Genomic DNA, 55,046 nt, shown 5'->3' with positions numbered 1-55,046 from the left:
CGTCAACCCCCTCCCCAACCTGATCCTGCGCAGCCTGTGCGCCGTCGGATCAAGTTCCCTCTGCGATTTCATCGACCACGGCAACCTCTGAAAGCGACCCCAATGCCCATCCCCACCAAACTCCTTGCCACAGTGGCCATCACCGCCTCCCTGGCCTGCCTGCCCCTGACCCCCGCCCAAGCCGAACCCGCCGCCCCGGCACAGCCGGTGGCGACCACCGGCACCGGTTCCGCCGCCATCGACCTCTCGGTCGGCATGCTGAAGCTGCTGATCTGCGGCATGTGGGCCACCCCCGCCCCCAACCCCTGCGACTCCCTCAGCGCCAGCCTCTGAAAGCGACTCCCATGCCCGCCCCCACCAAACTCCTTGCCGCGGCAGCGATCTCCGCGACCCTCGCCCTGGCTCCCGCCCAGGCCGCGTCCGCCGCTCCCACCGCGGGCAGCTCCGGCTCCTCGAACGTCGGATCCGCAACGGCCGACACCCCCGGCAGCGCGATCCTCACCATTCTCAACACCATCCTCTGCGCTGCCGTCACAGCCAGCGGGTCATGCAGCGGGCACGACATAGCTCCCGTGAACTAGCGACTGAAAGGGCCGGTTCGAATGTCGCACCGGCCCCCGAAACCCGGCAGCACAGCCGCGATCTCTCGCCCCGTCGAGTCGCGAAGCCCGCGTCACCCCACCAACACCAAGGGCCGGCACGATTTCTCGTGCCGGCCCTTGTATGTTTTTGCGTCGCTACGCGATCGCGAAGGGGACTCAGTCCTCTTCGGCGAAGTTGCGGGTGCGGTTCGGATCCACCGGGATGCCCGGTCCGGTGTTGGTCGAGAACGTCACCTTCTTGACGTAGCGGCCCTTCGCGGTGGAGGGCTTGACACGCAGGATCTCGTCGAGCGCGGCGCCGTAGTTCTCGGCCAGCTTCTTCTCGTCGAAGGAAGCCTTGCCGATCACGAAGTGCAGGTTGGCCTGCTTGTCGACGCGGAAGTTGATCTTGCCGCCCTTGATGTCCTGAACGGCCTTGGTCACATCGGGGGTGACGGTGCCGGTCTTGGGGTTCGGCATCAGGCCACGCGGGCCCAGCACGCGCGCGATGCGACCGACCTTGGCCATCTGGTCCGGGGTGGCGATCGCGGCGTCGAACTCCAGCCAGCCGCCCTGGATGCGCTCGATCAGGTCCTCGGCGCCCACGGCGTCGGCACCGGCGGCCTCGGCCTCGGCGGCCTTGTCGCCGACGGCGAACACGATGACGCGGGCGGTCTTACCGGTGCCGTGCGGCAGGTTGACGGTGCCGCGGACCATCTGGTCGGCCTTGCGCGGGTCCACACCGAGACGAACGGCGACCTCGACGGTGGCGTCGGTCTTGGTGGTGGCGGTCTCCTTCGCCAGGCGCACGGCGCTCAGCGGGGAGTAGAGGGCGCTGCGGTCGACCTTGGCGGCCGCCTCGAGATAAGCCTTGCTTCGTTTTGCCATGATTGTCTGTCCTTGTCTAAGTCAGAAGTGGTGCGGGACAGGCGGTCCCTCCCACGTGAGCTCCGCATCGCCTCGCAGCGACACAGCGGGCTCTTACTCCGCGATGGTGATACCCATCGAGCGGGCGGTACCAGCGATGATCTTCGCCGCGGCGTCGATGTCGTTGGCGTTCAGGTCTTCCTGCTTGGTCTTGGCGATCTCACGGACCTGGTCCATGGTGATCTGCGCGACCTTGTTGCGGTGCGGCTCGGCCGAACCCTTCTGGATTCCCGCGGCCTTCAGCAGCAGACGCGCGGCGGGTGGCGTCTTCAGCTTGAAGTCGAACGAGCGGTCTTCGTAGACCGTGATCTCGACCGGGATGACGTTGCCACGCTGCGACTCGGTCGCCGCGTTGTACGCCTTGCAGAACTCCATGATGTTGACGCCGTGCTGACCCAGCGCCGGACCCACCGGCGGAGCCGGGTTGGCCTGGCCGGCCTGGATCTGGAGCTTGATGAGCCCAGCGACCTTCTTCTTCTTCGGGGGCATCTTTCTTCCTTGGTTAGGTTCCTTACGGATTACCCGTAAGCCTTTTCCGGGACTTGCCCCTCGGGGCATGCCTGAGCTCAGGCATATGTCCGGGGGGCAACCCGGCAAGTCTACGCGGACGCGAAAAAGGCGGTGACACCGGCCCGATGCCGGGTCACCGCCCTCTCACGACTAAATCTTGGCGACCTGCGTGAAGGCCAGTTCGACCGGAGTCTCGCGGCCGAAGATCGAGACCAGTACCTTGAGCTTCTGCTGCTCGGCGTTGACCTCGGAGATGCTGGCCGGGAGGGTGGCGAAGGGGCCGTCCATGACGGTGACCGACTCGCCGACCTCGAAGTCGACCTCGATGATCGGCTTGGCCAACGGCGCCTCGCCCCCGGTGCTCGCGGCAGCGGCGGCGGTCGCGGCGGCGGGGGCCGCCTTCTTCTGCTGCGCGGCCGGGACCAGGAACTTCACGACCTCGGGAATGGTCAGCGGGGACGGGCGCGAGGTGGCGCCGACGAAACCGGTGACACCCGGGGTGTTGCGGACCGCGCCCCAGGACTCGTCGTTCAGCTCCATGCGGACCAGGATGTAGCCCGGCAGCACCTTGCGATTGACGTTCTTCTTCTGGCCGTTCTTGATCTCGGTGACCTCTTCGGTCGGGACCTCGACCTGGAAGATGTAGTCCTCGAGACCGAGGTTCTGCACGCGGGTCTCGAGATTGGTCTTCACCTTGTTCTCGTACCCGGCGTAGGAGTGCACGACGTACCAGTCGCCGGGCGCGCGACGCAGCGCGGCGGTCATTTCGGCGACGGGGTCGGCGGGCTCGTCGGAGATCTGCGCGACGGGCTGCGCCGGCTCGGCCTCTTCGGCGTCCGCCGCGAATTCGTCGGCGTCGGCGAAGCCCTCAGCGTCCTCCGCGGCGGTCTCTTCGATCACCACGTCATCCACCGGGAATTCCTCGGTTGTGCCGTTCTCCGGGGTGCTCACTGGGGCACTCGCTTCCTTAGTCGTCACGTAATCCTCTGCGCGCCGGGGCATTACGCCCGGCGGATGGTCCCCCGCCTCTGCACGGGGGCCGGTCACCGGCCGCGACGGTCAGAGGCGGTCATCGTGCCGCCTAGCCGAAGAGCCAGCTGACACCCTTGATGAACGCCACATCCAACCCGCTGATGAACGCGATCACGAAGATCACGAACACCAGGACAACGCTCGTATAGGTGACCATCTGCTTGCGGTTGGGCCAGATGACCTTGCGAAGCTCCGCGATCACTTCCCGCAGGAACTTCACCAGGCGCTTGAACGGATTGCCCGTACCGCTTCGCCCGGCCTTCTTGTCTTTGCCGGACTGCTTGTCGGTTGCCTTGGCCTTCGTCGACGGTCGTTCGATCGTCGCGACGGCGCTGGACGACGCGGCGCGTGAACGCCGGGCGGACCGCTTGCCGCTCGGCCGAGCCACCGCGGCGGTGTCATCGCCATCTTCGTGGCGAGTGTCCCGCTCGTCGCTCACGTCGATCCTCTCTACGTCGGCATCCAGGGCAGGGGCGACAGGACTTGAACCTGCAACCTGCGGTTTTGGAGACCGCTGCTCTGCCAGTTGAGCTACGCCCCTTCGGCTGGACGGGGTTTGGTCCAGCCACTGTTCTTATTCAGTTGTACACGGGTTTTCACACAACATACGCGCCGCTCCTCGGAGCAGCGCGCATCGGCTGGTGACCCCAGATTCCCGAGTGTACGTTACCCCGCGCGGCGATCGCCAATCGGGGTGTCGCGACGTACCTCGGGTAATGGGTCAGGACAGCTGCACGGTTGCGGTGGCGCGACCGAAGATCTTGCGCCCCTCCGACTTGGCCACGATGGCGATGACCGCGGTGCGGGTTTCGGGGTCCACGGACTTCACCTTGCCGGTGTATTCGATCTCGGCGGGACGATCCGCGGGGACGTACACGGGGCTGGTGAAGCGGACGTTGTACTCCTTGACCGCGCCCGGGTCGCCGAGCCAGGAGGTGACGAAGCCGCCGCCCAGGCCCATGGTCAGCATGCCGTGCGCCACAACGTTTTCCAGGCCGACCAGCTTCACGACATCGTCGCTCCAGTGGATCGGGTTGGCGTCGCCGGAGACGCCGGCGTAGTTGACCAGATCGCCGCGGGTGAGCTGCACGATGCGCGAAGGCAATTCGTCGCCGACCGCGATGTCCTCGAAACGCCGGGCGTGGGCGCTGGCCACCACGCGTCCGGTCTTGACGACCGCCACGGCCTGCTCGGGGGCGTCGATGGCGACGGGCTTGTCGGCGTCGGCGGCGTCCGGGCCGACCCCGTGCATGAGCACATTGCGCACGGCGTCACCGATATTGGGATCGATGTCACCGCCGCTGCGGCCGATGAGGGTGGTGTAGGTGGTGAGCACCAGTTCGTCGTTCTGCGCCACCACGTCATTGCGGGTGACGATGATGTCGCCGCCGAAGGCCTGGCGGAACGAGTGCAGGTAGACGATGCAGGACAGCTGGTCCCCGGCCTTGATGGGCCGGTGGAACTCCAGGATCTGGTCGGTCTGCATGATCTGGCTGAGGTCGTAGCCGGTGACGATCTGCTCGAAGAGCTTGCGCTGGGCCAGGATTCCGACCAGGGAGATGAAGGTGAGCGGGGCCACCAGGCCGTCGTGGCCGTATTCGCGGGCGACGTCCTCGTCCCAGTGGACGGGGTGGTAGTCCTGCACGGCGCGGGCGTATTCACGCACCTTTTCGCGGCCGACCTCGTAGTAGTCGTCGACGCGGTAGTGATGGCCGACCATGGCGGCGGCGTGCGCGGCGGGGTCGAAAACCTCACTCGAATCGAGCATGTCGGCCTCGGTTGTGATCTCGGTGTTGATCGTCACGGCAGGAAGTCCCTATCTGATCCCTCATCAGGATCGGGCGGAGAGCGCTGAACCACCGCTATATACACCAAGTGCCGGACCGGGGCCAATGTCCCTTTTCAAGAGACGAATTGACTTGCCGATCCGGCACTGCTTCCACGCGGTAGAACGCGCGGGGTTAAGTTAGCGAGACTCGCGGTGCGCCCGGTGGGTACCGCAGTTCGGGCAGAACTTCTTCAGCTCGAGGCGGTCCGGGTCGTTACGCCGGTTCTTCTTGGTGATGTAGTTGCGGTGCTTGCACTGCTCGCAGGCCAAGGTGATCTTTGGCCGGATATCAGTGGACTTCGCGGCCACGATTTGCCTTCTTTCCGGTCAGCCTGATTGGAATATCAGTATGTAGCGATGGCCGGACTTGAACCGGCGACACAACGATTATGAGTCGTTTGCTCTACCGACTGAGCTACACCGCCATCTGTTGTCGGTACTTGACGGCGGGGACCTGCAAGGAGAAGCCGAGTCGGTCACCACCGGCAATCCGGCGAGCCCCCTAACGGAATCGAACCGTTGACCTTTTCCTTACCATGGAAACGCTCTGCCGACTGAGCTAAGGGGGCGTGTCTGTCTTGCTCCGGTCTCGGCCGGGGCGCTGACGACTTGAACGAGATTACACAACACCCCGTGCACTCTCCAAACCGGCTGTTCAGAGCAGGTTTTGCGGCAATCCGGAGGAGGTAACCGGTGTGTCGGCACCGGGGGTCCGGCGCAGGGGCCGAGACTGTCGTCGCATGGGGTGAGCGAAACGCGAAGAGCCCCGTGGACTCTGGTCCACGGGGCTCTCGGTGGCGGATGAAGGATTTGAACCTCCGAAGCATTACGCGGCTGATTTACAGTCAGCTCCCTTTGGCCGCTCGGGCAATCCGCCAGGGTACGCCTTGCAGCGCTCCAGAAGAATACAACGAACCTACGCCCGGAATGCAAACCGGCTGGATACAGGCATGCCGGAGCGGCTAGCGTCGGTGTGGAACATCCCGAATTTCCGATCCCAGACAGGAGAAGAGTGTGGCGGATTCGTCGTTCGATGTGGTGAGCAAGATCGATCGCCAGGAGGTGGACAATGCGCTCAACCAGGCCGCCAAGGAGCTGAGCCAGCGCTACGACTTCCGCGGCACCGGCGCGAGCATCGAATGGTCGGGCGAGGAGAAGATCATTCTCAGCGCGGAGTCCGAGGATCGCGTGAAGGCGGCCCTGGATGTGTTCAAGGAGAAGCTGATTCGCCGCGACATCTCGCTCAAGGCGTTCGACGCCGGTGATCCGCAGGCCTCCGGAAAGGTGTACAAGATCACAGGCACCCTGGTGCAGGGCATCTCCTCGGAGAACGCGAAGAAGATCGCCAAGAAGATTCGCGACGAGGGCCCCAAGAGCGTGAAGGCGCAGATCCAGGGCGAGGAGCTGCGGGTCAGCTCCAAGAGTCGCGACGACCTGCAGGCCGTCATCTCCCTGCTCAAGGGCGGCGACTTCGACATCGCCCTGCAGTTCGTCAATTACCGCTAGTAATTGCGGGTACCACCGGCCATCTCCTCGAGGCGGGCGATACGGTCCGCCATCGGGGGGTGGGTGGAGAACCACCGCGCCATCGACTCGCCATTGCGGAAGGGGTTGGCGATCATCAGGTGCGATTGAGCCGTCAGCTGCGGCTCGGGGGGCAGCGGGGCGGCCTGGGTGCCGCGTTCCAGCTTGCGCAGGGCCGAGGCGAGCGCCAGGGGGTCGCCGGTCAATTGCGCGCCGTCCTGGTCGGCCTGGTATTCGCGGGAGCGTGAGACGGCCAGCTTGATCAGCGAGGCCGCGACCGGGCCGAGCAGCGAAACCAGCAGAATGCCAATGACATTGGGCCCCTCGCCGTCGCGATTGCCGCCGAAGATGCCCGCGAACATGGCCATCTGCGCCAGGCCGGAGATGACCGCCGCCATCGCGCCCGCGACCGACGAGATCAGAATGTCGCGGTTGTAGACGTGCGAGAGCTCATGGCCGAGGACGGCCCGCAGTTCACGCTCGTCGAGGATCTGCAGAATGCCGGTGGTGCAACAGACCGCCGCATTGCGCGGATTGCGGCCCGTGGCAAAGGCATTGGGCGCGTTGGTGGGGCTGATGTAGAGCCGCGGCATGGGTTGGCGGGCGGTGGTGGCCAGCTCGCGCACGATGCGGTACATCGCCGGAGCCTCCAACTCGGTCACCGGCTGGGCGTGCATGGCCTTGAGCGCCAGCTTGTCGCTGTTGAAGTACGCGTAGGCGTTCATGCCCACGGCCAGCAGGATCGAGAACCCCAGAATCATGGGGCTCCGGAACATGGCTCCGATGAAGATGATCAACGCCGACATACCGACCAGCAGTCCGAACGTCTTCAGTCCATTCGCATACCCGTGCCCATGCATATGGTCTCCTTCTGACGCCCCCTCATCGCTGAGTTACACCAGGTCAACGATGGAGCCGTGGGTTCGAGTTCCCCGTCAGCCGACGCGTTCGATGGTGTAGCGGACCAGCTGTTCGAGGGCCTCGTTGGCGGGGCCGCCGGGGAGGGCGGAGAGTTCGGCGTGGGCGATGTCGGCGTAGCCGTGCAGTTTCTCCTTGGCCAGCACCAGGCCGCGGGAGCGGCCCAGCAGGTAGAGGGCCTCCTCCACCTCGGCGTCGGTCTGCAGCGGTTGGGCCAGCAGTTTGCGCAGGCGGTCGCCCTCGGCGCCCTCGTCGCGCAGGGCGTAGAGGACGGGCAGGGTGTGCACGCCCTCGCGCAGGTCGGTGCCGGGGGTCTTGCCGGACTGCTCGGACACCGAGGAGATGTCGATGATGTCGTCGGCGATCTGGAAGGCGGTGCCCACGGCGTCGCCGAGGCGGGCCAGGCGCTCCACGTGGTCGAGGTCGGCGCCGGAGAAGGTGCCGCCGAAGCGTCCGGCGGCCGCGATCAGCGAGCCGGTCTTCTCCCACACGACGCGCAGGTAGTGCTCGACCGGGTCCTGGGATTGCCGGGCGCCGATGGTCTCTCGCATCTGGCCGGTGACCAGTTCGGCGAAGGTCTCGGCGATGATGCGGACCGCGTCGGGGCCGAGGGTGGAGACCAGGCGGGAGGCGTGCGCGAACAGGTAGTCGCCCGCGAGGATGGCGACGCTGTTGCCCCAGCGCGAGTTCACGCTGGGTGCGCCGCGGCGCATGGAGGCCTCGTCCATGACGTCGTCGTGGTAGAGGGTGGCCAGGTGCACCAGTTCCACGACCGTGCCCGCGGTGACCAGGTCCGGGCTGGTCGGGTCGGGGCCGAGCTGGCCGGTGAGGATGGTGAACAGCGGGCGGAACCGCTTGCCGCCCGCCTTGGCCAGGTGCAGCGCGGCCTCCTGCAGGAATTCCTCGCCGTCGGACAGCTCCGTGATCAGCAGGTCTTCGACTTCGACCAGACCCTTGCGCACAGTGGCGGCGAGCTCGGGATCACCAAGATCCACCCCCGCGACCACGGTGCTCTCATCGCTCACAGCTGATGCGCTCATTTCATCTCCCAGTGCCGCGTCCGACCCCACGCCAAAGAACCTAGCGTGTGGACCGATCACCCCCTATGGACACCACCGTAGTGCGACGCACGAAACAACCGCTATGTGAATTGCGACGGCCGGAGCGGACCGCAGGGCGAATATGCGCGTCCGGTCATGTGCTGCAAGTATTGACCGCATGGGTTCACCGGAAGTCGCGCCCGAGCAGGGGAAATCATCGGATGTTCTGCCTGCGCACGCCGATGTGCTGGTAGTCGGGGCGGGCCCCGCCGGATCCGCCGCTGCCGCGTGGGCGGCACGGGCGGGTCGCGATGTGCTGCTGACCGATTCCGCGGTGTTCCCGCGCGACAAGACCTGCGGTGACGGTCTGACGCCGCGCGCCACCGCCGAACTCGAGCATCTCGGACTCGGCGACTGGGTGCGCGCGCACACCGTCAATCGCGGCCTGCGCATGGCCGGGTTCGGGCGCGAGGCGCTGCTGCCCTGGCCGGACGGGTCCTTCCCCACCTACGGAAGTGCCGTTCCGCGAACCGAACTCGACGACAAGCTGCGCGAGACCGCGGTGAAGTCGGGTGCGCGCATGGTGGACGGGGCCAAGGTGGTGGAGGTGGCCCGCGAGGGCGACCGGGTCACCGGGGTGACCGTCAAGACCGACGCCGGGCTGCGGGCGGTGTCGTGCCAGACGCTGATCGTGGCGGACGGGGTGCGCTCGCCGGTGGGAAAGATGCTGGGCCGCACCTGGCATCGGCAGTACGCGTACGGGACCGCGGCGCGCGCCTACATCAAGTCCGATCGCAGCGACGACGAGTGGATCACCTCGCATCTCGAATTGCGGGACGCCAGTGGCGAATTGATTCCCGGCTACGGCTGGGTCTTCCCGCTGGGCAATGGCGAGGTGAACATCGGCGTCGGTTCGCTGGCGACCGAGCAGCGGCCCTCGCACATCGCCCTGAAACCGCTGCTGCAGCACTATGTCTCGCTGCGGCGCGCGGAATGGGGTTTCGAGGGCGAGGCGCGCGCGGTGGCATCGGCGCTGCTGCCCATGGGCGGGGCGGTGTCGAATCTGGCCGGACGCAACTGGGCGCTGGTGGGCGACGCGGCCGGATGCGTGAACCCGCTCAATGGCGAGGGCATCGACTACGGCCTGGAGGGCGGGCACATGCTCGCCGGGATCCTGGATCAGCCCGATCTGACCCGCATCTGGCCGGACATGCTGCGGGAACGCTACGGCCGCACCTATTCGGTGGCGCGTCGCCTGGCGGGTCTGGCCACGCATCCGCGCACGGTGCCGCTGGGCGGGCCGCCCATGATGCGGTCGAAGCTGTTGCAGCGCACGGCCGTCCGGGTGATGGGCAATCTGGTGACCGACGAGGATCTGGATCTGACCGCCAAGCTGTGGCGGGGCGCGGGCCGGGCCTCGATGCGGTTCGACAAGATTCAGCCGTTCGCATGACGACTCGGCCGGTTCCCGAGGAGCTGCTGCCGCATCTGCGGCGAGCGCGGGATCTGGCCGACCGGAACTACGCCGAACCCCTGGATCTGGACAGTCTGGCGGCGGCCGCGGGCGTGTCGAAGTATCACTTCCTGCGCTGTTTCGCCGCCACCTACGGCAAGACGCCCGCCCTGTATCTGGCCGAACGCCGGATCGAGCGGGCGCAGGATCTCTTGCGCGCCACCAATGTGACGGTGACCGAGGCCTGCATGCTGGTCGGCTACTCGAGCCTCGGGTCGTTCAGTCGGAAGTTCACCGAGTTGGTGGGGATGTCGCCCTCGGAGTATCAAGCGAAGTTCGCGGCCGAGGGCGCACCCCATATACCAGGTTGCTACGTCTTCATGCACGGTCTCTCGGATCGGAAACCGCCTGTGTAGCAGCTACTTCGGTGGCAGGACATGGATGCCGGTCTTGTCGGTGGACAGCGCCAGCGAGCTGATGTACTGGATCTCGCCCTCGGGGCCCGGCACCGCCGAGGCGATCATGTCGGGGCGTTCGAATTCCATGCCGGTGACCGCGCAGGTCAGCGTCTCACCCGACGGGTTGCCGTGCTCGTCGAACATGTCCAGGTCGATGCCGTCGTGGTCGCGGCGCAGGTAGTACCTGCCCTTGGTGGCGATGGCGGTGAGCGGCGTGGCGAGGAACGAAACCACCACGGCCACAATGGGCGAGTACGGCTTCAGGGTCTCCCCGAAGATTCCGAAGAAGGTCATGATCGACAGCACCGCGGACAGTCCGAAGCCGACCAGGCCGACCGGATTGAAGTCGTAGAGCATGCCGCGGCGGAACTCCGGCCGCTTGGGCGAGATCTTCAACAGGTACTTGTTGACCGCGATATCCGTTGCGACGGTGACGATCCAGGCGATGCCGCAGTTGGCGTAGAAGCCGAGGATGTTGTTGAGGAAGTCGAACATATTGGCTTCCATCAGGATCAACGCGATGGCCAGGTTCAGGCCGAGGAACACGATGCGGCCCGGGTAGGTCTTGGTGACGCGGGTGAAGGAGTTGGTCCACGCCAGCGAGCCCGAATACGCGTTGGTCACATTGATTTTGATCTGGCTGATGACGACCAGCGCCACGGCCAGGGTCATGGCCAGCCAGGACGGCATCATGTCGCGGTAGATCTCGAGGAACTGGTGCACCGGCTGATTGGCGATGTCCTGCGCGCCGGGCAGATTCGCGATCAGGTAGACCGCCAGGAACAGGCCGACCACCTGCTTGAGCGCGCCGAAGATGACCCAGCCGGGTCCGGCCAGCAGCATCCAGCCCCACCACTTGCGGGCGTTCTCCGGGGTCCGGGGCGGCATGAAGCGCAGGTAGTCGATCTGTTCGGCGATCTGGGCGATGAGCGAGAGGCAGACGCCCGCGGCCAGCAGCGCGCCCGACAGGCTGACGCCCTTGCCGTCCTGGCCGCCGTAGGACAGGAAGGTGTTCACCGAATCCGGGTGGCGCACCAGCAGGAAGCCGAAGGGCAGCACCATGAGGATCAGCCACAGCGGGGTGGTCCACACCTGGAGTTTGGCCAGGGTGTTCATGCCGTAGATGACCAGCGGGAAGATCATCACGGTCGACACCAGGTAGCCGAGCGGAAGTGGCACGTGCAGGCCGAGTTTCAGCCCCTGCGCCATGATCGAGCCCTCGAGCGCGAAGAAGATGAAGGTGAAGGAGGCGAACACGATGTTCGTCACCACCGACCCGTAATAGCCGAAGCCACTGCCGCGCGTGATCAGGTCCAGATCGATGTTGTAGCGCGCCGCGTAATAGGCCAGCGGGAAGCCGGTGATCATGATGACGATCGCGAAGATGCCGATGCCCAGCAGCGCGTTCCCGGTGCCATTGGCGATGCCGATGTTCGCGCCGATGGAGAAGTCGGCCAGGTAGGCGATGCCGCCCAGCGCCGAGACGCCGACCACCGCCGGACTCCATTTGCGGTAGCTGCGGGGCGCGAACCGCAGCGTGTAATCCTCCAGCGTCTCCTTGGACGCGGCGACCGCATTGGCCGCGGGTGTTTCGACTTGAACCACCGGCACTCCTCGTTCGGGCTCGTCACGAGCTTGTTCCAAGGTCGAGGGTGGTCAAGAATTGTTGATCTTGGCTTTCCGAGCCGTTGCGCGATTGTTACGTCAGGCTCACCGAGGTTCCGGGCGTGTGAACTCAGCAATTTTGGAGAAGCATTCGGAACGGGCGCGTCCATAGGCTCGACGCATGACGATCATCTCGAATGTCTCGCTCGTGACCGTGTACGTGACCGATCAGACCGAGTCCAAGCAGTGGTACATCGACACCCTGGGTTTCGTGGAGCGTTCCGACATCACCATGGGCGACAACGGCTTCCGCTGGGTCACGGTGGCGCATCCGGATCATCCGGAGCTGGAGGTCACCCTGATGGTGCCCGGTCCCCCACTCACCGACGATCTGGCCGAGGCGATCCGCCGCTCCATGGCCAATGGCACCCACGGCGCGCTCGGGCTGCGAACCGAGAACTGCCAGAAGGCTTTCGAGGAACTCACCGCGAAAGGCGTCGAGTTCATTCAGCCGCCCGCCGAGCGCCCCTACGGCGTGGAGGCCATCATCCGCGACAACTCCGGCAACTGGCTGGTGCTGGTCGAGAATCGCGAATTCGATCCGAGCAAGGGCGACTTCGGGCCGCAGTAGCTCCGATCCGACCCGTGGATGCGGGACCACCCCCGCATCCACGGTGCTCCGGGATCAGGCGTTCTGAGCGGCGAACCAGGATTCGACGGACTTGCGCTCGCTGTTCATGACCTTCTTGAGCAGGTTCTCGACCAGCGGCTCGATGGCCCCGCCCACCAGCGGGACCTTCACGTCGACCGTGCCGGTGGCCTCGATCTCGGAACCTTCGGCGGTGGGCCGCAATTCGAACGCGCCCGCCATCTCGGTGGTAATACCGCCGGAACGGCCGGTGAAACCGCCCTTGGCGACGCCGTCGGTGAGCGGACCCCAGGTGTCGGTGCGCTCGAGCATGAGCTCGCTCTTGAGGACCTTCTGGACGATGCCGGGGATCTGGTCTTCGGGAGCCTTTTCGGTCATATGAATCTGAATGGTGCCGGGGCCGTCCGGGTGGGTGAGCTCCAGCGTGGCGGTCGACGCTCCTTCGAAGCGGGACTGCCACATCTCGTCATTGGTGAGTGCCCGGTGAAGATCTTCGACCGGAACGCTGTACTGCACGGTGAAGCTGAATTTTCGGGACATGGCGAAGACGGTAACTCAGCGATGGAATAGCCTGCTGAAGTGTCGGAAACTAGCCAGTCTGATAGCGGAGCGCAGCGGAGCGGCAATCGGACACAGCTGGCTGAACGGAGCCGGACGGTTCGGTTCAGGCGGGCCCGGATCGCGGTCGTCGTCACCGCGTCGGTGTTCAGCGTGCTGGCCGTGCTGCTGGTGCTGGCCGCCTGGCGCGACGACCATCTGATCAACTCCGACAAGGGCGTGACCAGCGCGGAAGTGCTCTCCGCCGGAACGCTGCGCTCCGCGGTCATCTTCGTCACCCCCGACGGCGAGACCCACAACCCGAAAACGGGCGTGCTGTACCCGACCAAACTGACCGTCGGCGAGCGCATCAACGTCGAATACCGCCGCAGTGATCCCGATCTCGTACGCGTGGCGGGCCGCGATGCGCGTGTCGCGATCATCCCGGCCCTGTCGGTCATCGTGGTCGCCTGGGCCATCGCCCTGCCCCTGCTCTGGCTCCTCGGCTCGCCCCCGACCCTGTGGTGGGGCGCACTCTCGACGCGGCTGCGCGCCGCGCGGGCGCGATCGTCACGGAGCCACACCGCCGGTTAGGGTGCGAAGGTGGCGAAAATCAGGCAGCGGGAATCGTTTCGGGCCCAGCTGGACAAGCAGCCGCACGAGGTCGCGTCGATGTTCGACGGGGTCGCGAAGCGGTACGACATCACCAATACCGTGATGACCGGGGGCATCGACCGCTACTGGCGGCTGGCGACCCGGAAGGCCCTGGCGCTGCGGCCCGGTGAACGGGTGCTGGATCTCGCGGCGGGGACCGGTGTTTCGACCGTGGAGATGGCCAAGTCCGGGGCGTGGTGTCTGGCCGCCGACTTCTCCCAGGGCATGCTCGCGGCCGGGCGCTGGCGCAATGTGCCCATGGTGGCCGCCGACGGCATGGCGCTGCCCTTCGCCGACGAGTCCTTCGACGCGGTCACCATCTCCTACGGGCTGCGCAATATCGCCGATCCGGATCTGGCGCTGCGGGAGCTGCTGCGGGTCACCAAACCCGGTGGGCGACTGGTGGTCGCCGAGTTCTCCACCCCGACCTTCGCGCCGTTCCGGACGGTCTACATGGAGTACCTGATGAAGGCCCTGCCCCAGGTGGCCAATGCGGTCAGCTCCAATCCGGACGCCTACGTGTATCTCGCCGAGTCCATTCGGGCCTGGCCGACCCAGCAGCAGTTGGCGCTGCGCATTGCCGACGCCGGGTGGTCGGCGGTGAAGTGGCGCAACCTCACCGGCGGGATCGTGGCCCTGCACCGCGCGTACAAACTGGGCTGATCCCCCAGTGGCCTTGCTCACGGCAGGGACCTGACCTGGCCTCACAGTCGAAGAACCCAACTGTGAGGCCGATTGTCATCTGGCGATAACGTTCGGTAAATCCGGCGCAACCCTGGCTGGTTTAACTCGGAACCATGCCGGATCAGACCGCTCCCCCGACACGCACCCGAACCGCGTGCTCGTACTGCGGGGTGGGGTGCGGGATCACCGTCGAAACCCGGCCGAACGCACGCGGCCTGCCGATCATCGCCAAGGTCAGGGGCGACCGGGAGCACCCGGTCAATTCGGGCCGACTGTGCACCAAAGGCGCTACGCACGCCGAGATGATGGCCGCGCCCGGCCGCATGGAGACCGCCTACCGGCGTCCCGAACGCGGGCAGCCCCCGGTGCCCATGCCGGTCGACGAGGCCATTCACGAAGCCGCCGAACGACTTCGGGTGATCCTCGACACCCACGGCCCGGATGCCATCGCGCTCTACGTGTCCGGGCAGATGTCGCTGGAAGCCCAGTACCTGGCCACCAAACTCGCCAAGGGCCACCTGCGCACCGTGCACATGGAGGCCAATTCGCGGCTGTGCATGGCCAGCGCGGCCAGCGGCTACAAGCTCTCGCTGGGCGCGGACGGGCCGCCCGGCTCCTACGACGACCTCGACCACGCCGACCTGTTCTTCGTGATCGGCGCGAATATGGCCGACTGCCACCCGATCCTGTTCCTGCGCATGGCCGATCGGATCAAAACGGGTGCGAAGCTGATCGTGGTGGATCCGCGGCGCACGGAGACCGCCGCCCGTGCCGACCTTTTCCTGCAGATCCGACCCGGCACCGATCTGGCGCTGCTGAACGGGCTGCTGCATCTGCTCGTCGAGAACGGCGATATCGACGCCGAATTCATCGCCGAGCACACCGAGGGCTGGGACGCCATGCCCGACTTCCTGGCCGGGTACCGACCCGAACTCGTCGCCGAGGTGACCGGGCTGGCCGAGGCCGATATTCGCACCGCCGCCGAGTGGATCGGCGCGGCCGGTGCGTGGATGTCGCTGTGGACCATGGGGATCAACCAGTCCACGCACGGCACCTGGTCCACCAACGCGCTGATCAACCTGCACCTGGCCACCGGCGCGATCTGCCGGACCGGCAGCGGGCCGTTCTCGCTGACCGGTCAGCCCAATGCCATGGGCGGGCGCGAAATGGGTTATATGGGACCGGGATTGCCGGGACAGCGCAGTGTGCTGTCGGCGGCGGACCGGGCCTTCGTCGAGGAGGTCTGGGGACTCGAACCGGGCACCATTCGCGACGAGGCCGGGCCGGGGTCCATCGAGATGTTCCGCGGGCTCGCCGACACCAGCATCAAGGCCGCGTGGATCATCTGCAGCAATCCCGTTGCCTCCATGGCGAATCGGCGCACGGTCATCGAGGGGCTCGAGGCCGCGGAGCTGGTGATCGCCCAGGACGTCTACACCGACACCGCCACCAATGCCTACGCCGACCTGCTGCTGCCCGCCACCCTGTGGGCCGAAGCCGATGGCGTGCAGGTGAATTCGGAACGCAACCTGACACTGCTGCGGCGTTCCGTCGATCCGATCGGTTACGCCCGGCCGGACTGGCAGCTCATCGCGCAAATGGCGACCGCCCTCGGCTTCCCCGGTTTCGACTACGCCTCCAGCGCCGAGATCTTCGACGAGATCCGGCGTTTCGCCAACCCCGCCACCGGCTACGACCTGCGCGGCATCGACTACGCCGGGCTCGCCGACGGACCCGCCCAATGGCCCTGCCCCGATCCGGCCCAGCGCCGCAATCCGATTCGCTACGTGAACGACGGCGTCAGCCAAACCCTGTTCACCGACGCCGATGGCCGCACCCCGCGCCTGGCCTTCGCCACCCCCAGCCGCAAGGCGATCTTCTGGCCGCGCCCGCACCTGCTGCCGGACGAGATGCCGGACGCCGAATGGCCCTTCGTGCTCAATACCGGCCGCCTGCCACACCAGTGGCACACCATGACCAAGACCGGGAAGGTGGCGAAACTGGCCAAACTGAACGGCAAACCCTTCCTGGAAATCCACCCGGAGGACGCCGCGCGCCTCGACGCCCGTGAGGGCGATCAACTCGAAATCGCCTCCCGCCGCGGCCGCGCCGTCCTCCCCGCCCGGATCAGCGACCGGGTCCGCCCCGGCACCTGCTTCGCCCCCTTCCACTGGAACGACGAGCAGGGCGAATACCTCACCATCAACGCCGTCACCAACGACGCCGTAGACCCCATCTCCCTCCAGCCCGAATTCAAGGCCTGCGCCGTGCGACTACGCAAGGTCGCCGCACTGAACACGACCTCGCCGACCGGATCCGGCGACGACTCGACGCTCGGCCAGACCGCAGCGGCGAATTCCGCTGCCGCAGACGGTAATTCGGCCGATATCGGCGGTATCGGCGTGTTCCCGGGCATGTCGACTTCGGGGATCGCCGCCCCACACGGCCGCGCCGAGAGCGGAGTCGGCGAACCCCATCCCCTGGCCGTGATGCTCGGCCTGGACAGCACCGGCGCGCCGACGCTCAGCGAGGTCGAGCGCATCTACCTCGGTGGATATCTGGCGGCGCTGCAAAGTCTGCCGGTGAGCGGTGTTCCGGTGCTGCCCGCGACCGCACCGATCTCCGAACGCAGCCGGACATGGATCGACGGCCTGCTGGGCGGCATGTACTCCCGTGGACCGCAGTGGAATTCACCGTCGATCGCGACGGATGCGAACGACGACGCGGCGGGCGGCTCGGCGACCCCGGAGGCTGCCGCAACGCGGACGGTGACGGTGCTGTGGGCCTCCCAGACAGGTACGGCGGAAGACCTCGCGGCGGCCTTGGTGACCTACCTGGTCGACTCCGGATTCATCCCGCGCCTGCTGGACATGGATTCCGCCGAATTGTCCGATCTCACGGGCGATGTGCTGGTTATCACCAGCACCTTCGGCGCTGGCGGACCGCCCGACAATGGCACGGATTTCTGGGAACGCCTCAACGACAGCGTGATCCGGCTGACCGGTATGCGTTACGCCGTCTTCGCACTGGGCGACTCGTCGTATGACGACTTCTGCGGCCACGGCCGCAAACTCGACGAACTGTTCGCCCAGCGCGGAGCCACACGGCTACTACCGCGCGTGGACAGCGAACCCGACCACGAGGACCTGTCCGCCGCCTGGTTCGACGAAGTCATCGCCATCCTCGCGGACGCACTGGACCGGGCCGCGGCGACGGATTCCCCGGGCGGCAACGGCGTATCGAGTGACCAGACGCAAGGAGACGGGGCAACCGAGCCGGGCGGAAGTGAGGATTCGGGGCGGCCATCCGGGACGACCGACGACGGCTTCGATGGTCTCTGGTCACAGAGCCCGGGCGCAGGTGCCCCGATCTTCGGACCCCATGTGCACCCGTCGGCGTGGAATCTCGCGATGCCGGGAACGCATTACCCGAGCGTGAGTGTCAGCGGGCCACGCGGAGGCAACGGCTCGCCGGGTCAGTCCGGACGCAGCGCCGGGCCGTCGGAGCAAGTCAGGGCCGTGACTACACCGGCGGGCATCGCGCGGGGGCGGTCGCGCACCACTGCGGTCGCACCCTTTACGCGCAATTCGCCGCTCTTTGCGAAATTGGTTCGGAATGAGCTGCTTTCGCGGGCCGGGTCCGGGAAAGAGGTGCGGCAGTTCGGGTTCGATCTGGGTGATCTGGAGGCCACTTACGAGGTCGGGGATTCGCTTGGGATCAGGCCTGCGAATTGTGAGGCGCTGGTTGCGGAGTGGCTCGAGGTCACGGGGCTGGACGGCGGGCGGATCATCGATGTCGAGGATGACGAGTTGACGCTGGCCGAGGCATTGCGGACGCGGTACGACATCACTCGGGTGAGCGGGGATCTGCTGACGTTCGTCAATGAGCACAATGCGAGTCCGCGGCTGGCGAAGCTGCTGCGGCGGGACAATCGCAATGAGCTCGACGGGTACCTGTGGGATCGGCAGCTGGTGGACGTGCTGCGGGACTTCCCGGTGCGCGCCGATCTGGTGGAGTGGCTGGGGACGCTGAAAAAGCTGCAGCCGCGGCAGTATTCGATCTCGTCGAGCCCGCTCGTGCACCCCCGCGAGGTGCAGCTGACCGTGAGCGTGGTGCGGTACGGCGATCCCGCCGCCATCGGGTCGGCGGCCCGGCGCGGCGGGGTGTGCTCGACGTTCCTGGCCGATCGCGTCGCGGCGGAGGTGCCGATCTTCCTGCAGCGCGCACCGCATTTCCGCCCGCCGCTGGATCCGAACGCGCCCATGATCATGGTGGGCCCGGGCACCGGCATCGCGCCGTTCCGGGGCTTTCTGCAGGAGCGTCGCGCGCTCGGCTGCACGGGGCGCAACTGGCTGTTCTTCGGCGATCAGCACGCCAAGGACAACTTCTACTACCGCTGCGAGCTCGAGGACATGTTCCGCTCCGGCTTCCTGACCCGACTGGACCTGGCCTTCTCCCGCGATCAGCGCGAGCGGATCTACGTGCAGCACCGCATGATCGAGCACGGCGCGGAGCTGTGGGCGTGGTTGCGAGAGGGCGGCCACTTCTACGTGTGCGGCGACGCGTCGCGCATGGCCAAGGATGTGGACGAGGCCCTGCTGAAGATCGCGCGCATCCACGGCAAGCTGAGCGAGGACGGCGCGCTGGCGTTCAAGAAGCAGCTGGTGGCCGAGAAGCGATACGTGCGCGACGTCTACTGATCCGCCGCGCCGATTCCCGCCTCAGAAATCTGAAAACATGATATTCCTGACGGCATGTCGGTCCGGATCAGTCGAATCACCGCGCGGTTGGCGGTCGCTGCCCTCACCGCGGCCACATCCCTGAGCCTGGGCGGCAACCCCGCCGGGGCCGATCCGGACCCCGCCGCACCGACCACCCTGCCCGGCGTCACCGTGCCCGATCTGAAGACCGACGACGGCTCCTACATCAAGAGCGTGGCCGCCAAGGACGACCACACCGTCACCTTCACCGTCTTCTCCGGTGCCATGAACCAGGTCTTCCCGGTCGACGTGCTGCGCCCCGCGGACACCTCCGAAGCGCGCCCCACCCTCTACCTGCTCAATGGCGCGGGCGGCGGCGTCGACCAGGCCACCTGGCAATTGCGCACCGACGCACTGGATTTCCTGGCCGACAAGAACATCAATGTGGTGCAGCCCATCGGCGGCGCGTTCAGCTGGTACACCGATTGGCTCCGGCCCGACAAGTCGCTCGGCGTGAACGAATGGTCCACCTATCTCGGCAAGGAACTGCCGCCGCTGATGGACGCCGCGCTGGGTGCCAATGGCGTCAATGCCATCGCCGGTATCTCCATGGCCGGTCTGCCCGTGTTGAATTCGGTCATCTTCAATCCCGGCCTGTTCCGCAGCGCGGCCGTGTACAGCGGCTTCTTCCAGACCACCACGCCGCAGGGCCGGGAATCCATCAAGATGGTCACCGAGCTCTACGGCGGCGGCAAGGTCGAGAACATGTGGGGGCCGGAGGGCGGGCCGCTGTGGGCCGCCAACGACCCCACCCTCAATGCCGAGAAACTGCGCGGCACACACCTTTTCATCTCCACCGGCAATGGCATTCCCGGCGCGTTCGACGTGCCGGGCGCGCGCGGGCGCATGGAGTCCAACCCCGCCGACACCACCAAGACCGTGGCGCTGGGCTCGTTCATCGAGGCCAATGTGGCCCTGTCCACGATCATTCTGCAGAAGCGGCTGGAATCGCTGAACATCCCCGCGACCTTCGAATTCCGCAATAGCGGCACCCATATCTGGGGCTACTGGCAGGACGATCTGAAGGCGTCGTGGCCGGTGCTGGCGGAGGGCCTCTACTCGGCCCCGTAAGCGGTTACACGACAGGCGGATTGAGTCGGGCGAAGTCGCCGAGGCGGTAGTAGGGGTAGTAGGGGTAGGGCGGGGTGAGCGCGCTGGCCTTGTCCAGGCGGGCGATCTGCTCGGCGTCCAGGCTCCAGCCGACCGCGCCGAGATTCTGCCGCAACTGCTCCTCATCGCGCGCGCCGACAATGACCGTGGCCACGCTCGGACGCCGCAGCAGCCAATTGAGCGCGATCTGCGGGACGGTGCGACCGGTCTCGGCGGCCAGCTCGTCCAGCACGTCGACCACGTCGTAGAGCACCTCGTCGTCGACGGGCGGACCGGCCTCGGCCGTCTTGTGCAGACGGCTGCCCGCCGGAAGCGGTTGGCCGCGACGGATTTTGCCGGTGAGCCGACCCCAGCCCAGCGGACTCCACACCACCGCGCCGACGCCCTGATCCAGGCCCAGCGGCATGAGCTCCCACTCGTAATCGCGACCCACCAGCGAGTAGTAGACCTGGTGCGCGACATAGCGCGGGAAGCCGTACCTGTCCGCCGCGGCAAGGGATTTCATCAGCTGCCAGCCCGCGAAATTGGACGCTCCGACATAGCGGATCTTGCCCGCGCGCACCAGATCGTGCAGGGCCGAGAGCACCTCCTCGACCGGGGTCGCCGCGTCGAAGGCGTGCAGCTGGAACAGGTCGATGTAGTCGGTGCCGAGCCGCCGCAGCGAACCCTCGACCGCCGAAATCAGCCGCGCCCGACCCGATCCCGCGTCGCGCGGACCGGGCCCGGTGGGCAGCGACGCCTTGGTGGAGATGAGCAGTTCGTCGCGGCGACCCCGAATCGCCTCGCCCAGCACCTCTTCCGAGGCGCCGTCCGAGTAGACGTCGGCGGTGTCGAACAGCGTGACGCCCGCCTCCAGGCTGATGTCCACCAGCCGGCGCGCCTGCCGCGCGTCGGTATCACCCCAGGCCGAGAAGAGTTCGCCGCGACCACCGAAGGTGCCCGCGCCGAAGCTCAGGGCCGGAACCAGCAGACCCGAGGCACCGAGCCGACGGTATTCCATGACCACCACTCCTAACGGAACTAGAGTTTCATTAACGCTGCCGACGTTACACTCGTCTCGACGCAAATGAAACTGGAGACCCGTTATGAGTCGTGACACAGCCGAGTCGGCGACAGCCGTCATGTCGGACCCCACCGCACCGGGTTCGGTCCGCCCGGGCGGTCGCACCGCCCGGGTCCGCGCGGCCGTCCTGCGCGCCGCGGGCGATCTGCTGGCCGAACGCGGCTTCGCCGCCCTCGATCTCACCGAGGTGGCGGCCCGCGCCGAGGTCGGCAAGACCACCGTCTACCGCCGCTGGCGCACCCCCGCCGGACTGGTCGCCGACCTGCTGGCCGATATGGCGGAAACCTCACTCCCCCACAGCGATACCGGATCCCTGCGCGGCGACCTCCTCGAAAACGCCCGCCTGGTCGCGAAAACCCTCACCGACACCCGTCAGGGCCGCCTCTTCCGCGCCGTCATCGCCGCCGCCACCAGCGACGACACCGCCGCCACCGCCCTGCGCGCCTTCTACTCCACCCGCCTGACCGAATGGTCCCCCTGCATCCAGGCCGCCATCACCCGCGGCGAGGTCCCACCCGAAACCGACCCCCGCGCAGTCCTTTCCGCCGTCTCCGCCCCCCTCTACTACCGCCTCCTCGCCAGCGGCGACCCGGTCGACGACGCGGCCATCCACACCGCCGCCGAGGCCGCCGCCCTGGCCGCCGAGAACGGCGTATTCGCCGTCAGCACAACCCAATCCCAGAACTAGGCCCGCACGCGCGACCCCTCGCCGGGCGTGCGGGTCGAGTCGCCCTCGCCGGATTTGTCCGAAGCGCGTTGCCCCGTGCGGTCAGTCCGCCGCCCAGGCGGGATCGCGGCCGGTCAGGCCGACCACGCGATCGAGGAGGGGTGCTTCGGCGGGGATGTCGATGACCGGACCGAAGAGCCCGGGGATGCCCTCGCGCGGGGTGTCGCGGAGGAAGCCGAGCAGGACCGCGAGGTCCTCTTGGGCGGGGCTGTAGGGCTGGGCGGTGGCGCGGGCCAGGTCCCAGCCGTGAATCACCAACTCGTTCAAGGCGAAGATCGCCATTTGCGGTGCGGGTGCGAGGACGCCGCCGACCTCGGTGTCGCCGACCCAGGCCTTGGGTTCGCGCCAGGCGGCCACCAATGCCTTCAGTTGCGCCGGGATCCGTTCGCGCCAGTCGGGCGCGAGGGGCGCGGGGCCGGGCGGCTGGGAGCGGCCGATCGCCTCCTTGGTCGCGCCCTGCCGGAAGCCCTCGGTGAAGCCGAGCACGTGGGCGAGCAGGTCGCGCACGCTGATCTCCGAGGGCGTGCGGCGATCGAAGTCGGCCTCGGTGACGCCGGAGACGACGGTCTCCACCGCCGCGGCGGCGGCTTCCAGATCGAAGGCCGGTGTGGTCATGGTTCCTCCCGGGGTGTGTCGAAGCGCATGCCGAACCGCCGGGCGGCCCGGTCACAGATTGGACCGGCCGGGGCCGCGGAATTCATCGGTCGGTGCGCGCCCCTCGCGTCGAATGTGCTTGCAGCCCCGCGTCGCAACCGGTTCGTTAGGCGGGATCAGCGGCGAAAGCCGCTGGTGGGGAGGAGAATTGATAGATGAAGGGTGATCGTGTGGAGATCGTCGTCGACACCGGCGACGGATCTCGGAATTACGAAATCATCGCGACGCGAGCGGGCCGGCGAATCGAGACCCGCATTGCCCGCGGCATCGTGGAAGTCAGTGAAGTGACCCGAACCGGGAGTTCGGTACGCACCGCCCGGTTCATGGCGGGACGGGTATTGGCGCTGGTCGAGCATCCCGCCGATGACGGACCGCTGCCCGACGAGTGACCTTCGTCGGTTGCCGATCACGGCGAACAGGCGCATCCTCGACAGTGCCTGAACTGCACGGCCCGCCAACCCGGCAGAGAGGAGCATCCGATGATCGATCGCATCGATGAAGTGCCCGAGGCCGACTACGTCGAGCAGACCCTGCCCGCCAACCCCGCCGACGATGCGGAGTCCGAGACCCGCGATGCCGAACTCGCCTCGGTCCCCGCGGACGACAATGGCTGGACCGCCTCCGAGGCAGACCTCGTCGAACAGGCGATCCCCGTCCCGATGGACGACGACCACGAAGACATCGGCGAGCAGTACTGACCGACACCCGTCGCGGCCAAGCTGATTCGACCTAGTTCGACACGCCCGCCCGCACGGTGGCGTGCAATTCCCGCAGGCTCGACCGTTCGGTGGCGACCTCGAGCACCCGAATCCCGTGGGCGCTCCCGGTCAGTTCGACCGCCAGTTCCGCCGGATCGACCTGCCGGTGCGGAATCCGGTACGCCGCGCACATGGCCGCCAGATCCATACCGTGCGGTGTGCCGAAGACCCGCTCGAACACGCCCGCGTACTGCGGATCGCCCTGTTCGAGCAGCTCGAAGATGCCGCCGCCGTCGTCATTGGCGACCACGATGGTGAGGTCCTCCGGTCGCGGCTCGCCCGGCCCGATGAGCAGGCCCGACGCGTCGTGCAGGAAGGTCAGGTCGCCCATGAGCGCGACCGTGCGGCCGGGATGGGTGAGCGCCGCGCCGACCGCCGCCGACACCGTGCCGTCGATCCCGGCCACGCCGCGATTGGACAGCACCCGAATGCCGGGCCGCGGATGCGAGACCAGCGCCGCGTCGCGCACCGGATTGGAAGCGCCGAGCAGCAATTGATCGCCCTCGTGCAGGGAGTCCATCACCACGGCCGCCACATGCAGCCCGGTCGGCTTCGGATGTCCGGCGAGTTCCGCGCGCACCACCGTGACGGCCTTCTCGTTCAGATCCCGACACTGCTCCAGCCACTCCGGCCGGGGCGCGCCGTAGGTGACCGCGCGGGTGCCGGTGCCGACCACATTGCCCGACACATCGGGCCAGCGCGGTCCGGTGGTGAGCGCGTAGACGGTGACCTCCGGATCCGCCAGCACCTTCGACACCTGCCGATGCAGGGTCGGCCGCCCGGTGATGATGGCCTGCTTGGGCTTCAGCAGCGACAACGCCAGCGGATGCAGCGCCGGACCGTGCATGGGCGCGGTCGGTTCGGCCACCGTGGGCAGCGCCGCGAGTTCGGGCCGATGCCCCGCGCCGTGCCCGGAGATGACCACCGTGTCCGGGGTCAGATCGATGTCGAGCGGCACATCGAGGGTGGCGTATTGCGTTGCCGTCCAGGGCCGTTCGTCCGAGCGCCCGGGCGGCAGCGCGTCACCGGCGGCCAGGTCCGGGACCAGCGGTTCGCGCAGCGGGATGTCGAAGTGCACGGGTCCGGCATTGCCGGAGCGGGTGCCGCGGGCCGCGGCCAGCACCCGGCACACCGCCGAGCGCCACACGCTGTTCTGCTTCGGGTAGAGCGGCTCGCCGGGTTCCGCCTCGGCCAGTCCGAGGCTGATGGCGGCGCGCACCTGGCTACCGAAGAGTCCGAACTGTTCGACCGTCTGGTTCGCGCCGGTGCCCAGCATTTCGTAGGGGCGATTGGCGCTCAGCACGATCAGCGGCGTGCGGGCGTAGTTCGCCTCCAGCACGGCCGGGCCCAGATTCGCCACCGCGGTGCCGGAGGTCATGACCACGGGCACCGGTCGACCGCTCGAGACCGCCAGGCCGACGGCCAGGAACCCGGCCGTGCGCTCGTCGATCCGCATGTGCAGCCGAATCCGCCCGGCTCGATCCGCGGCCTGTAATGCGAAGGCCAACGGCGCGTTTCGCGATCCGGGGCACAGGACGACGTCCCGGACTCCGCCGCGCGCGAGCTCGTCGACAACGACGTGCGCCTGTGCAGTCGAAGGATTCACACCCCCAGCCTCTCAGACAGCGGCCCGGCGCGCTGCGTCGCCCCGCTCACACCTATGCTGGCAAGTTAGGCTTTGCTAACCTAAGCCAATGGCGAAGCGCACCAAGCATGTCAAGCCCGAGCACCGCGAGATCCTGACCGCGGAAGTCCTGGCCAGCAAACGAATCAGCCCCAATTTCGTGCGGGTCACCGTGGGCGGCCAGGGGCTCGCGGGCTTCACCGCCATGGGCTTCGACCAATGGTTCCGGCTGTTCATGCCCGGCCGCGACGGCAATCTGAAACTGCCCACCTCGGCGAGCAACCTGGGCTGGTTCGCGCAGTACCTCATGATGGGCAAGGAGCACCGGCCGCTGACCCGCAACTACACGGTGCGCGACTACCGGGCCGCCGGTTTCGGGGAGTTCGGCAGCACGGCCGAGATCGACATCGACTTCGTGTCGCACGGCGACGACAGCCCGGCCTCCGCGTGGGCGAACAACGCCACGCCGGGCAATCGGGTCGGCCTGCTGGACGAGGGCATCATGTACCAGGCGCCCGACCACTGCGATTGGCATCTGCTGGCGGGCGACGAGAGCGCGCTGCCCGGCATCGCGGGCGTGCTGCGATCGCTGCCGCGCGAGAGCGCGGGCGCGGCATTCATCGAGATTCCGCACGCCGAGGACGCGCAGGAACTGGGCGAACCCGCGGGCGTGCGGGTGAACTGGTTGGTTCGTGAGGATCCGCACGCGGAAGTCGGCACGCTGGTGGCCGCGGCCGTGGCGGGGGCGGACATTCCCGACACGGGCGTCTACGCCTTCGTCGCCGGTGAGCAGAAATTGGCCGCCGGGGTGCGGCGGCATCTCGCGCAGGAGCGGGAAATCCCCAAGACCGACATCACTTTCACCGGCTACTGGCGAGTCGGCAAGTCCCAGGGCTGAATTCGCGATAGTTGCGACTGCCTTCGCGAAGCAGGCGACTGTTCGCGGCCCCTCGCCGGGCCGCGAACCCGTCGGTCTCTAATTAACCAGCGTGCTTCTGCACCAGGTCACCCAGGCGCGGAAGAGCCTCGGCGACATGCTTCTTCGCCGAGGAGCGCATGGAGTTGTAGACCTTGGTCAGCGCCGGGCGCGAGGACGCCTCGGCACGCGCGTCGGTCACCGACAGCAGCGCGTCGGCCACCTCGTCCTGCTTGGACACCAGCAGATCGGCGAACGAACCCGCGCCACCATTCTGGTACTCGGCCCAGTACGGCTCGAGCTGCTCGACGAACTTGGGCGCGAAGGACTCCAGCGCGTCACCCACGATCGAGGGGCTGACCTTCTTGATCGCGGCATAGCCGCCCTTGACGACGAGGCCCGACGCGCCGCCCTTGTCCGACACCTCCTCATCCAGAACCTTCTCCGCGTCGGCGATGAAGGCCGGACGCTTGGCGTCATCGAGCAGGGATTCAGACAGTGCTGCAACCACTTTCAGGTTCCTCCGGATAGTTTTTCGATGAACGAGCGCACGCAACTATACGCATCGGTGTCCCCGCACACACGATGCCAACGCGCCGCTGCTGCCTCAGCAGCAACAGCACTGTAAGCCCTCCGCAATCGATTGGCAGCGTTTCACTTTCGGCGACCGTTCGTCGACGGCGAAGAGCAAGCGACCGATCGTGCCTTCGGGCAACCCGACCCACCACGAATCAGCCCCCTTGTCGGATGGCCGAATTCCGCTTCCACGATCCCGGGCGAGGCGCGAAACACCGCGCCGAACAGCGGTGGGCCTCGAGCACGCGAAAAGCCGGAACAGTATGTTCAGACCCGTGACCTTCAATGCGAGTTTGTGGCGGCCCGTTCCGGGTTTCGAGAATTTGACCGACATTACGTATCACCGGCACATCGAGCAGGGCACGGTGCGGATCGCGTTCGATCGTCCGGAGGTGCGTAATGCGTTTCGCCCGCACACCGTCGACGAGCTGTATCGGGCCCTCGATCATGCGCGCATGACCTCCGATGTCGGTGCGGTGCTGCTGACCGGCAACGGCCCCAGCCCCAAGGATGGTGGGTGGGCGTTCTGTTCGGGTGGGGATCAACGCATCCGCGGCCGCAGCGGCTACCAGTACGCGTCGGGCGAGACCGCCGACACCGTCGATGTGGCACGGGCGGGTCGTCTGCACATTCTCGAGGTGCAGCGGTTGATCCGGTTCATGCCCAAGGTGGTCATCGCGTTGGTGAACGGGTGGGCGGCCGGGGGTGGGCACAGTTTGCATGTGACCTGTGATCTGACCTTGGCGTCGCGCGAGCATGCGCGGTTCAAGCAGACTGACGCCGATGTGGGCAGCTTCGACGCCGGCTACGGGAGCGCGTATTTGGCGAAGATGGTGGGGCAGAAGTTCGCACGCGAGATCTTCTTCCTGGGTCGGCCCTATACCGCCGAGGAGATGCATCAGATGGGCGCGGTCAACGCCGTGGTCGATCACGAGCGCCTCGAGGACGTCGCTCTGGAGTGGACCGCCGACATTTTGGGGAAGTCGCCGCAGGCGATTCGGATGTTGAAGTACGCGTTCAACCTCCAAGACGATGGTCTGGTCGGTCAGCAACTGTTCGCCGGGGAGGCCACGCGCCTGGCGTACATGACCGATGAGGCGGTCGAGGGCCGGGATGCGTTCCTCGAGAAACGCGAACCGGACTGGAAGCCCTACCCCTGGTATTTCTGATTCACCGTGACCGCAAACACCCGGCTGCCATGCTGCACTCATGGAGATACTGAGCAGTCGGGTGATCCTGCGGCCGAGTGACCACGAGCGGACGCTGTCGTTCTATCGCGATGCCCTGGGCCTCGCCATTGCCCGCGAGTATCCGGGCGGGACGGTCTTTTTCGCCGGTCAGTCGCTGATCGAGGTGGCCGGGCACGGGCGTGCCGACGACGCGCCGAGCGGCTTCGCCGGCGCCCTCTGGTTGCAGGTGCGTGATTGTGGCGACACCGCCGCGGAACTCGCGCTGCGCGGCGTCCCGATCGACCGCGCGCCCGTGCGCGAGCCGTGGGGACTCATCGAAATGTGGATCCACGACCCCGACGGCGTGCCGATCGTATTCGTGGAGATTCCGGCGAATCACCCGCTCCGGAGGGACATCCGGGGCGATTGAGCGCCGCCCGGGCCGCCTTAGCACGAAGGTAACTGTGAAACGCGCCGGGGGCACCGGTTAACGGAGCGTAAAGGGTATAGCGCAAACTGATCGGTGTGTCTGCCGAACTGCTCGTTCTGCTGATCGTTGTTTGCACAGCCTTGGCATTCGACTTCACCAACGGATTCCACGACACCGCGAACGCGATGGCCACCTCCATCGCCACCGGTGCGCTCCCGCCGCGTACAGCCGTACTCCTTTCCGGAGCGCTGAATCTGGTGGGCGCCTTCCTCAGCGTCGCCGTCGCCGCGACGGTGGCCGAGGGCATCGTCGACCTCTCGGAGGTGAGTGGTCGGGCCCTGCTCGACATCGTCTTCGCCGGTCTGGTCGGCGGCATTCTGTGGAATCTGTTCACCTGGCTGTTGGGTTTGCCGTCGAGTTCCTCGCACGCCCTGTTCGGCGGCATCATCGGCTCGACCATCGCCGCGCTGGGCTGGCACGGCGTCATCTGGGCGCACGGCAGCAAGGGCGTGCTCGCCAAGATCATCGTCCCGGCCCTGCTGTCCCCGGTCGTGGCCGCGCTGGTGGCCGCCATCGCCTCCTGGGTGGTGTACCGGATCACCAAGGGCAGCAATGAGAAGACCGTGTCACGCGGTTTCCGCTGGGGTCAGATCGGCACCGCCTCCCTGGTCTCGCTGGCGCACGGCACTAATGACGCGCAGAAGACCATGGGCATCATCTTCCTGGCGCTGATCGCGCACGGCTCGGCCAAATCCACCGATCAGATCCCGCTGTGGGTGATCGTGGCCTGCGCCATCGCCATGGCCGCGGGCACCTGCCTGGGCGGCTGGCGGATCATTCGCACGCTGGGCAAGGGCCTGGTCGACATCGCGCCGCCGCAGGGTTTCGCCGCCGAATCGACCAGTGCGGCGATCATTCTCACCTCGGCCCACTTCGGTCTGCCGCTGTCCACCACCCAGGTGGTGACGGGATCCATCCTCGGTTCCGGCATCGGACGGCCCGGCGCGGAGGTGCGCTGGGGCGTGCTGGGCCGGATGGTGACCGCGTGGGTGCTGACCCTGCCGCTGGCCGGTGTGGTGGGCGCGATCTGCTGGGGCATCCTGCACGGCATCGGCGGCACGGTCGGCGTGCTGGTGGTGTTCGCGCTGCTGATCGCCATGGCGGCGTTCATCTGGTTCCGGTCCAAGCGCGCCGAGGTGAACTCGCACAACGTCACCGACGACTGGGACGAGGGGAAGGCCGCCGCGGCACCTACCCGCCAGGGCACCCCCGCGGCGCGCCGCAATGACGACACCGTCGGAATCGGTTAGGAGACCGCGATGCACACGCTGCTGCACAACCTCTCCGACCTGTGGCGAGTCATGCTGGCCGCCTTGATCTTCGGGGCCGGGCTGCCGACCGTCTTCGCCGTCGGCATCCGCTGCCGCGCCCAGGTGGACGACGGCGCGACCGGCGCCACGCGCACCACCGCCCTGATCGCGTCCACGCTCTGCTTCGCGGTGGTCATGATCGCGGTGGTGGTCGGTGTGCTCTTCATCGCACGCGGCTTCCTGGCCACCCGACTCGGTATCCACCTGCTCGGCGCGTGACGCCGCCGGATCGAAAGGCACGTTGGTGAGCACCCCCGAACCGAACCGGACGCCCGACCCGGCCCCCGCCGCCCCGCCGCGTGCCAACGTCCTGCAAAAAGTGCTGGACTGGCTCAAAGCCGGATATCCGCAGGGTATTCCGCAATCGGACTATGTGGCGCTGCTGGCGGTGCTGCACCGCCGCCTCACCGACTACGAGGTCCACCTGGTGGTGGAGGAGCTGATCCGCGAGCGCGTGGCCGCCTCCGACATCGAGCGCGCCGACATCGAGGCGGCGATTGCCCGAGTTGCCAAGGAGCAGCCCGGCGAGGACGATATCGCTCGGGTGGCCTCCAGGCTCGCAGCCGGTGGATGGCCGCTGGCGACACCGACGTCCGACTGACCGCACGAGACCCTGCAGCATCGACACCCGGGCGCCGACCCCTCCGCGCGCCGCCACTCCACGGAATGACACGATCGCGAACGTGAGCAATACCCTCCGAATTCTTCCCATGCCCACCGGCGCAGCGGTGGGCGAAGTATTGCCGCATCTCCGAGAAGCCTTGGAGGGCAACGGCCCCGCCTGGCTGCCCGTCCCCACCGCCGACCGCCGCGAGACCCAGCGCCTGAGCGGCAGCCTGCGGCCCGGCGAGGAGATCGACGAGGACGTGGCCCTGGTGGTCACCACCTCCGGCACCACCGGAAACCCCAAGGGCGCCATGCTCACCGCCGCCAATCTGCGGGCCAGCGGCGACGCCACCCACGAGCGCCTGGGCGGGCCCGGGCAGTGGTTGCTGGCCTTGCCGACCCATCACATCGCGGGCATCCAGGTCCTGTTGCGCAGCATTCTGGCCGGGACCGAACCGACCGTGCTGGACGTCTCCGGCGGCTTCCTGCCCGAGGCCCTGGTCGGCGCGATCGCCAGCATGCGCGGCGAGCGCCGCTACACCTCGCTGGTCCCGACCCAGCTCATCAAGGCCCTCGACGAGCCCGCCGCCACCGCGGCCCTGGCCTCGCTGGACGGCGTATTGGTCGGCGGCGCGGCCACTCCCAAGCCGGTCTTGGAACGGGCCCGCGCGGCGGGCATCACCGTCTTCCGCACCTACGGCATGAGCGAAACCTGCGGCGGCTGCGTGTACGAAGGAATACCGCTCACGGGCACGCGAGTACGGATCGAGGAGGGCCGGGTGCTGCTCGGCGGCGACATGGTCGCCAAGGGCTACCGCAATCTGCCCGAGCACGAGGCCTTCGCCGAACCCGGCTGGTTCCGCACCGAGGACGCCGGTCACTTCGACAATGGCGTGCTCACCATCACCGGCCGCCTGGACGAGGCCATCATGACCGGCGGCCTGCTGGTCATCCCCCAGGTCGTCGAGGCCGTGCTCATCACCCACCCGGCCGTCTCCGAATGCGTGGTGCTGGGCCTGCCCGACGAACGCCTCGGTCAGCGGGTGGCCGCGGCCATCGTCGCCGCCCCGGGCGCGACCGCCCCGACCCTGGACGAGCTGCGCGACCACGTGCTGGCCGAACTCGACCCCATCGCCGCCCCACGCGAACTGGCCGTGCTGGACGAACTTCCGCTGCGCGGTCCCGGCAAGCCGGACCGGGCGAAGCTGCGCGAACTGCTGCTGACCGGGTCGCCGCGCTGATTCGCCGAACCGATTATCGACAGCTCTTGCATCGATATATCGGCTATTTCCGCTGATACATCGACTTCTTGCGTGAGCCCGCCCGCCGCTTGCGCGGGGCGCGCAATCGTCACGCAAGGGGGGTGCAAGGCCCGAGCCGCAGGCTCTAGCCATGACTTCTTACACACCTGCTGAGGCACTCGCCATCGAGGCGAACGACTTGGTCAAGGTCTTCGGGGAGCAGCGGGCCGTCGACGGCGTGAGTCTCGCGGTGCCGCGGGGGGCTGTCTACGGCGTGCTCGGTCCCAACGGAGCCGGCAAGACCACGACCATCCGCATGCTCGCCACCCTGCTGCGTCCCGACGGCGGCAGCGCCCGGATCTTCGGCCGCGACGTGCTCACCGAGCCGACGGCCGTGCGTTCGCTGATCGGCGTGACCGGCCAGTACGCCTCCGTCGACGAAAAGCTCACCGCCACCGAGAATCTCGTCATCTTCTCGCGGCTGCTGGGCCTGTCCAAGACCGATTCGCGGCGCAAGGCGGCCGAACTCCTGGAGGAATTCGGCCTGACCGAGGCCGCCGACAAGGCACTGGAGAACTTCTCCGGCGGCATGCGGCGACGCCTGGATCTGGCCGCCAGCCTGATCGCGCGCCCGCCGCTGCTGTTCCTCGACGAGCCGACCACCGGCCTGGACCCGCGCACCCGCGCCCAGATGTGGGACACCATCCGCCGCCTGGTGCGGGAGGGCTCGACCGTGCTGCTCACCACGCAGTACCTGGACGAGGCCGACCAGCTGGCCGACCGGATCGCGGTCATCGACCGCGGCAAGGTCATCGCCGACGGCACCTCCGACGAGCTCAAGGCCTCGGTCGGGCTGTCCGCGCTGCAGCTCACGCTGGCCGACCGCGCCCGCATCGAGGAGGCCCGAAACCTGGTGGGCGAGATGCTCTCCCGCGCGGCGGGCCGGATCGTCGAGGCCACCATCACCCCCGAGGCGGGTCGCATCACCGCGCCCCTGCCCGACCCCTCCATCACCACCGACATCCTGATCCGGTTGCGCGAGAACGACATCCGGGTCGACGAGATCAATGTCGCCAAGCCGAGCCTGGACGAAGTGTTCTTCGCACTCACCGGCCACGCCGCCGAGGACGACACCGAGACCGAACGGAGCGCGGCATGACCACGACTCTCTCCGCCCCCGCCGGGCGGCACGCGGCCACGGCCGCGCCCATTCCCGAAGTGTCCAACCACATTCCGCTGCAGCAGACCGTGGCGAATTCGCTCACCATGGCCTACCGCGGCATCCTCAAGATCAAACACAATCCGGAGCAGCTGTTCGACGTCACCGTGCAGCCGATCCTGTTCACCGCGCTGTTCGCCTACATCTTCGGCGGGGCGATCGGCGGCAATGTGCACGACTACCTGCCCGTCCTGATCCCCGGCATCCTGGTGCAGACGGTGGTGCTGACCTCCGTGGTCACCGGCACCCAGCTGCGCGAGGACATGGACAAGGGCGTCTTCGACCGGTTCAAATCCCTTCCCATCGCCCGCATTTCGGCGCTGGCCGGTGCGCTCATCGCCGATATGGTCCGCTATGGGCTGGCTACCGTGCTCACCGTGGGCATGGGCCTGCTGCTCGGCTACCGTCCGGCGGGCGGCGTGGCCGGCGTGCTGGTCGCGGGTCTGGTCGTGGTGTTCTGCTCGTTCGCGGTGAGCTGGATCTGGGCCCTGGTCGGCATCACCGGCAAGAGCGCGGCCGCCGTGCAGGGCATCTCCATGATGATCATGTTCCCGCTGACCTTCATGTCCGGCGCGTTCGCCCAGGTCTCGACCATGCCGGGCTGGCTGCAGGGAATCAACAAGGCCAACCCGATCTACTACATGGTCAATGCCGCCCGTGAGCTGATGAACGGCAATGTCTACAGCTCCAACCTGGTGTATTCGATCATCGGGTCGATCGTGGTGATCGCGATCTTCGCCCCGCTCGCGGTGAAGGCGTACATGCGGCGCGCCTGACGCGCTCGCCCGCCCCGCGGTTGGGACGCCCGTCCATCGAGAATTCGATGGGCGGGCGTTCTGTTATGGTCGGTTCGGTGAATCCCGCAACCGCCCCGCTACGCCGAAGGTCCATTCGGCTGCCCCGGGGTGCGCTCTGCGCGGGGATGCTGATTGTCATCGGGCTCATCGCCGCGGTCGCGGGATGGGGCTCGTCACAGCGGCTTTCACTGCTCGACTCGGGCACGCCCGTGGCGTCCACCCCGGCGCAGGTCGCGAAACGGGCCGGACATCCGGCCCTGGATCCCGCGCCCAGCTGCGGCAAACGCGAGCAGCCCGCCTCCGATCCCACCGGCGCGCTCGCCACCCCGCCGCGCGCCATCGGCGACCAACTGGTCACGCACGGTGTCGCGTTCGCACCGGAATTCGCTATACCCCAACAGCTTTCGATCGGGAAGCAACCCCGGGCGCCCACCCTGCCGGTGGCGGCTCCGCATCTGACGACCGTGCTGATCATTTAGACCCCCCCGTCTATCGATCCAGCACCCTTTCGTCATTCTCGATGCAGCCGAGGAGTAGTACCCGCATGTCCCGAAAGATCCAGAAATACAGCACCCGAAAAACGTTCGCCGGACTCGCCATTATCGCGGCGATCGGCCTGCTCGCCATTGCGGCGATTCAAATGCTGGGCGCGGACAAGAAATCCGATAAGCCCGCCGCCGCGGCCACCCACACCAATCCCATGTACGCGCAATTGGCGAAAATGGCCAAGCGCGACGCGAAGGATCCGCTGGCCATGGGCCGCGCCGACGCACCGGTTGTCATGGTCGAGTACTCGGATTTCCAGTGCCCGTTCTGCAAGGTGTTCGCCACCAAGCTCGAACCCCAGCTCATTTCCGACTATGTCGACAAGGGCGTCCTGCGCATCGAATGGCGCAGCATGGCCATTTTCGGGGCGGAATCCGAGGACGCCGCGCGCGCGGCGTGGGCGGCCGGACAGCAGGGGAAGTTCTGGGAGTACCACAGGGCGCTGTTCGACCATGCGCCGGAGAAGAAGAACACCGGGGCGTTCACCCGGGACAAGCTCGTCGAGTTGGCCGGTGCCGCGGGCGTTCCCGATATCGACAGGTTCCGGGCCGATCTGGACTCCCCCGCCGCCACCGGTGCCGTGCAGGCCGATGTGAACGAGGGCATCGGCATCGGCGTGAACTCGACCCCGGCGTTCCTGATCAATGGCCGCCCGATTCTGGGCGCGCAGCCGATCGAACAGTTCCGCGCCGCCATCGACCTCGCGCGCACCACGCAAAGCCAGCAGGACACGGAATGACCGGCGGCATCGGCTTTTTCGCGGCATTCCTGGGCGGACTGCTGGCCCTGCTCAGCCCGTGCAGCGCGCTGCTGCTGCCCAGCTTCTTCGCCTATTCCTTCGAATCCCAGGGCAAGCTGCTGGCCCGCACCGGCGTCTTCTACCTGGGCCTGTGCACCACCCTGGTGCCGCTCGGCGCGGCGGGCTCGCTGGCCGGGCGGCTGCTGGTCGGCCACCGCGAACTCCTGATCGCCATCGGCGGCTGGACCATCATCGTGCTCGGCGTCGTCCAAATCCTGGGCCGCGGTTTCGCTTTCGGCTTCGCCCAGCGCGCCGCCGCCACACAGGGCCGACCCGAGCAGGCGGGCGCGGTGTATCTGCTGGGCCTGGTCTACGGCCTCGCGGGCTTCTGCGCGGGCCCGATCCTGGGCTCGATCCTCGCGGTGGCCGCGGTCGGCGGCTCGCCGATCCGCGGCGGTCTGCTGCTCGCGGTCTATGCCCTGGGCCTGGCCGCACCGCTGTTCGTCCTGGCCTCGCTCTGGGACCGCTTCGAACTGGGTCGGCGAAAGTGGCTGCGCGGCCGCACCTTCCACCTCGGCCGCGTCGAACTCCACACCACCTCGGTGCTGTCGGGCCTGTTCTTCATCGCGCTCGGCGCGCTGTTCCTGGTCTTCGACGGCACCGCCGCCCTCCCCGGAATCCTCAGCGCCGATACCGAATTCGCGTTGGAGAACCAGGCCCGCCGACTCGGTGACCTGGTGTCCAACACGACGGTGCTGCTGATCCTCGCCGCGATCGCCCTGGCCGTGGTGGCCTGGCGGCTGCTCGGTGGCGAGCGGTCGGACGTCAGAGGGTCCCGTCGATCGCCTTCAGGTGAGTCATGATCCGCTCGGCGGCCTTCCGGCGGCCCAGTCCCGCAACGGCATTCAGTGCGGCGGTGACCCGCTCCTCCCCCACCGCCGCGCGGTGCAGGTCCAGGTGCAGCCGCCACTGCATGGACGGGTAGTCCTGGCGCCCGAAGACCTTGGGCGTCAGGACGATCAGCTCCAGACCGCGCTCGACGTGCTGCCCGGTGGCCAATAGATAGGTGCCGATCGCGCAGCTCATCGAGCCGATCTGGGGTAGGTCCCAGTATTGACCGCCCATGACCCGCACCACCACGTCGGTGAGTTCGACCGCGGTTCGGCGCACCGGGTCGACGGGGCCATGCAAGACATGCGCGTCGATGACGGCGGACGCGTAGATCAGGGTCGCGGGGCCCGGCATCGCGACATTGTGCGGCCAGTCCATCAACGGCAGCACCTGCCGGAACCGACGCAGACCGGTGTCGATATCCCCTTCGGCGAGTTCGATTTCCGCCAGTGCCGCGGCGACGGAGGCAATGCGGTGGTTGGGCTTGGTGACAGGAGCGTCGGCGGGCAGCTCACCGACCACCCCGAGGGCGGGCGCGAGCGCCGCTCGTGCCGCGGCCGGATCACCCATTCCGGCCAGTGTGCTGGCCAGCAGCCCGCGCATCTCCACGGCCTCGTCGAAGGCGCGTAGTTCGTCGAGCAGCTCGACGGCCTTCCGGTAGTAGCCGACCGCCTCGTCGTAGCGCGCCGACTGGCCGTACATGCTGCCCAGATGCTGCGTGGTCATGGCCGTGCCCCAGACGTCCTGATCGCCGCTGAGGCGCATGGCGGTCTCGGCATCCTTGATCGAGCGGTACACCATGCCGTCGTTCTCGCACAGGTTGGCGCGCAACAATAGGGCCGCGAGCCGAATCTGCTCATCGGGGGAACGCACACCCGCGCTCAGCATCCGAGCCAGCTGCGTGGTGTTGCTCGGCCGGGTGGCGAGCTCACCGAGATACCGAGCGACCGGACTGACCGGCGCTCCGGAAGCCAGAATGCGCCGGATCGTGGTCCGGACCCGCGCCACGTCGCGCGTATCGGGACCGCCGAACATCAGGTGCAGGCCGAGCAGGAGCTGGCCCTGGATGTAGAGGTCGGTCTCGGCGGCGATCGTCGGATACGTGGTGGGCGGCACGGCGATGATGCGCGGCGACCAGTTGATCAATTCCGCGTGCGCACCCCGCACCACCCACAATCCGGCCAGGATCGGGAACACCGTGTGCACGGTGGCGACGTCGCGGCGTTCCAGCGCGTAGCGCAGCACGGCGACCAGATTGTCCATGTCCGCGCCCAGGCCCAGGACCGCGAGCAGCTGTTCGTCGGTGTGGTACCGGCGGGCGGTCGCCACCGCGAAATCCCTGGCCCACAGGGACATTCGCGCCATGACCCAGTCGATCTCACCGGCGAAGGCCAGCTGCTCCTCGCCGAATTCACGAACCGTCTCCAGCATCCGATAGCGGGTGCCGCCGTCCTCGCCCTCCAGCACCGTCAGCATCGACTGACTCACCAGACCGTCGACGGCCAGTGCGGGATCGTCGATCTCGGGCCCGGTCAACAGATACTCGGCCGCCTCCAGCGTGAATCCGGCCGGGAAGCGGCACAATCGGCGCAGGGCCACCCGCTGCGGCTCGTCGAGCAGATTCCAGCTCCACTCGATCACCGCGTGCAGGGTCCGGTGCCGTTGCGGCGAACTGCGATCGCCGCTGCGCAGCAACGCGAATCGATGGTCGAGCCGGGAGTCGATCTCCTCCACGCTCATGGTCCGCACCCGCGCCGCCGCGAGCTCGATGGCCAGCGGCAAGCCGTCGAGGGTGCGGCACAGCCGCGCGACCGTCCGCGGATCCAAGCGCACCGACGGCCGCACCGCGCGGGCGCGCGCCTCGAACAGATCGGTGGCGGGCGAGCCGGAGGCGTCGATCGTCAACGGCGGCAACGGATACACCGTCTCGGCCATGATCTCGAGCGGCGCGCGGCTGGTGGTGAGCACGGTCAGCTGATCGCTGACCCCGATCAGGTCCGCGACCACCTCGGCCACCGCCTCGATCAGGTGCTCGCAGTTGTCGAGGATCAGCAGCGTCGGCCGGATCCCCAGGGCCTCGCGCATCTTCAGCCGGATGTCGCGCTTCTGGGCCTGCCGCAGCACATTGGTCTCCCAGACGACATCGGCCACACCGAGGGTGGTCGCGATCGCCACCTCGATCTCGGCCCGGGTGTCGGCCGGGTTCTGCGCATCCGCCCGCAACGAGGCCAATTCCACCAGCGCGACCGCGGTTTCGTGCGCCATCCGGGCACCGAGTTCATTGGCGATCCGGGTCTTGCCGGTGCCGCCGGGGCCCAGCACGGTGACCACCCGCGAGGATCGCAGCGCCGCCTCCAATGCCGCGAGGTCGGCCTCCCGGCCCAGCAGCGGATTCGGCGCGGCACGCAGTCCGATCGCGGTCTCGCCCACCAATTCTCGCGCCTCGGCGGTTCGCACGGACCCGCCGATCCGCGCGGACGCGGCCAAGCGCCCCGGCGACCGCGGCTGGACCGCGGTGCCCGGTCCCATCGGATGTCCCGACGAGTCCGAATCATGGTGCGCGCCAGCAGCTCCCGGCGCGGTCCGGCGGTGACCGTCGATCGGCGTCACCTGGCCGCCGGGCGCGGAACCGCCATTGCCGGAACCGAACTCCGCGCCCCCGCGCAGGATGGCGGTGTTCAATGCCACCAGCGCGGGGCCGGGGTCCGTGCCGAGCTGGTCGACCAGACGGGTGCGCAGAGTGGCGAAGACGTCGAGCGCCTCATTGGTGCGGCCCGCCGCGGCGAGCACGCGCATGAGGGTGCCGTGCGCGGGTTCGTCGAAGGGGTCGGCGGCCACGGCCCGTTGGGCCAGTTCGATGGCGGCGGGTAGATCGCCGATGGCCTCGCGGGCCGAGAGCTCGAGCGCGTCCAGGGCCCGGCGGCGCGCGGCGGCGAGGGTGGCGAGTTCCTCGGCGACCGGTCCGGGCGGGAGGTCGGCGGCGGGTTCGCCGCGCCAGAGTCCGCGGGCGGCGGCCAGCAGGTCCAGGCAGGCGCGGTGGTCCCCGGCGGTATGCGCTTGCCGCGCTTGCCCTTCCAGCCGCTGGGCCAGGGTCAGGTCGACCCGGTCGGGTGCGAGGATGAGCCGGTATCCGGCCGGGCCGATCTCCAGCGCGCCCTCGGGCAGCGCGGAGCGTAGTCGGGAGACCTGGGTGTGCAGCGCGTTCATGGGCGCGCGGGGCGGGTCCTCGCCCCAGACCTCGTCGATGAGCGCCTGCGCGCTGCGGCTGCGGCCCGGATGCGTCGCCAGCGCCGCCACCAGGAGTCGGGCCCGAGCTCCGGGTACGGCGGTGAGCACGCCGTCGCGACGCACCGCGATCTCACCCAACAGGGCCACCGCGATATCGCCGCGCAGGGCCGTCGGGGTAGAGTCGCCCACGTCCGCCACCCGCGCGCTTCCCGTGCTCGAACTGCCGTTTTCCGAATCCATTCCTCGCCAATCGTAGGTGAGCGACCGGTCCGGCGCCCGCTCCGGCTTACCCGAATCGGCGGTCTCGGTTCAACCGGATTTCGCCAGGGTGGGGCCATCGGGGACCGGCACGGCCTACGCTCATGCCATGGCCGAATTCGACATTCACCGGGAAACGGTCATCAAGGCCGATCCCACCCGGGTGCAGGCACTCATCGACGACTTCCATCAGTGGCGCAAGTGGTCTCCGTGGGAGGACACCGACCCCGCCATGGAACGCGTCTACAGCGGCGCCGATCGCGGCATCGGGGCCCGCTACTTCTGGAACGGCAATCGCAAGGCGGGCCGCGGGGATATGGAGATCACCTCGGCGACGTCGGAGGAGATCGGCATCCAGCTGAACTTCGAGAAGCCGTTCAAGGCGAGCAATCAGGTCACCTTCGAATTCCGCCCGGCGGGCGACACCACCGCGGTGACCTGGCGCATGACCGGTCAGCAGAACGGGATCATGGCCATCGTCGGCAAGCTGATGCCGATGGATCGGCTGGTGGGCAAGGACTTCGAGAAGGGTCTGGCCCAGCTCAAGGCCGCCGCCGAGGCCTGACCGACAGGCGCGGTCGTCGACCCTCGCATTAGGCTGCGGTGCATGGCTACAGCAGCGCAGTGGATCGAGGGCGCGCGGCCGCGCACCCTGCCCAACGCCATCGCCCCGGTGTTGGCGGGGACGGGGGCGGCCGCCTCGATCGGGGGGTTCGTGTGGTGGAAAGCGGTACTGTGCCTGCTGCTTTCGGTGGCCCTCATCATCGGCGTGAACTACGCCAACGACTATTCCGACGGCATTCGCGGCACCGATGACGAGCGGGTTGGTCCGCTGCGGCTGGTCGGCTCCAAGCTCGCGGCCCCGGCGGCCGTGCGCAACGCCGCCATCGGCTGTCTCGCGCTGGGCGCGGTGCTCGGGCTGGTGCTGGTGGCCACCAGCGCCTGGTGGCTGATTCTGGTGGGCGCGGCCTGCCTGGCCGGGGCCTGGTTCTACACCGGCGGCCGGAACCCGTACGGGTACAGCGGTTTCGGTGAGATCGCGGTGTTCGTGTTCTTCGGCCTGGTGGCGGTGCTGGGCACCGAGTTCGTGCAGGCCGGGCGGGTCGACTGGGCCGGGCTGGCGTGCGCGGTCGCGGTCGGGTCGTTCTCCAGCGCGGTGCTGGTCACCAATAATCTGCGCGATATTCCGACCGACACCGAATCGGGCAAGCTGACCCTGGCCGTGCGCCTGGGCGACACCCGCACCCGCACACTGCATCTGGTGCTGTTGGCGGTGCCGTTCGTGGCGAGCCTGGTGCTGGTGGCGCGCACGCCGTGGGCCCTGGCCGGACTCGTCGCCCTGCCGCTGGCCCTGAAGGCCAATGAACCGGTGCGCACCGGCAAGAACGGGCCGGGTCTGATTCCCGCCCTCGCCGGTACCGGTCTGGCGATGCTGGTCTGGTCGGTCCTGACCGCCATCGCGCTGGCCATCTCCGGGCTCTAGTCCTCGTCGGGGACCAGCACGCCCAACACCCAGTTGACCAGCGAGATGATGATGCCGCCGAGCACCGCGGCCCAGAAGCCGTCCACCCGCAGGCCGTAATCCGTGGTGCCGGTGATCTTCGCGGTCAGCCACAGCATGAGCGCGTTGATCACCAGCAGGAACAGGCCCAGCGAGACCACGATGAACGGGAAGGACAGCACCTTCACGATCGGCTTCACCAGCGTGTTCACGATGGCGAACACCACGGTGATGGCGGCGATCACCAGCAGCTTGCTCTGGGTGGTGTCCTCGGGGGTCTTGATCTCGATGCCGTTCACCCAGGCGGCGGCCAGCCAGATGGCCACACCATTGATCAGCAGACGTATCAGGAGCGTCATGCCCCCGATCGTAGGGGGAGATCATCTCCGCGGCCCGACATCCGGGACACGACGCGGACCCGATCGGGCCAAACGGTCTGTTCGCGATCAGGCCGCCCGCCCGAGGTAGCCGGACACCGCGTCGCGCAGGGCACGCTGCGCGGCCTCGTCGCCGAGCAGTCGGCCGGTGACCGCGTTGGGGGCGCGCAGCACCGCCAGCATGAGGTGCCCCGCCTCGATCCGGTCGTCCTTGCGCGCGAGCGCCTCCCGCAGGGACAGCTCGACGATCTTCTTGGACTCCTTGGTGAAGGGGATGTGGCCGCGCGGGCCGCCCTCCCGCCCCCAGTATTTGCCCCAGCGCGATTCCCCACCGGGCACGGCCGCCCGATCGAGGGCGTTCTCGCCGAAGGTCGCCTCCAGACTCTCCCGCACCGCGTCCAGATCGATGCCGATGGACCGCAGCGCCTCCGCGTCCTCCGCACCGAGCGGCTCGCCGGTCCGCTTGCGGGCCAGCACATCCCGCACGCCCGCGGCGGTGAGTCCATGTGCCGCAAGCACTTCCACCAGTCCGGCGTCGGGACTGGCGAGCAGGCCCAGCAGCACGTGCTCGACCTCGATGCTCGAGGAGCAGAGGTCCCGGGCCTCCTCCTGGGCCATGACGATCGCGTATTTGGCCGCCCTGTCGAATCGTTCGAACATCAGCGAATACCGCCCTTCCGGTTGTACTTCTGGTGGACCGCCTGCCGACTGACCTCGAGCGCGTCGGCGATGGCCTGCCAGGACCAGCCCTGCTTGCGGGCATTGCCGACCTGAATGGCCTCGAGCCGCTCGAGCAACCGGCGCAGTGCCAGCACCGCGCGGAGCCCGACCTGCGGGTCGGGGCTGCCGGCGGCGGCCGCCAGAGTCGTTGCTTCACTCATGACTGTCAATTTACGTTGACATTCGGGGCGCGTCAACGAAAATTGACACATCGGGAAGGGTGTTCACCGTCGGCGAACGTCACGACGGCGAGAGTCGTTCAGCCCCAGGGCGTGAAGGGTGCGAACTCGCGCACCGAATCGGACCAGTCCCACACGGTCTCGGGATCGACCGGGAATCCGGCCTGCAGGCACAGCCGCCAGCCGCGCGCGTCCTTCTCCCAGATGTCACCGTCGCGGTCCCGGTACAGCCCGAAAGCCGCGGGCTCCCAAGCATTGCCGAGCCCGCCGGTGGCCGCCGGGGCGAAACCGCCACCCGCCGTGGCGATCACCCACGGCCCCACCGTGACATTGACATCGAGAACCGGCCGCGGTTGCTGCCCCAATTCGACTCCTGATTTGTTGCTGATTTGTTGTTGTTTCAAACTATTGGAGCAGAGCCGTGTACCACGCGGTCCCGCATCCGGGGACCGTATCGGGATCGGTCGGCAACCGCGCGTGTACCTGACGGCCATACTAGTAAGGTCAGCCTAAGTAAATGGATGGAGTCCCCACGTTCGGCGAGTACATTCGCCAGCGCCGCACCACCGCGAATCTCACGCGCCCGCAACTGGCCTGGTTGGCCAACCTCTCGGTGCCCTACCTGACCAAGATCGAAGGCGGCGCCAATCCGTCGCGCCGCGTCATCGAATCCCTCGGCACCGCACTGAAACTCCCCCCTGCCGAATTCGAATACGCCCTGGTGCTGGCGGAGGGACCGCTCCCGCGCATCGAGGCCGACCACCCCACCGCCGCCGACCAGGAGTACCTGGATCTGCTCAACCCCGCGATCGGCGCGTACATCACCGAACTCTGGGACATCGTCGCGGTCAATGCCGCGCACCGGGAGGCGTTCCTCGAACTCGAGCCCGGCGCCAACTATCTGGAATGGCTAATCTTCAACCCGATCTCGCGCACGGTCATGGTGAATTGGGAGACCGAGACGCGCATGGCGGCCAGCCGATTCCGCATGCAGCTGGCGCGCAGCGGCGAGGACGAGCGCGGCGCGCAGGTGCTCGAGAAGTGCCTGTCCGATCCGGACTTCGCGCTGCTGTGGCGCTCCGACGCGGTCGCGGCCGAGCGCACCGATCTGGTGAAGCTGGTGCGCGACCCGCGCACCCTGGCCATCACCGAGTTGCGCATCAATATGTGGCGCACCCAATCGAGCCTGCAGTCGTGGCTGTTCGTGCTCGGCACGACGGTCGATCGACCGACCGCGGTGACCCGTCCGGTGGTGCGCCGGAGGCCCCAAACGTCAAGCCCTATTAACACGACTTCATCCCAAGAAAACCGACCGGTGCGCCCGGAACATACTGCTCAGGCTAACGATCTGACCCCGACAAAACCCCTACAGCAAATTGACAGCAACCTGACGGATGGGTGATCAACGGTTATCGGCCGAGCGCCGTGCGGTGGGAAAACTATCCGGACCAAGTACCGGTGGCGATGAATTCGGCCAGCACCGCGGCGGGCTCGGCGAGACTCAGCCCCTGGTCGGCAACCCAGGTGTCATTGAAATAGGTTCCGGCATAACGGTCTCCGCCATCACACAGTAGCGTCACCACACTGCCGGTGCGGCCCGCCGCGATCATGTCGGCAATCAGGGCAAACGCACCCCACAGGTTGGTTCCCGTGGACCCGCCGACCCGTCGGCCGAGCACCTCGCTGGCATGCCGGGCGGTCGCGACCGAGGCCGCGTCGGGCACCTCGATCATGCAGTCCACCACCGTCGGCACGAACGACGGTTCCACCCGCGGTCGCCCGATTCCCTCGATCCGCGAAGGCATTCCGGTCTGATAGCCGAGATCGTCGAGCTCGTAGCCGCCGTAGAAGGCCGAATTCTCCGGATCCACCACGGCCAGCCGGGTCGCGTGCCGCTTGTAGCGCAGGTAGCGCCCGATGGTCGCGCCGGTGCCGCCGGTGCCCGCGCCCACCACCACCCACTCCGGCACCGGGTGGGTCTCCAAAGTCATCTGCTGGAAGATCGATTCGGCGATGTTGTTGTTGCCGCGCCAGTCGGTGGCGCGCTCGGCATTGGTGAACTGGTCCATGTAGTGGCCGCCGGTCTCGGCGGCCAAACGCGCTGCCTCGGTATAGATATCGGGGGCCCGCTCGACCAGATGGCAGCGCCCGCCCTGCGCCTCGATGAGCGCGAGCTTCTCCGGCGAGGTCTTGGCGGGCACCACGGCCACGAAGTCCAGGCCCAGCATGCGGGCGAAATACGCCTCGCTGATGGCGGTCGAGCCGGAGGAAGCCTCCACCACGGTGGTGCCTTCCGTGACCCAACCGTTGCAGATGGCATAGAGGAACAGTGATCTCGCCAGGCGGTGTTTGAGACTGCCTGTCGGATGTGTGGATTCATCCTTCAGATAGAGCTGGATGCCCCACTCGCTCGGGAGGGGGTAGCGCAACAGATGGGTATCCGCGCTGCGCTGGGTATCGGCGTCGATCAGCCGGACGGCATTGTCGACCCAGTGTCGAGGTGCGCTGCGATCGCAGCGTTTCACTGATCGTCCTTGCCCTGCAGGCGAGACATCAGCTGATCACGGTCCTTGCGGCGCTTGGCATCCACCGCGGCGATGTCCCGATTCACCTGCGAGCGCAGCTTCTTGAACAGCAGCAGCGACAGCGGCATGGCGATGAGCAGGGCGAACAGCAGCGCGACGAACAGCGGGATGGATACGTGCACCGCGGCGCCCACCCCGATGATGATCGCTGCGATCACGGCGACCAGCCCGAGTCGGGCCACCGTGTAGAGGGCCAGGTTTCGGGCCAGTCGGCGGCCCGCACCGTCGGGCGGGGTTGCGTCACTCACGCAGAACAGCGTAGGTGACCGCGCCGCGGCGGATGCCGTTGGGCCACGACCGGAGGTCGCTGGAGATTCGCTGCGTTCGCGTCAAACGTGACCGTAAACACATAACGGATATCCGTTTTGTCTATTACTTCGTCTTTACCAAAGCGAGACCGTTCGAACACCAGGGGGGTGCAGTGCAACGATGTCGCTACTGATGAGGGATCTGTCGAAACGGAAAGGTTTGCGAATGACTGCGTTCACCGCGCCGAGCCGCGCATTGGGTTCCGTCTCCGGCCAGGACACCTTGCTTACCCCTGGCCAAGTCGCTGCCCTGTTCCACGTCGATCCGAAGACCGTGACCCGCTGGGCTCACGCAGGTCGGCTCGGCTCCCTGCGGACTCCGGGCGGTCACCGCCGGTTCCGCGAATCCGAAGTCATGCAGCTCCTGCGGTCCCTCACCACCGAGGCCCGCGTGTAACACCGATTCAGCTCGAGATCCACAGCAGGAATACAGCCCGCTTCACGTGCCGCGGGTACGCACTCGGATTACCCTCGTTGTCAGGAGGTGAGCGACGTGACGTACCTGTTGGCACTCATCGCGGTAGTGGCCGTCGCGATGCTGTGCTGGAAAGCTTTCGGGCCCCAGCGACCGGTCGGCACCGGCTCAGCATTCACTCGGCGCAACCGCGTTATCGGTCCCGAAGATGACCCGGATTTCCTCGCCACGCTCTCCCAGGAGCATCGCGACGGCGAATCCACCTGAATTACCGAAGCTCGCCAACCAGTTAGCCAATAGACAGATGTGACCGTCCCCCGCGGAACCGCGCCAGCGCACCCGCGGGGGACAGTCATATCCGCGACATCCGGTCACCGCGCCCGGCGCGGATCAGCTGGGCGCTTCGAAGCGATGCCGCACCAGATCGGTTGCGGTTCGGGCCATTCGGTCGAACGGGGCGATGGTGCCCTCGGCCCGGCACAGCACGTGCGCGCCCTGCAGCAGGGTGAGCAGGGTGGTGGCCAGATCCCCGGCGGCCACGGGTTCCACTCCGGCGGCGGTGAGACGCCCGGCCAAAGTCGTTGTCCAGGAGTCGAACGCGGTGGCGGCGACGGTGCGCAGCTCGCCGCTGTCCGGGTCGACGGTGACGGCGGCGACGGCGCAGCCCGCACCCTCGGCCGAGCAGGCGACGACCGGGCGGACCAAATCCAGGAACGCCTCCACCAGACTCAGCGGATCGTCGGCCGGTAGGGCGGCGAGCAGTTCGCGGACCTGATCGCCGTTGCGGGCGGCGGCGGTCGCCACCAATTCGGTCTTGCCGCCCGGGAAGTGGTGGTAGATCGCGCCGCGGGCCGCGCCGCTGGATTCCAGGACCGCGGTGAACGACATGCCCGCGACGCCCTTCGTCCGCAGCGCGTCGATGGCCGCGTCGATCATGCGATCGCGGGTGGTGGCCGCCATGATTCCTCCCGAACCGTTGACTAGTACGGCCATACTAGTACACACTCGACTCGCTAGTACGTGCGTACTAGCGACTTCGAGAATGGAGCACCCCATGCCCATCACCGTCACCGCACCCCGCGGCATCCTCACCGCACGCGGCGAACGCGAGATCCTGCCCGCGCTCTCCGCCGCCCTCGCCGAGGTCAGCGGCGGCACCGGCAATGACTTCTTCACCGGAATCATCGGCGGCACAGTGCATGTGCTGTCGCCGCAGGACGTCTACGCGGGCGGGGTGAATCGGCCGGTCGTCATGGTCGAGCTGAAACTGCCCAATATCGGGCTGCCCGATCCGGCCGCCCGCGCGGCCTTCATCACGGCGGCCACCGAGATCGTCGCCGGATTCACCACGGAAGGCCACCGGCGCGAAGACATTTGGGTCAATATCCTCAATGCTCCCGATGGTGCCTGGGGCATCGGCGGCCGCGCCTACACCGGCGCGGACTTGATCGCCGCGGTCACCGCCGCGGCCCACTGAACGCGAACGGGGCGGGCGAGAATGCTCGCCCGCCCCGGGAGCGTCAATTGCTGAGCGCGTCCTCTTCGGCCTTGCGCCTGAGGTTTTCGGCGACCTCGGCCTCCCAGGCCTGGTTCGCCTTGGTGGTGTCGACCTCGAATTCGAAGCGCTGCACCGACTTCGGATCGATATCGGCGACATCCACATAGAACTGGTCGTACCAACGACGCAGCTGATAGACCGGCCCGTCTTCCTCGGTCAGCAGTGGATTCTCGATCTTGGACTTGTGCTTCCAGATCTCCACGTCCTGCAGGAAGCCCTCGCCGATGCCCTTGGTCATCTTCTTCGCGATGCGGTCGGCGGTGACATCGTCCACCCCCGTCGGCTTGCGCACCGACATGCCGTACTGCAGCACGAACGCGTCCTGCGAGATCGGGTAGTGGCAGTTGATCAGCACCGTCTCCAGCTCGAAACCGCTGTAGTTGTTGACCAGCGGATTGACCATGTAGGACGGGCCGAAGTAGGAGGCCACCGACTTCAGCGTCGAATTGCCGCCGTACTGGGTGGCCATGCCCTTGTCGGGGCGGGCGGTGGAGTCCAGGTACTGGGTCGCGACGTGGCCCTCGAAGACGTTCTTGAAGTACGTGGGGTACGCGTAGTGGATATAGAAGAAGTGGGCCATGTCCACCACGTTGTCGATGATCTCGCGGCAGTTGGAGCCCTCGATGACCATCGATTCCCAGGTCCAGTCGGTCCAGCCGTCGACCAGGGTCTCCGAGCCGCTGCCGTCGGCATTGGTGAACGGGCCCTCGATATAAGGAATCGTCACCTCGTCCGGCGGCAGGTTGCCCTCGTGGTCGTGCCACACGAACAGCTGACCGTTGCGCTCCAAGGTGATCCACGACCGCGTGCGGGCCAGCGGCGGCACCCGGCGGGCGTACGGGATGGCGGTGCACTTGCCATCGCCGCCCCACCGCCAGTCGTGGAACGGGCAGGCGATGGAATCGCCCTTGATCTGACCCATGCTCAGATCGCCGCCGAGGTGGCGGCAGTAGGAGTCGAGCACATGCAATGCGCCCGTGCTGTCGGCGAACACCACCAGCTTGGTTCCGAATGCGGAGATCGCGTGCGGCTCGCCGTCCCGGAACGAGGCGGCCAGCCCGAGGCAGTGCCAGCCCCGCGCGTACCGCGTCGGGGCGGTACCCACGTCGATCTCCCGGACCTTACCGACGCGACCCTGCGGCGCCACTGCCATGATGAGCCTCCCCATCGATAAAAATTAGAACGTGTTCTAATCACGGACGCTTAATACGGTACAACGCGCCGGTACTCACCGGTAGGGGCGATGGCAAAGAAGTCCCGGCCGCACGGCCCATTCGGCTCGGCTGCGCTGCCCATTCGGCTCGGCCGGGCAAGCCCCGGAAACGCCGGGGGCGACCGAACCTCGCGGACCGGATATCCTGCAGCAGATCGACGCCCGGCACCGCCGCAATTCGGTGTCCGCCGGGCGTTTTTGCGTTTCTCGGGAGGGAAAAGATGGCCACCACCGGTACGGCGCCCCACGTGGGCGCCGTCGAACCAGTCGCCGAACGGGCGCCGTTCGCCTGGAAGGGCGTGCTGGCGGTGTCCTTCGGATTCGCCGCGATCATGGGCATCGCCGCGGCCCGGATCAACTACTTCGGCGACGAGCTGTATTTCATCGCGGCCGGACGCCGACTCGCCTGGGCCTACCCGGACCAGGGGCCGCTGGCGCCGTTCGTCGCGCACGTGATGGATCTGATCGCGCCGGGTTCGGTGCTGGGCCTGCGGATTCCCGCCCTGGCCCTGATGGCCGCCGCGGCCGTGCTGTCCGCCGCCACCGCCCGGGAACTCGGGGCCGGGTCGCGGTATCAGATCCTCGCCGCGCTGGCCTACGCCGTCTCACCGCTGGCCTTCGACCAAATTCAGCTGATCACACTGACTTTCGACATCCCCCTGCAGGCGCTGATCATCTTCCTGCTGATCCGCTGGGTGCGGGTGCGCCAGGACTGGCTGCTCATCGCCGCGGGCGTGGCCGCCGCGCTGGCGTTCCAGGCCAAGTGGATGGTGCCCGGCGTGTGGGCGATGCTGGGCATCGGCGTGCTGGTGGCCGGGCCGCGCGAGGTGCTGCGCCGTCCCGCGCTCTACCTCGGCACGCTGATCATGGTGGTCGCCATGATCCCCGGCATCATCTGGCAGACCCAGCACGGCTGGGTGGAATCCCAGATGACCGAGATCATTTCGCAGGAACAGCACGCCGCCAATACCGGACCGCTCATCTGCGCGATCGAGATCGCCGTCCAGTGCGGGTTGATCGGCGGCCTGCTCAGCATTTTCGGCCTGTGGGGTCTGGTGCGGCTGGAAGCCTTGCGCCCCTACCGTTTCGCGCTGATCGCGGGCCTGCTGCTGCTCATCGTGGTGCTGGTCGAGAACGGCCGCTCCTACTATGTCGCGGGCTTCTGGCCCGCCCTGCTCGGCGCGGGCGCGTTCGCCCTCGGCACCGTCGAGGTCAAGCAGCTGTACCGCCGCCTGGTGAACGCCCTCGCGGTGGTCTCGGCAATCCTGTTCACCGCGTGGATGATCGCCGTCCCGCTCCCCAAGAGCTGGATCAACTCCCCCATCACCAACCAGGCCGACTACTGGATGCGCGAATCCTGGTTCGGCCCCGACGGTTACGCCACCTTCACCGCCGCCGTGAACGACGCGGTCCAGAGCCTCCCCGAAGCCGACCGCAAGGACACCGCCGTCGTGGCCGCCGCCTACGTCCAGGCCAGCGCCCTCGAGGAATTCGGCCGCGACTACCACCTTCCCCCCGTCTACAGCCCCAACCGAGGCTTCGGCTACTTCGGCCCGCCCCCCGACTCCGCCCACACCATCGTCTACCTCTCCGTGGACGGCGTAGGCGACAAGGACTTCCTCTCGAAGTTCGCCACCACCACCGAATTCCGCAAAATCAACAACCCCAACGGCCTCCCTGGCCTGGAACGCCTCATCACCGTCTACATCTGCAAAAACCCCGTGAAGCCCTGGTCCGAGACCTGGCCCACCCTCCAAACCCTCACTTTCCCCAGCGGAATCTGATCCGCGGGTTAGTTGAGGCCGGCGTAGCTGTGGAGGCCGCTCACCACGATGTTGATGATGAAGAGGTTGAAGAGCATGGCTACGAAGCCGGCGATGTTGATCCAGGCGGCCTTGGTGTCTCGCCAGCCGGAGGTGGCTCGGGCGTGGAGGTAGGCGGCGTAGAGGACCCAGGCGATGAAGGAGCAGGTTTCCTTCGGGTCCCAGCCCCAGAAGCGGCCCCAGGCGGCCTCGGCCCAGATGGCGCCGAGGATGACGCCCGCGCCGAAGATGGGGAAGCCGATGATGGTGGTGCGGTAGGCAAGACGGTCCAGGAGTTGGGCGTCGGGGAGGCGGCGGGCCAGCTGGCCGAGGAGATTGTCGGACTCGTGGCCCGCGGGCTGCCAGATGCGGTAGAGGAACAGCAGACTCGCTACGCCCGAGACCAGGAAGACGCCGGAGCCGAGCGAGACGACGGTGACGTGGACCGGGAGCCAGTAGGACTTGAGGGCGGGGACGACGGGGGCCGCGTCCACGTGCAGCTTCGTACCGGCGAGGAAGAGCAGGATCAGCACCGGGACGAGCAGGAACGACCACATGGCGCGGTAGCGCTGATCGCGCAGCAGCACCAGGCCGAGACCGACGGCCGCGGCGGTGGCCATGGAGATGAACTCGAACATGTTGCCGAGCGGGAAGCGGTGGGTTGCGAAGCCGCGCAACACGATCGAGGCCGCGTGCACGCCGAAGCCGACGAACAGCACGGCGAAGGCCATATTGCCCAGGCGTTCCGGGAAGGGGCGTTCCGCGCCGCGGGGCGTCACCTTGCCGGGGACGTTCGCGGGCGGCTCGTCCACGACGTCGGAACCGCCTCCGGCGGTGACCAATTGGCGCGCCGTGGTCGGCACCGTGCGGGTGAGCGCGAACTGCCAGACCAGCATGATCCAGACCAGCGCGTAGATCACGATGGCCGACTTGAACGCGAGATCGCTGTAGGAGGCGATGGTCTCGTCGATCGGCATTACTTCTCTCCCGTCAGCAGCCGCTCACGCAGGCGATCGAATTCGCCGCCCCAGCCGGCCTGGTCGGTGCGGGCCAATCCGCCCATTTCTACTACGGTACGTCGTACCCCGTCGGTTTCGTCGCCGGGGTACACGCGCAGCCAGATGCGGCGGCGCTTCACCAGCAGCGACACCAGCAGGCCCGCCATCATGGTCAGCGCCGACACCAGCACCCACTGCTGCGCCGGATCGTGCGAAACCTGCAGGTTCACGAACTCTTCCGCGCCGTCGAAGGTCACCTTGGTGCCGTCGGCCAGGGTCGAGGTCTCCCCCGGCTTCAGATTCACGCGCTGCTGTTTGACCAGACGACCCTGCTTGATCATCTCCGGATCCAGCGCGAACAGCGACTGCGCGCGACCGGTATCGAGACCGGTATCGCCCTGATAGATGTCGATCGCGACGGCCGGATCCTTCATGGCCGGATACATGGAGGTCAGCAGCTGACCGTGCATGAGCGCGGTCGGCGCGAACAGGCCCTGAATGGCGACCTGATGCTTGCGGCGCTCGTCCTCGCTCGGGTACATGCCGCCCGGCGGATCGATGCGCAGCACACCCGAGGACAGGAAGGTGGTGGCGTCGTCCGGCTTCCACTGGATGGCCTCGGTGCGGGTCTGGCCGTTCGGGAAGGTCACCGTGAACTTGGGCGCGAAACCGTGTCCCTGCAGGTAGACCCGGTCACCGGCGACGCGCAGCGGGTGATTCACCTGAATGGTGGCGTCACGCCAGGTGTCCGAGTTCAGGTCACCGCCGGTCTGGTACTGGATGTTCGAGGTGAACATGGACGCCTGGCCGTTCTCCAGGTAGTCGGCCTTGAAGTCCTTGACGCGCACGCACATCGGGGTCAGCCCGGTGCCGTCGTTCACATTGCCCGCGCGGAAGGAGTCGAACACCGCGGGGCTGGTGGTGCAGAAGCCCGGGCCGTCATTGGCGAGCACGACCACATTGCCCTCGTAGCCGAACAGCTTGCCGATGGCCACCGCCGCCAGCAGACCCACCAGCGCCAGGTGGAAGATCAGGTTGCCGAGTTCGCGGGTGTAGCCCTTCTCGGCCGACAGGGTCACCTCGCCCTCGCGCGTGCCCGGCTGCACGACCGTGCGCCAGCCGCGCATCTGGCCCAGGGCCCGGTCGATCACCGCATCCGGACTCGACGCGTCGGTGCCGGACCAGTGATGCGGCAGCCGAGAAAGGTTGCGGGGAGCCTTGACCGGCGGCGTGCGCAGCGCCCGGTAGTGATCCACGCAGCGCGGCAGGATGCACCCGACCAGCGAAACGAACAGCAGCACATAGACGGCCGTGAACCAGGCGCTCGAGAACACGTCGAACAGCTGCAGCCGATCCATCCACGGACCCAGCGTCGGCCGGTTGCGAATGTAGTCGTCGACCTTGCCCGCGTTCAGACTGCGCTGCGGCAGCAGCGCGCCCGGAATGGCGGCCAGGGCCAGCAGGAACAACAGCATGAGCGCGGTGCGCATGCTGGTCAGGCCGCGCCAGGCGTTGCGCAGCAGGGCGATGACGCGACGCGGGGGCGATTGACGCGGCGGGGTCACGGGGGCACCGGGGGTTTCGATGGTGGCAGTCATGTCAGATCGGCAGGGTCACATTCGAGACGAAGGCGTCGCGGACCCAGGAGACGAACTGGTCCCACGCCCCGGTCACCAGGGCGATGCCGACGGCCACCAACAGCAGCCCGCCGATCACCTGAATGGTGCGGGAATTACGGCGCAGCCAGCCGACGCCGCGCAGCGCGGTCGCCGAACCGAAGGCCAGGATCACGAAGGGCAGGCCCAGACCCAGGCAGTAGGCCACGATGAGGGCGACCCCGCGGACCGCGGTGGTGCCCTCGGTGCCCGCCGACACGGCCATCACACCCGACAGGGTCGGGCCCAGGCACGGCGTCCAGCCGAGCGCGAAAACCGCACCCAGCAAAGGGGCTCCGACGATGCCGCTCAGACGACGCGGCTCCATGCGGGTGTCGCGCTGCAGCGCCGGGATGAGGCCGATGAAGGCCAGACCCATCACGATCGTCACCACGCCGCCGATGCGTTGCAGCAGATCGCGATTCACGTTCAAGGCCTGGATCGCGCCGAATACGGTGGCCGAGGCGAGCACGAACACCACGGTGAAGCCCGCCACGAACAGCCCGGCCGCGCCCGCGACCCGCAGGCGCGCGGAATTGCGCTGCGCCACGGCCGTTTTGGCGTTCTTGGCCGACTCCACCGTCACCGGCGGAGCCTCCGCGCCGACCACGCCCGCCAGATACGACAGGTAGCCCGGCACCAGCGGCACCACGCACGGCGACGCGAACGACACCAGCCCCGCCAGCAGGCACGCGCCCAGCGCGAGCAACAGCGGTCCGGTGGCGGCGGTCTGCTGGAACGAATCCCCCACGCTCGCAAGCACGGTCACGTGATTCACGACTGCTCCTGCGCGAGCTTGTCCACCACCGGCTGCAGGTCCTCGGCCAGCAGGGCCCGCAGGAACACCGCCGCCACCCGATGCTGTTTGTCCAGCACGATGGTGGTGGGGATGACGCTGGTCGGGAACTTGCCGCCGAGCGCGAGCAGACTGCGCATGGACGGGTCGTAGATCGAGGGGTAGCCGACCTTGTTGTCGGTCACGAAATCCTGGGCCTTGTCCTTCTGATTGTCGCGGACGTTGATGCCCAGGAAGGCGACGCCCTTGTCCTTGCTCGCCTCGTAAACCTGTTCCAGCGCAGGGGCTTCCGCGCGACACGGGCCGCACCACTGGCCCCAGATGTTCACGACCACGACCTTGCCCGGGAAATCGTCGACCGAGGTGGTCTTGCCGTCGTGCAGCAGATCCGGGCCGGACAGCTTGCCGATGGTGCCGCGCGAAGGCGGCGGATCGTAGAAGATCTCGGTCTTGCCGCCCGGGGAGACGAAATCGAAGGTGCCGCCCTGCGCCACCGCGTCCTTGCCCGCCGTCGAACACCCGGCCAGCACGGCCGCCACACACAGGCCCGCCAGCAGTGCCGCCACGCGCCGGAAGCGGCGCGGGGCGTGGGCGGACGGGGACGCGATGGCGGGTCTCATGCGCCGGTCACCGACGGATCGGACGCGCCCGCGGGCTCCGAGTAGACGATGTCGATCAACGTATCGCCCTGGTAGACAAGCGAAGTCAACGACGCCAACGAGCACTGGCGATTACGCGGGTCGTGCCAGAGCCGCTGGCCCTGCAGGAACCGGCGCAGCGTCCACACCGGCAGCTGATGCGACACCAGCACGGCCTCGCGACCGGCGGCCTCCACCCGCGCCTTGTTCACCGCGGCCAACATGCGATGCGCGATCTGCAGGTACGGCTCACCCCACGACGGCGTGAACGGATCGCGCAGCTTCCACCAGTGCCGCGGCTTGCGCAGCGCCCGCGCGGTGACGGTCAGGCCCTCGAAGGTGTTTCCCGCCTCGATCAGATTCTCATCGGTGCGAATGGTGAGCCCGTGCCCGAGCGCGATCGGCTCCGCGGTCTCCTGCGCCCGCTGCAGGGGCGAGGCCACCACCAGCGCGATGTCGTGGTCGGCCAGCGAACGCGCCACGGCCTGCGCCTGCGCCCGGCCCGTCACCGACAGCTGGAAGCCGGACAGTCGGCCGTACAGGATGCCCTTCGGGTTGTGCACCTCACCGTGCCGCAGCACGTGCACGATCGTCTCGACATCGGAGGCCACCTCACCCGGCAGAATCAATCCGCTCGCGGCACTGTCGGATTCGCCGCTCGCGACGCTGTCGGATTCGACGACCTCGTCGCCGGATTCGGCATCCTCCGCCGCAATACCCGGTGCCGCCTCGGATTCGACCGCCTGTTCAGCGGGATCGACCTCGACCACGACGTCGGAGGCGAAACCGGCGGACTCGACCAGCTCCGACACCCGCGCGCCGGCGTCGGAATCACCAGCGTCGGCGACGAATTCATCGGCGGCGGTGACCACGGCCGCGAACACCTCGGCCGCCGAACCGACCGGCACACCGTCGACGCCGTGCTCGGCCGTCTCGGGGGTGGTCTCGGCGGAGTCGATGGTGACCGCGGCGGCGTATTCGTCGGCGGGGGTCGCCACGTCGTCGGCGTCGGCGTCCGGGACGGCGGCCTCGGGCACGTCTGAATCATCGGAATCGCCGGATTCCTTTGGCGTGGCCGGTGATTCGGCGGACGGGGAGACGACGATGTGTTCGCCGGTTACCGCCAGGTCGTGCTCGGCCTGTCGGATCGAGTCCAGGAGGCGGGTGGCTTCGGCGGCGGAGAGGGGGGCCTCGTGGGGTGCGGGTTCGGGTAACCCGG

General features: G+C 67.6%; 61 protein-coding genes and 4 tRNA genes (1 of these 65 only partly in view). 33 read left to right on the top strand and 32 right to left on the bottom strand.

Translation table 11 applies throughout. The annotated features are described in order from the left end of the window. The 3 genes in view from VMT65_RS00995 to VMT65_RS00985 are tightly spaced (at most 11 nt apart) and all read left to right on the top strand, a layout consistent with a single transcriptional unit that may run on beyond the window. On the top strand, positions 1-91 hold the final stretch of the coding sequence (locus VMT65_RS00995; RefSeq protein WP_326305990.1) for a hypothetical protein. It extends 164 nt beyond the left edge of the window; the window shows 91 of its 255 coding nt (coding positions 165-255); its start codon lies off the left edge, out of view; it ends in the stop codon at positions 89-91. Positions 92-102: 11 nt separating this feature from the next. Further along, the gene (locus VMT65_RS00990) at positions 103-333 is read left to right on the top strand and encodes a hypothetical protein (protein ID WP_326305989.1); all 231 of its coding nucleotides are present in this window, start codon (positions 103-105) and stop codon (positions 331-333) included. Between the two features lie 11 nt (positions 334-344). Beyond that, positions 345-581, top strand: coding sequence for a hypothetical protein (locus tag VMT65_RS00985; protein WP_326305988.1), 237 nt, complete (start codon positions 345-347; stop codon positions 579-581). A gap of 177 nt (positions 582-758) precedes the next feature. Here the strand turns inward: VMT65_RS00985 and rplA are convergent, their stop codons facing one another. The 10 genes from rplA to VMT65_RS00935 all read right to left on the bottom strand — a co-directional run bounded on the left by rplA (position 759) and on the right by VMT65_RS00935 (position 5,755). Next, positions 759-1,469: a 50S ribosomal protein L1 gene (gene rplA / locus VMT65_RS00980; protein ID WP_326305987.1), complete on the bottom strand. Its 711-nt coding sequence runs from the start codon at positions 1,467-1,469 to the stop codon at positions 759-761. Positions 1,470-1,562: 93 nt separating this feature from the next. Continuing rightward, entirely contained in the window at positions 1,563-1,997 is a 435-nt protein-coding gene (gene rplK, locus VMT65_RS00975) for a 50S ribosomal protein L11 (protein WP_326305986.1), read from the bottom strand. Between the two features lie 171 nt (positions 1,998-2,168). After that, on the bottom strand, positions 2,169-2,969 hold the full coding sequence (gene nusG / locus VMT65_RS00970) for a transcription termination/antitermination protein NusG (RefSeq protein WP_326305985.1): 801 nt from the start codon (positions 2,967-2,969) through the stop codon (positions 2,169-2,171). 130 nt (positions 2,970-3,099) lie between these two features. Continuing rightward, positions 3,100-3,489 carry a preprotein translocase subunit SecE gene (gene secE / locus VMT65_RS00965; RefSeq protein ID WP_326305984.1) on the bottom strand — a complete coding sequence of 130 codons (390 nt, stop codon included), beginning with the start codon at positions 3,487-3,489 and terminating at the stop codon, positions 3,100-3,102. 29 nt (positions 3,490-3,518) lie between these two features. Next, positions 3,519-3,591: transfer RNA gene (locus VMT65_RS00960), tRNA-Trp, on the bottom strand. A gap of 180 nt (positions 3,592-3,771) precedes the next feature. Further along, positions 3,772-4,818 carry a fused (3R)-hydroxyacyl-ACP dehydratase subunits HadA/HadB gene (locus VMT65_RS00955; protein WP_326307398.1) on the bottom strand — a complete coding sequence of 349 codons (1,047 nt, stop codon included), beginning with the start codon at positions 4,816-4,818 and terminating at the stop codon, positions 3,772-3,774. Between the two features lie 198 nt (positions 4,819-5,016). Next, entirely contained in the window at positions 5,017-5,187 is a 171-nt protein-coding gene (gene rpmG / locus VMT65_RS00950) for a 50S ribosomal protein L33 (protein ID WP_029925945.1), read from the bottom strand. Positions 5,188-5,230: 43 nt separating this feature from the next. Continuing rightward, positions 5,231-5,303, bottom strand: a tRNA-Met gene (locus VMT65_RS00945). A 71-nt stretch (positions 5,304-5,374) separates the two neighbouring features. Further along, a tRNA-Thr gene (locus VMT65_RS00940) sits at positions 5,375-5,447 on the bottom strand. 226 nt (positions 5,448-5,673) lie between these two features. Beyond that, a tRNA-Tyr gene (locus VMT65_RS00935) sits at positions 5,674-5,755 on the bottom strand. 137 nt (positions 5,756-5,892) lie between these two features. Between VMT65_RS00935 and VMT65_RS00930 the strand changes: the two genes are divergently transcribed. Further along, a complete protein-coding gene (locus VMT65_RS00930) occupies positions 5,893-6,384 on the top strand; it encodes a YajQ family cyclic di-GMP-binding protein (RefSeq protein WP_326305983.1) in 492 nt (163 codons plus the stop codon). On the opposite strand, the gene htpX is transcribed toward VMT65_RS00930, so the two are convergent. Together htpX and VMT65_RS00920 are read right to left on the bottom strand one after the other, a co-directional pair. Further along, positions 6,381-7,262, bottom strand: coding sequence for a zinc metalloprotease HtpX (gene htpX / locus VMT65_RS00925; protein ID WP_326305982.1), 882 nt, complete (start codon positions 7,260-7,262; stop codon positions 6,381-6,383). The two genes, VMT65_RS00930 and htpX, sit on opposite strands and share 4 nt — an antisense overlap. A gap of 75 nt (positions 7,263-7,337) precedes the next feature. Then, positions 7,338-8,360: a polyprenyl synthetase family protein gene (locus VMT65_RS00920; RefSeq protein WP_326305981.1), complete on the bottom strand. Its 1,023-nt coding sequence runs from the start codon at positions 8,358-8,360 to the stop codon at positions 7,338-7,340. Between the two features lie 178 nt (positions 8,361-8,538). On the opposite strand from VMT65_RS00920, the gene VMT65_RS00915 reads away from it, so the two are divergent. Both VMT65_RS00915 and VMT65_RS00910 read left to right on the top strand, forming a co-directional pair. Continuing rightward, positions 8,539-9,813: a geranylgeranyl reductase family protein gene (locus VMT65_RS00915; protein WP_326305980.1), complete on the top strand. Its 1,275-nt coding sequence runs from the start codon at positions 8,539-8,541 to the stop codon at positions 9,811-9,813. Next, positions 9,810-10,229: a helix-turn-helix transcriptional regulator gene (locus VMT65_RS00910; protein ID WP_326305979.1), complete on the top strand. Its 420-nt coding sequence runs from the start codon at positions 9,810-9,812 to the stop codon at positions 10,227-10,229. The genes VMT65_RS00915 and VMT65_RS00910 overlap by 4 nt, the downstream gene beginning before the upstream one ends. Before the next feature lie 3 nt (positions 10,230-10,232). Here VMT65_RS00910 and VMT65_RS00905 read toward each other — a convergent pair whose 3' ends face one another. Continuing rightward, positions 10,233-11,882 carry a purine-cytosine permease family protein gene (locus VMT65_RS00905; RefSeq protein ID WP_442790154.1) on the bottom strand — a complete coding sequence of 550 codons (1,650 nt, stop codon included), beginning with the start codon at positions 11,880-11,882 and terminating at the stop codon, positions 10,233-10,235. A gap of 181 nt (positions 11,883-12,063) precedes the next feature. Here VMT65_RS00905 and VMT65_RS00900 point away from each other — a divergent pair, with 181 nt between their 5' ends. Further along, positions 12,064-12,507, top strand: coding sequence for a VOC family protein (locus tag VMT65_RS00900; protein WP_326307397.1), 444 nt, complete (start codon positions 12,064-12,066; stop codon positions 12,505-12,507). Between the two features lie 54 nt (positions 12,508-12,561). On the opposite strand, the gene VMT65_RS00895 is transcribed toward VMT65_RS00900, so the two are convergent. Then, positions 12,562-13,065 carry a DUF2505 domain-containing protein gene (locus tag VMT65_RS00895; protein ID WP_326305977.1) on the bottom strand — a complete coding sequence of 168 codons (504 nt, stop codon included), beginning with the start codon at positions 13,063-13,065 and terminating at the stop codon, positions 12,562-12,564. Between the two features lie 96 nt (positions 13,066-13,161). On the opposite strand from VMT65_RS00895, the gene VMT65_RS00890 reads away from it, so the two are divergent. The 4 genes from VMT65_RS00890 (at position 13,162) to VMT65_RS00875 (ending at position 20,231) form a co-directional block, all read left to right on the top strand. Further along, a complete protein-coding gene (locus VMT65_RS00890) occupies positions 13,162-13,656 on the top strand; it encodes a DUF3592 domain-containing protein (protein WP_442790191.1) in 495 nt (164 codons plus the stop codon). A 9-nt stretch (positions 13,657-13,665) separates the two neighbouring features. After that, positions 13,666-14,379: a demethylmenaquinone methyltransferase gene (locus VMT65_RS00885; protein ID WP_326305976.1), complete on the top strand. Its 714-nt coding sequence runs from the start codon at positions 13,666-13,668 to the stop codon at positions 14,377-14,379. A 134-nt stretch (positions 14,380-14,513) separates the two neighbouring features. Then, the gene (locus VMT65_RS00880) at positions 14,514-19,100 is read left to right on the top strand and encodes a molybdopterin-dependent oxidoreductase (protein ID WP_326305975.1); all 4,587 of its coding nucleotides are present in this window, start codon (positions 14,514-14,516) and stop codon (positions 19,098-19,100) included. Between the two features lie 54 nt (positions 19,101-19,154). After that, positions 19,155-20,231 (top strand): alpha/beta hydrolase, encoded by a 1,077-nt coding sequence (locus VMT65_RS00875; protein WP_326305974.1) that lies wholly within the window; start codon positions 19,155-19,157, stop codon positions 20,229-20,231. A 4-nt stretch (positions 20,232-20,235) separates the two neighbouring features. Here the strand turns inward: VMT65_RS00875 and VMT65_RS00870 are convergent, their stop codons facing one another. After that, on the bottom strand, positions 20,236-21,270 hold the full coding sequence (locus tag VMT65_RS00870; protein WP_326305973.1) for an aldo/keto reductase: 1,035 nt from the start codon (positions 21,268-21,270) through the stop codon (positions 20,236-20,238). 121 nt (positions 21,271-21,391) lie between these two features. On the opposite strand from VMT65_RS00870, the gene VMT65_RS00865 reads away from it, so the two are divergent. After that, positions 21,392-22,021 (top strand): TetR/AcrR family transcriptional regulator, encoded by a 630-nt coding sequence (locus tag VMT65_RS00865; RefSeq protein ID WP_442790190.1) that lies wholly within the window; start codon positions 21,392-21,394, stop codon positions 22,019-22,021. A gap of 81 nt (positions 22,022-22,102) precedes the next feature. On the opposite strand, the gene VMT65_RS00860 is transcribed toward VMT65_RS00865, so the two are convergent. After that, positions 22,103-22,675: a TIGR03086 family metal-binding protein gene (locus VMT65_RS00860; RefSeq protein ID WP_326305971.1), complete on the bottom strand. Its 573-nt coding sequence runs from the start codon at positions 22,673-22,675 to the stop codon at positions 22,103-22,105. Positions 22,676-22,869: 194 nt separating this feature from the next. Between VMT65_RS00860 and VMT65_RS00855 the strand changes: the two genes are divergently transcribed. Together VMT65_RS00855 and VMT65_RS00850 are read left to right on the top strand one after the other, a co-directional pair. Continuing rightward, a complete protein-coding gene (locus tag VMT65_RS00855) occupies positions 22,870-23,103 on the top strand; it encodes a hypothetical protein (protein ID WP_040813527.1) in 234 nt (77 codons plus the stop codon). 90 nt (positions 23,104-23,193) lie between these two features. Further along, positions 23,194-23,412: a hypothetical protein gene (locus tag VMT65_RS00850; RefSeq protein ID WP_326305970.1), complete on the top strand. Its 219-nt coding sequence runs from the start codon at positions 23,194-23,196 to the stop codon at positions 23,410-23,412. 31 nt (positions 23,413-23,443) lie between these two features. Here the strand turns inward: VMT65_RS00850 and menD are convergent, their stop codons facing one another. Then, positions 23,444-25,078: a 2-succinyl-5-enolpyruvyl-6-hydroxy-3-cyclohexene-1-carboxylic-acid synthase gene (gene menD / locus VMT65_RS00845; protein ID WP_326305969.1), complete on the bottom strand. Its 1,635-nt coding sequence runs from the start codon at positions 25,076-25,078 to the stop codon at positions 23,444-23,446. A gap of 88 nt (positions 25,079-25,166) precedes the next feature. Here menD and VMT65_RS00840 point away from each other — a divergent pair, with 88 nt between their 5' ends. Further along, positions 25,167-25,994 (top strand): siderophore-interacting protein, encoded by an 828-nt coding sequence (locus tag VMT65_RS00840; protein ID WP_326305968.1) that lies wholly within the window; start codon positions 25,167-25,169, stop codon positions 25,992-25,994. A gap of 82 nt (positions 25,995-26,076) precedes the next feature. Here the strand turns inward: VMT65_RS00840 and VMT65_RS00835 are convergent, their stop codons facing one another. Next, on the bottom strand, positions 26,077-26,523 hold the full coding sequence (locus tag VMT65_RS00835) for a DUF6918 family protein (protein ID WP_326305967.1): 447 nt from the start codon (positions 26,521-26,523) through the stop codon (positions 26,077-26,079). 340 nt (positions 26,524-26,863) lie between these two features. Between VMT65_RS00835 and VMT65_RS00830 the strand changes: the two genes are divergently transcribed. The 11 genes from VMT65_RS00830 (at position 26,864) to VMT65_RS00780 (ending at position 35,568) form a co-directional block, all read left to right on the top strand. After that, positions 26,864-27,757 carry a 1,4-dihydroxy-2-naphthoyl-CoA synthase gene (locus VMT65_RS00830; protein ID WP_326305966.1) on the top strand — a complete coding sequence of 298 codons (894 nt, stop codon included), beginning with the start codon at positions 26,864-26,866 and terminating at the stop codon, positions 27,755-27,757. A 40-nt stretch (positions 27,758-27,797) separates the two neighbouring features. Continuing rightward, positions 27,798-28,187, top strand: a complete 390-nt coding sequence (locus VMT65_RS00825) for a VOC family protein (protein ID WP_326305965.1) — start codon at positions 27,798-27,800, stop codon at positions 28,185-28,187. 95 nt (positions 28,188-28,282) lie between these two features. Next, positions 28,283-29,497: an inorganic phosphate transporter gene (locus tag VMT65_RS00820; protein ID WP_326305964.1), complete on the top strand. Its 1,215-nt coding sequence runs from the start codon at positions 28,283-28,285 to the stop codon at positions 29,495-29,497. A 9-nt stretch (positions 29,498-29,506) separates the two neighbouring features. After that, positions 29,507-29,776 carry a hypothetical protein gene (locus VMT65_RS00815; RefSeq protein ID WP_326305963.1) on the top strand — a complete coding sequence of 90 codons (270 nt, stop codon included), beginning with the start codon at positions 29,507-29,509 and terminating at the stop codon, positions 29,774-29,776. 25 nt (positions 29,777-29,801) lie between these two features. Next, on the top strand, positions 29,802-30,158 hold the full coding sequence (locus VMT65_RS00810; protein ID WP_326305962.1) for a DUF3349 domain-containing protein: 357 nt from the start codon (positions 29,802-29,804) through the stop codon (positions 30,156-30,158). A gap of 109 nt (positions 30,159-30,267) precedes the next feature. Further along, positions 30,268-31,404, top strand: coding sequence for an o-succinylbenzoate--CoA ligase (gene menE, locus VMT65_RS00805; RefSeq protein ID WP_326307395.1), 1,137 nt, complete (start codon positions 30,268-30,270; stop codon positions 31,402-31,404). Between the two features lie 151 nt (positions 31,405-31,555). Then, positions 31,556-32,563, top strand: a complete 1,008-nt coding sequence (locus tag VMT65_RS00800; RefSeq protein WP_326305961.1) for an ATP-binding cassette domain-containing protein — start codon at positions 31,556-31,558, stop codon at positions 32,561-32,563. Continuing rightward, a complete protein-coding gene (locus VMT65_RS00795; protein ID WP_326305960.1) occupies positions 32,560-33,399 on the top strand; it encodes an ABC transporter permease in 840 nt (279 codons plus the stop codon). The genes VMT65_RS00800 and VMT65_RS00795 overlap by 4 nt, the downstream gene beginning before the upstream one ends. Before the next feature lie 77 nt (positions 33,400-33,476). Then, positions 33,477-33,899 carry a hypothetical protein gene (locus tag VMT65_RS00790; RefSeq protein ID WP_326305959.1) on the top strand — a complete coding sequence of 141 codons (423 nt, stop codon included), beginning with the start codon at positions 33,477-33,479 and terminating at the stop codon, positions 33,897-33,899. Between the two features lie 65 nt (positions 33,900-33,964). Next, positions 33,965-34,705, top strand: coding sequence for a DsbA family protein (locus VMT65_RS00785; RefSeq protein WP_326305958.1), 741 nt, complete (start codon positions 33,965-33,967; stop codon positions 34,703-34,705). Next, entirely contained in the window at positions 34,702-35,568 is an 867-nt protein-coding gene (locus VMT65_RS00780) for a cytochrome c biogenesis CcdA family protein (RefSeq protein ID WP_326305957.1), read from the top strand. The genes VMT65_RS00785 and VMT65_RS00780 overlap by 4 nt, the downstream gene beginning before the upstream one ends. Here VMT65_RS00780 and VMT65_RS00775 read toward each other — a convergent pair. Continuing rightward, on the bottom strand, positions 35,531-39,013 hold the full coding sequence (locus VMT65_RS00775) for an AfsR/SARP family transcriptional regulator (protein ID WP_326305956.1): 3,483 nt from the start codon (positions 39,011-39,013) through the stop codon (positions 35,531-35,533). The two genes, VMT65_RS00780 and VMT65_RS00775, sit on opposite strands and share 38 nt — an antisense overlap. A gap of 178 nt (positions 39,014-39,191) precedes the next feature. On the opposite strand from VMT65_RS00775, the gene VMT65_RS00770 reads away from it, so the two are divergent. Together VMT65_RS00770 and VMT65_RS00765 are read left to right on the top strand one after the other, a co-directional pair. Then, positions 39,192-39,647: an SRPBCC family protein gene (locus VMT65_RS00770; RefSeq protein ID WP_326305955.1), complete on the top strand. Its 456-nt coding sequence runs from the start codon at positions 39,192-39,194 to the stop codon at positions 39,645-39,647. Positions 39,648-39,689: 42 nt separating this feature from the next. After that, positions 39,690-40,565 (top strand): 1,4-dihydroxy-2-naphthoate polyprenyltransferase, encoded by an 876-nt coding sequence (locus tag VMT65_RS00765; protein WP_326305954.1) that lies wholly within the window; start codon positions 39,690-39,692, stop codon positions 40,563-40,565. On the opposite strand, the gene VMT65_RS00760 is transcribed toward VMT65_RS00765, so the two are convergent. The 4 genes from VMT65_RS00760 to VMT65_RS00745 all read right to left on the bottom strand — a co-directional run bounded on the left by VMT65_RS00760 (position 40,562) and on the right by VMT65_RS00745 (position 42,224). After that, on the bottom strand, positions 40,562-40,942 hold the full coding sequence (locus VMT65_RS00760; RefSeq protein ID WP_326305953.1) for a phage holin family protein: 381 nt from the start codon (positions 40,940-40,942) through the stop codon (positions 40,562-40,564). The two genes, VMT65_RS00765 and VMT65_RS00760, sit on opposite strands and share 4 nt — an antisense overlap. A gap of 87 nt (positions 40,943-41,029) precedes the next feature. Beyond that, positions 41,030-41,620 (bottom strand): Clp protease N-terminal domain-containing protein, encoded by a 591-nt coding sequence (locus VMT65_RS00755; protein WP_326305952.1) that lies wholly within the window; start codon positions 41,618-41,620, stop codon positions 41,030-41,032. After that, positions 41,620-41,841: a hypothetical protein gene (locus VMT65_RS00750; RefSeq protein WP_040813561.1), complete on the bottom strand. Its 222-nt coding sequence runs from the start codon at positions 41,839-41,841 to the stop codon at positions 41,620-41,622. The genes VMT65_RS00755 and VMT65_RS00750 overlap by 1 nt, the downstream gene beginning before the upstream one ends. 98 nt (positions 41,842-41,939) lie before the next feature. Next, complete coding sequence (locus VMT65_RS00745) at positions 41,940-42,224, bottom strand: hypothetical protein (protein WP_326305951.1); 285 nt, start codon at positions 42,222-42,224, stop codon at positions 41,940-41,942. 152 nt (positions 42,225-42,376) lie between these two features. Between VMT65_RS00745 and VMT65_RS00740 the strand changes: the two genes are divergently transcribed. Continuing rightward, complete coding sequence (locus VMT65_RS00740) at positions 42,377-43,261, top strand: helix-turn-helix domain-containing protein (RefSeq protein WP_326305950.1); 885 nt, start codon at positions 42,377-42,379, stop codon at positions 43,259-43,261. A 37-nt stretch (positions 43,262-43,298) separates the two neighbouring features. On the opposite strand, the gene VMT65_RS00735 is transcribed toward VMT65_RS00740, so the two are convergent. Both VMT65_RS00735 and VMT65_RS00730 read right to left on the bottom strand, forming a co-directional pair. Continuing rightward, positions 43,299-44,384 (bottom strand): PLP-dependent cysteine synthase family protein, encoded by a 1,086-nt coding sequence (locus tag VMT65_RS00735; protein ID WP_326305949.1) that lies wholly within the window; start codon positions 44,382-44,384, stop codon positions 43,299-43,301. Then, positions 44,381-44,692 carry a DUF4229 domain-containing protein gene (locus VMT65_RS00730; RefSeq protein WP_326305948.1) on the bottom strand — a complete coding sequence of 104 codons (312 nt, stop codon included), beginning with the start codon at positions 44,690-44,692 and terminating at the stop codon, positions 44,381-44,383. Before VMT65_RS00730 ends, VMT65_RS00735 begins: the two co-directional genes overlap by 4 nt. 226 nt (positions 44,693-44,918) lie before the next feature. Between VMT65_RS00730 and VMT65_RS00725 the strand changes: the two genes are divergently transcribed. Further along, a complete protein-coding gene (locus tag VMT65_RS00725; RefSeq protein ID WP_120743867.1) occupies positions 44,919-45,149 on the top strand; it encodes a BldC family transcriptional regulator in 231 nt (76 codons plus the stop codon). 87 nt (positions 45,150-45,236) lie between these two features. Next, complete coding sequence (locus VMT65_RS00720; RefSeq protein WP_442790153.1) at positions 45,237-45,434, top strand: hypothetical protein; 198 nt, start codon at positions 45,237-45,239, stop codon at positions 45,432-45,434. A 123-nt stretch (positions 45,435-45,557) separates the two neighbouring features. Here the strand turns inward: VMT65_RS00720 and VMT65_RS00715 are convergent, their stop codons facing one another. Then, positions 45,558-46,127, bottom strand: a complete 570-nt coding sequence (locus VMT65_RS00715) for a TetR/AcrR family transcriptional regulator (protein ID WP_326305947.1) — start codon at positions 46,125-46,127, stop codon at positions 45,558-45,560. Between the two features lie 94 nt (positions 46,128-46,221). Between VMT65_RS00715 and VMT65_RS00710 the strand changes: the two genes are divergently transcribed. Then, complete coding sequence (locus VMT65_RS00710; protein ID WP_326305946.1) at positions 46,222-46,644, top strand: hypothetical protein; 423 nt, start codon at positions 46,222-46,224, stop codon at positions 46,642-46,644. A 43-nt stretch (positions 46,645-46,687) separates the two neighbouring features. Here the strand turns inward: VMT65_RS00710 and VMT65_RS00705 are convergent, their stop codons facing one another. Then, positions 46,688-47,878 (bottom strand): Rieske 2Fe-2S domain-containing protein, encoded by a 1,191-nt coding sequence (locus tag VMT65_RS00705; RefSeq protein ID WP_326305945.1) that lies wholly within the window; start codon positions 47,876-47,878, stop codon positions 46,688-46,690. Positions 47,879-48,159: 281 nt separating this feature from the next. On the opposite strand from VMT65_RS00705, the gene VMT65_RS00700 reads away from it, so the two are divergent. Continuing rightward, entirely contained in the window at positions 48,160-49,722 is a 1,563-nt protein-coding gene (locus VMT65_RS00700) for a glycosyltransferase family 39 protein (protein ID WP_326305944.1), read from the top strand. A gap of 8 nt (positions 49,723-49,730) precedes the next feature. Here the strand turns inward: VMT65_RS00700 and ccsB are convergent, their stop codons facing one another. The 5 genes from ccsB to VMT65_RS00675 are packed head-to-tail and all read right to left on the bottom strand — an operon-like array spanning position 49,731 to position 54,450. After that, entirely contained in the window at positions 49,731-50,717 is a 987-nt protein-coding gene (gene ccsB / locus VMT65_RS00695) for a c-type cytochrome biogenesis protein CcsB (protein ID WP_326305943.1), read from the bottom strand. Next, positions 50,717-52,336: a cytochrome c biogenesis protein ResB gene (gene resB / locus VMT65_RS00690; protein WP_326305942.1), complete on the bottom strand. Its 1,620-nt coding sequence runs from the start codon at positions 52,334-52,336 to the stop codon at positions 50,717-50,719. The genes ccsB and resB overlap by 1 nt, the downstream gene beginning before the upstream one ends. A 1-nt stretch (position 52,337) precedes the next feature. Then, entirely contained in the window at positions 52,338-53,162 is an 825-nt protein-coding gene (locus tag VMT65_RS00685) for a cytochrome c biogenesis CcdA family protein (protein WP_326307393.1), read from the bottom strand. A 5-nt stretch (positions 53,163-53,167) separates the two neighbouring features. After that, positions 53,168-53,809, bottom strand: a complete 642-nt coding sequence (locus VMT65_RS00680; protein ID WP_326305941.1) for a TlpA family protein disulfide reductase — start codon at positions 53,807-53,809, stop codon at positions 53,168-53,170. Next, a complete protein-coding gene (locus VMT65_RS00675; RefSeq protein WP_326307392.1) occupies positions 53,806-54,450 on the bottom strand; it encodes a histidine phosphatase family protein in 645 nt (214 codons plus the stop codon). The genes VMT65_RS00680 and VMT65_RS00675 overlap by 4 nt, the downstream gene beginning before the upstream one ends. Positions 54,451-55,046: the final 596 nt, after the last annotated feature.

The sequence above is a fragment of the Nocardia sp. CDC153 genome, from assembly GCF_035818515.1.
Lineage (GTDB): Bacteria > Actinomycetota > Actinomycetes > Mycobacteriales > Mycobacteriaceae > Nocardia.
The sequence above is the reverse complement of the archived record's forward strand: the minus strand, read 5'-3'. Positions and strand labels throughout refer to the sequence as shown.

Bases quoted from the DNA above. Each gene is read 5' to 3' on its own strand.
- VMT65_RS00990 (WP_326305989.1), top strand. From the start codon at position 103: ATGCCCATCCCCACCAAACTCCTTGCCACAGTGGCCATCACCGCCTCC.
- VMT65_RS00985 (WP_326305988.1), top strand. From the start codon at position 345: ATGCCCGCCCCCACCAAACTCCTTGCCGCGGCAGCGATCTCCGCGACC.
- rplA (WP_326305987.1), bottom strand. From the start codon at position 1,469: ATGGCAAAACGAAGCAAGGCTTATCTCGAGGCGGCCGCCAAGGTCGAC.
- rplK (WP_326305986.1), bottom strand. From the start codon at position 1,997: ATGCCCCCGAAGAAGAAGAAGGTCGCTGGGCTCATCAAGCTCCAGATC.
- VMT65_RS00955 (WP_326307398.1), bottom strand. From the start codon at position 4,818: ATGCTCGATTCGAGTGAGGTTTTCGACCCCGCCGCGCACGCCGCCGCC.
- htpX (WP_326305982.1), bottom strand. From the start codon at position 7,262: ATGCATGGGCACGGGTATGCGAATGGACTGAAGACGTTCGGACTGCTG.
- VMT65_RS00920 (WP_326305981.1), bottom strand. From the start codon at position 8,360: ATGAGCGCATCAGCTGTGAGCGATGAGAGCACCGTGGTCGCGGGGGTG.
- VMT65_RS00915 (WP_326305980.1), top strand. From the start codon at position 8,539: ATGGGTTCACCGGAAGTCGCGCCCGAGCAGGGGAAATCATCGGATGTT.
- VMT65_RS00910 (WP_326305979.1), top strand. From the start codon at position 9,810: ATGACGACTCGGCCGGTTCCCGAGGAGCTGCTGCCGCATCTGCGGCGA.
- VMT65_RS00895 (WP_326305977.1), bottom strand. From the start codon at position 13,065: ATGTCCCGAAAATTCAGCTTCACCGTGCAGTACAGCGTTCCGGTCGAA.
- VMT65_RS00880 (WP_326305975.1), top strand. From the start codon at position 14,514: ATGCCGGATCAGACCGCTCCCCCGACACGCACCCGAACCGCGTGCTCG.
- VMT65_RS00875 (WP_326305974.1), top strand. From the start codon at position 19,155: ATGTCGGTCCGGATCAGTCGAATCACCGCGCGGTTGGCGGTCGCTGCC.
- VMT65_RS00870 (WP_326305973.1), bottom strand. From the start codon at position 21,270: ATGGAATACCGTCGGCTCGGTGCCTCGGGTCTGCTGGTTCCGGCCCTG.
- VMT65_RS00865 (WP_442790190.1), top strand. From the start codon at position 21,392: ATGTCGGACCCCACCGCACCGGGTTCGGTCCGCCCGGGCGGTCGCACC.
- VMT65_RS00860 (WP_326305971.1), bottom strand. From the start codon at position 22,675: ATGACCACACCGGCCTTCGATCTGGAAGCCGCCGCCGCGGCGGTGGAG.
- VMT65_RS00855 (WP_040813527.1), top strand. From the start codon at position 22,870: ATGAAGGGTGATCGTGTGGAGATCGTCGTCGACACCGGCGACGGATCT.
- VMT65_RS00850 (WP_326305970.1), top strand. From the start codon at position 23,194: ATGATCGATCGCATCGATGAAGTGCCCGAGGCCGACTACGTCGAGCAG.
- VMT65_RS00840 (WP_326305968.1), top strand. From the start codon at position 25,167: ATGGCGAAGCGCACCAAGCATGTCAAGCCCGAGCACCGCGAGATCCTG.
- VMT65_RS00825 (WP_326305965.1), top strand. From the start codon at position 27,798: ATGGAGATACTGAGCAGTCGGGTGATCCTGCGGCCGAGTGACCACGAG.
- VMT65_RS00815 (WP_326305963.1), top strand. From the start codon at position 29,507: ATGCACACGCTGCTGCACAACCTCTCCGACCTGTGGCGAGTCATGCTG.
- menE (WP_326307395.1), top strand. From the start codon at position 30,268: ATGCCCACCGGCGCAGCGGTGGGCGAAGTATTGCCGCATCTCCGAGAA.
- VMT65_RS00800 (WP_326305961.1), top strand. From the start codon at position 31,556: ATGACTTCTTACACACCTGCTGAGGCACTCGCCATCGAGGCGAACGAC.
- VMT65_RS00795 (WP_326305960.1), top strand. From the start codon at position 32,560: ATGACCACGACTCTCTCCGCCCCCGCCGGGCGGCACGCGGCCACGGCC.
- VMT65_RS00785 (WP_326305958.1), top strand. From the start codon at position 33,965: ATGTCCCGAAAGATCCAGAAATACAGCACCCGAAAAACGTTCGCCGGA.
- VMT65_RS00780 (WP_326305957.1), top strand. From the start codon at position 34,702: ATGACCGGCGGCATCGGCTTTTTCGCGGCATTCCTGGGCGGACTGCTG.
- VMT65_RS00770 (WP_326305955.1), top strand. From the start codon at position 39,192: ATGGCCGAATTCGACATTCACCGGGAAACGGTCATCAAGGCCGATCCC.
- VMT65_RS00765 (WP_326305954.1), top strand. From the start codon at position 39,690: ATGGCTACAGCAGCGCAGTGGATCGAGGGCGCGCGGCCGCGCACCCTG.
- VMT65_RS00760 (WP_326305953.1), bottom strand. From the start codon at position 40,942: ATGACGCTCCTGATACGTCTGCTGATCAATGGTGTGGCCATCTGGCTG.
- VMT65_RS00755 (WP_326305952.1), bottom strand. From the start codon at position 41,620: ATGTTCGAACGATTCGACAGGGCGGCCAAATACGCGATCGTCATGGCC.
- VMT65_RS00750 (WP_040813561.1), bottom strand. From the start codon at position 41,841: ATGAGTGAAGCAACGACTCTGGCGGCCGCCGCCGGCAGCCCCGACCCG.
- VMT65_RS00740 (WP_326305950.1), top strand. From the start codon at position 42,377: ATGGATGGAGTCCCCACGTTCGGCGAGTACATTCGCCAGCGCCGCACC.
- VMT65_RS00725 (WP_120743867.1), top strand. From the start codon at position 44,919: ATGACTGCGTTCACCGCGCCGAGCCGCGCATTGGGTTCCGTCTCCGGC.
- VMT65_RS00715 (WP_326305947.1), bottom strand. From the start codon at position 46,127: ATGGCGGCCACCACCCGCGATCGCATGATCGACGCGGCCATCGACGCG.
- VMT65_RS00710 (WP_326305946.1), top strand. From the start codon at position 46,222: ATGCCCATCACCGTCACCGCACCCCGCGGCATCCTCACCGCACGCGGC.
- VMT65_RS00705 (WP_326305945.1), bottom strand. From the start codon at position 47,878: ATGGCAGTGGCGCCGCAGGGTCGCGTCGGTAAGGTCCGGGAGATCGAC.
- VMT65_RS00700 (WP_326305944.1), top strand. From the start codon at position 48,160: ATGGCCACCACCGGTACGGCGCCCCACGTGGGCGCCGTCGAACCAGTC.
- ccsB (WP_326305943.1), bottom strand. From the start codon at position 50,717: ATGCCGATCGACGAGACCATCGCCTCCTACAGCGATCTCGCGTTCAAG.
- resB (WP_326305942.1), bottom strand. From the start codon at position 52,336: ATGACTGCCACCATCGAAACCCCCGGTGCCCCCGTGACCCCGCCGCGT.
- VMT65_RS00680 (WP_326305941.1), bottom strand. From the start codon at position 53,809: ATGAGACCCGCCATCGCGTCCCCGTCCGCCCACGCCCCGCGCCGCTTC.